This window comes from Lelliottia sp. RD5, from assembly GCF_056032945.1.
In genome coordinates this window covers 1-55,943 of record NZ_JBVYHQ010000010.1, presented here as the reverse complement: position 1 = coordinate 55,943, position 55,943 = coordinate 1, and the positions used below count along the sequence as shown (strand labels likewise).

The following is a 55,943-nucleotide window of genomic DNA, read 5'->3' as shown; positions in this document are numbered from 1 at the left end:
TACTTTTGTTACCTAACTCAAACTAATAGTTTGACTGCTTTGTGGTGAGGCTGATGGGTAGCAGAAGATGGTTTACGGAAGAAATGCGGACTTCCGGAAACAAACAATGACAGGACGTGTCCATTAAAACGTTCAGGAGCAGGTAATGGGGTTTCCCGGAGCCTTAATGCACAAACCCCCTAATATCTTTCTCAACTTGGCGGAAGGTTAGATATCAGGGGGTCCAAAAGCAGGCTTGATGCCTGTGAAGGATTATAACGCATGCACCATAGAAAACAACACCCGGCCGCCCTAAGTCCAGGCCGCCGTGAATGATAATCAACTTTCGGTCCACTGGTCTGAACTCCCGGCCGATGAGTTAACCCGTTTCTGGCAGGATGTTGATGCCGGAACTCAGGATAATTTCCTCACCGCACCAGTCAAAAAACAGACCCGCCGCACGCGCGGTGACCACTCCACGCGATCCAAATGTGAGTTTCCTGCGTGGTATCGCCCGGCTCATTATAAAAAGCTGTCCGGGGAGCTGGGACATGCTTACAACCGACTCGTAATGTTTGACAGAGCGACCGGACAGCCCAGGCTGCGTATTCACGTCTCGCGTCATCCTCTCTTTGTTACCGATCGTCGAAAGGCTGGGCGCAAATACGGTTTCCGTCCCGAACGCCAGCGTCTTATCGATGCCCTCTGGCCCCTGCTCGTCAGTTTCTGCGATGCCGGCAAGCACACCGTCGCCATGTGTATCTCTCGCCTGGCGAAAGAACTGAGTGCTAAAGATGCTAAAGGCAACGTCATACCTGAAACGGAGGTGACGGTGTCACGCCTTTCCCGGCTCATCGAGGAACAAGTGCGCTTTGGCGTACTGGGTCTGGCAGAAGAACGCATGTGGGATCATGAATCCCGCTCCTGGCTTCCCGTTTATGTCTATATCACGCCCGCCGGTTTCCAGATGCTGGGTGTCAATATGGACAAGTTGCAGAAAGAACAGGAGAAGAAACTGCGGCTCAGCGCGGAGCGTGAGCGTCTGATCCGTGAAGGTGCGATGAGCGCTCATGATGACATTAACCCGCATAAGGCTCGCCAGTGCTGGTCAGGTCAGAAACGGCGTGACGCGCTGACTTACCGTCGTAAGAAAGGGGCTGAGCGCAAGCGTGCCAGTAACCTGATTAAGCTGCCGGCAGACGAGCGCCTTCATGTCATGGAAAAATGGGTGTACAAAACCCTTCCTCATGATGAGGCTTACTGGTGTACGCCGGAACGGTTGACACAGCTGGCTGTTCAGCACCTGTATCAGCTTGACCTGGCATTATCGCCCCCGGATTAACCGGGGCAACCATACAATCCGTCCACTGTCTGAAAGCCCCTCGCCGGGGCTTTTGGTGCTGGAATTTCCCAGCATTTCAGCGCGTTTTTCGTACATCCTCACCAGGTTATCCCATCTCTGATTCTGAATTCCCTGCCAGAACGGCACAGAATGAAGCCAAAAAAATTTTATCCACAAAAATCCGCAAAGGAATAAATAAGCAAATCTGGAAAGGAATAACAGCAAACCCGCAAAATTATCTAACCCCCCTTTTTATGTCCCTTTTCATTTCATGACAGGATAAATTTTTGTCTTCCGCGACACTGTGGATAAATCATAATGCCTTCGCATGCAATGGCCTCACGGCCATGCGCTCAGAGAAAAGACTGAGGTTCCTCCCGTCGCAGGCGCCGGGCCCCGGTCTGGCCAGAATCCAGCACTGAGCACACCACTGACCCCTGCTAAACCGACGCCGCCCCGGCCCGAAGGGCCGGAACACCCTCGCTTTAAGATGGATGTTGTAACTAGATTCTTTCGTCGCTGTCAGTGGTGCTGCGGGACGTTAAGGGGTACACGCTCGTGAGCGCCTTGCGGCGCTAACGCGGAGATACAGCCCGTCAGCGGCCACAGGCCTCGACGAGCTCACTCCGGTCGCGCAAAGAAGAGTTCTTCATGACGTTAAGCGGGTATGGCTTTGCAGGGAAGGGGCTGGGGAAGGCAGAACCTATTAAACTGAAGCGGCTCACGCCGGTTGCGGCGACCCTGACCATTTGTGCTCCCCGTCAGGATATCTGTCGCCTGACATGCCCTCCGGGCATAAGGACCAGAACAGGCGGCAAACACGCCGGTATCACCTGATACTGGATGTCTGACAAAGGACAATAATGGCAGAAATGAACGTGCCCTGTTTATTTCACAAAGTCTTCCGGTTTAACGGAAGGAACAAACTGAGATTTTTTCTCTTTAAAAGGAAGATACGTTGTCAGATACCAGATAATGATAACCATCATTCCAAAGCCCACAGATAACCAGGGCATGATAAAACTCAGGCTGTCTACGGCACATATCGTGTTTTCAAAACAAATCTGAGACCCGGAATCAGCAATGAATAATTCAAAAAAGCCAGCCCCGATAAAGGCGAAACCGGGGATCAATTCTAAATGCAACCAAAGCACAGAAAGCCATCTTTTCATCAGAATATACATGCAGACCTCTGTTGTCAGATATGAAGCGGGTGAAATAGCGACGTCAGCGTGTGGGGCATTTTTAACGGATGCCCTGCACGATAACCGCAATAACAAAAAGATGTCCGGTATAGGCCATATAAAAAAAGTGCCGGGGCATTAAGCGCCGATCGCCAGCAGGAAACAGCCAGTTGCTCATCGAGATGGCTGCCAGCGGGAGAATCAGGGTCGGTAAGGTGGCCAGCAACAATGTATCTTCCGGCAGGCTCAGCAGGTGCGAAATCCCGTTCAGGGATACCAGTGACAGAATGCAAAGCGCTGTTCCTGCGCGACGTACCACAGGGGGCTGCTTTCCGGTGACGATGACCATGCCACAGGCCAGGATTAAACCTGTCAGATCGTAACTGGCCGGGCTCAGCGGCCAGACCAGGATAGCCAGCAGCAGTACGCCTGCCGCCAGACCCTTCGCACCGAACCTGTACTGAAGGGCAAGCAGCTGCGTGACGCCGGCGAACACGAACAGGATATTCAGTGCCCACCAGGGCTGGTGTCCGACAAAGGCCAGGCTGAACACCGGCTGGGTTACTACAGCCCACATCCACATCCGGTTCGCCCTTGCCTGGAGACGCTCTGGTGTACGCTGCACGTTCATCGCCCAGATAAGCGTGAACAGGGGGAAGGCCATCCGCCCAAGCGCATACATCAGCGGTTCGGGCGGCGTCATCAGCAGGGTATTGGTGTGGTCGATCAGCATGGCGATAAGTGCCAGCACTTTGATCATGTCGAGTGCGGCAGGACTGAGAGCCTCTGCAGTGTGAATCCGATGAAGGACGTCGGGAACCGGAAGGCTCATGCTGTGTATTCTCCTGGCGACACGCATTCAACAGCCAGCGCTGAACGTCATGCCAGAACGCCCTGCCGGTCAGCAATGTTACCTTTACTTTTATTTTTTCCAGAATCTTGCGCACTGCAAATTCTGATTTATCCCGAATAACGCGCATCGCGCCGACGATATCCGCGTTACGTACACAAAAACTTAAAATATGAAAACTGTTCATTACACCCTCATTATTATATTATTATCGGCAAAGAGAAGATAATGTTTAGGTTAAGCGAGGTTAATCTACAGATAAATTACTCTTTTTTATCTCTTCATTTTCATTAAAATATCCGCATAAATATTTATTTCACTTCCCTTTGTTATTGCAATTCAAAAATATGCCGTCTTTCCATGATAGTGGTGATTATTTATTTAGATTCATCAAAATCATATATTCCTGTAAATCTTGTACGTCAGGTCTGATGATTGACCATCCTCTCCCGCCAGCCATAATGGAGATCAGTTTGGATATAGATAATTATTGTACGGTAAGCCTGTTTTTTTACAGGTTTACCTATGGAAACAGGTTGTACCCCACTGTGACTGGCTGACTCGCCAGTCGGGCTTGTCCAACCCCTCGCATGCTCAGAAATGAGTTCTGAAAAGACGTGGGTTTTTCGATGATTGTCAACAAAATTAAATTCGATCACCTGAAATATTTCTTGGACACTTTTTCCGATTTTGCCGAAATGCCCAGGATGGAAAGCACTTTTTGTGCATAACTGGTGCGTCTTTGAGGGGTACAGAGCGAGGTATAAATTAATCTGGACCGTATTACCGGAGTGTCCAGGTGGCGCGGGGAATTACGTAACCGGACGGGATTTACCAGCAGTTCTTCGACCGCTTCGGCGCATCGATGCCGGAAAGTGCCAGCAGAGCAGGAGCTGGCCGCGCAGCCGGTGGTGGGGAATTGCTGGCGCTGGACAGAAAAACCAGAGTGTCAAACGGGGAGGGGGTTTTTAAAGCGGGGGAAAAACGCACGTCCTGCGCGTTTTGGGGAACCCTAGTGAATGATGTTCATAATGCGAAGCTGAATCAGAATTTCGTTGTCTTCCGGACGTTGGTGTTCGACATATGCCACTTGCATAGGTTGACCGTCAACATCAAACCACCCGAGAACATAATCATTCACGTCTCTTCTTCGCTCTCTGTCTGTTGAGTTGTCTTTTTGCGGAGATTGGGGCAGGAAATATCCGGGGCTGATTTCATCAAGCACCATTCCTCGCCTCGAACCCTGTATAATTGGGATTTTTCTTAACATACAACCACCTATCTAGCGTCAGGAGCTTGTATTGTAATTCTAGCACTGTATTTTTTTCCAGTGCTATTTTGTTGGTCAGAATTACCGGAGTGTCCAGATCGCAAGCGAGTGAAGCAAATTTTAGGTATATGCACCATTGAAAGATAAGTAATTAACCCTCACATCTCCATGGGAATTCATCAAAGTTAGGGGTCAATGGTATGGCATGGTACATCGATAGCGAGCACGTCATCAAAAATGTAGTTGAAAAGGCAAATGCAAAATACGAAAAGATTTGGAAACCAGGAGAAAACCCTGATTGGGCAGGAATTTACCGCTGCCAAGCATGTGGTTATGAAGATTTAATTAATCGTCAATGTAACAAACTTCCACCGTGTAGCAACTGTGAAAAGAAAGCACACAAGAACAATACGTGGAAGCTACTCGTAAGAGCGGTTGATGCAGAATAACAATTAAAATATTAAGGTGTGTTGCTTTACACACCTTAATATGACAAGTCTATCACTGAGGGGTCCGCTTGGAAAACGGAAATTATCCCACGCTAAGACTATATTGTGTACAGCAGTGGAGAAGGATGAGAGACCAGCAGTTCATTAACAGGGACTCCTTTTTGCTTAAGCGGCTCAATGGTTCTTTCTATATAAACCGTATTCCAGAGTGTTATCGCCGCCGTATGTAGTGTCAGCGCCGGTGGCGTGGTAACGCTGATCCTCCCACCCCCAGATCCCTGATCCCGACCGGACGAGTCTGGCGGCCTGATGAACTTAAGCGGATTATTGAAATTTGCCTGGCCAATGACATCTGGGTGATATCTGACGAAATTCACTGCGACCTGTCCCGAAGCGGTATCGGTCATACACCGGCCGCCTCTCTTTTCCCTGATTCTACACGCATTATTACCTGCATGTCCTCGAGTAAAACATTCAATCTGGCCGGGAATTTGTTGGCAAATATCATTATTCCGGATCCCGGTGTCAGAAGCGAGTGGCGTCTCAGACACGACGAGTTCATCTCTCCACTGAGCCTGGCAGCAAACAAAGCGGCGTGGAGTGAATGTGATGACTGGCTTGTCCATCTGAGGGAATATATTGACGGCAATTTCCAGTACCTGCACGACTATCTCAAAAGCTATTTACCCGAAACCAGGTTCTCGATCCCCGAAGGGACATATCTGGCCTGGATAGATATTAGCCGCTACCTGCCCGACACCGCAGGTGAGGATTTATCGCTGTATTTTGCCCGGGAGTCAGGGGTCCTTCTTGAAGGGGGCTTGCTGTTTGTCGACAATGGGGACGGATATATCCGGTTAAATCTGGCCTGCCCACGGAGTATGCTGACAGCAGGGATGAAAAGAATTTCACAGGTACTGCGGATACCGGCTCCTCATCGTGTATAACCCCTTTCTCTCTGGCCGTTTTGTCCTGTCAGGATGTCGTCAGAACCCGGCATAACACCCTGTGCCGGGAACACAAAAGGCACGGATGAACAGGTCGTGAATATTCTTAGTGAAGCCTGCTGATGACATGTCTGGCGACAAAAAAATGCCGCCCTTAAGGGGCGGCTTATGCCAGCGTCACGGGGTTATCGTCTGACCGCCATGATGCCCGCATCGACATCCCAGATAGCGCCCGTCACCCATGAGGTTTTGTCAGACAACAGGAAGATAATAGTGTTTGCCACATCTTCGGCAGTTCCGACGCGTCCCAGCGGGTGGAAATCGTTCAGCGACTTCATAGCATCTGCGATATCCGCTTTGTCCATGAAGCCTTCGTATATCGGCGTATGAACAATCCCGGGAGACACCGCGTTGACACGAATACCCGCGCTGGCCAGCTCAATCGCCAGATTACGCGTCAGGGCATGCAGACCCGCTTTTGCCATTGAATAGGCCGAGGCCGGCGAGTCACCCAGTGCAGCCTGAGCACCAATCGAACCGACGTTGACGATAGACCCTTCGAGCTTCGCGGCGAGCATGTTCTTCACGACATCCTGTGTAATAAAGAACGTGGCTCGGTTCAGCGAAAGATACATGTCATAATCGGCAAAGCTGTGCTCGGTAAATCCTTTGGGCATGAAGATACCGGCGGCATTCACCATCAGGCTGATATCGCGATGGTGAGCATTAATTTCCTGACGGATAGTTTCCATACCTTCTTCGGTCATCAGGTTCGCCGCGATGACCGCAACCGGTCCCAGAGGGCTCAGTTCTTTTTGCACCGCTTCGGCTTTGTCTTTTTTATTCCCGGTCAGCACGACACTGCCGCCCGCTTCCAGTACCATGCGTGCCACGGCCAGGCCCATGCCGCTGGTACCGCCGACGACGAGCAGTTTTTTACCTTTGAAAAAAGTGTTCATTTTCTGACTCCATTACTGGTGGGTAAGACGTTGCCGGCAGCGTGAAACTGCCGGCGGTTGACGGATTAAATACTGCAGCCATCCGTTCCGCAGGTCTGACCCGCAGTGGCTGAAAATTCGGTTTGCTGTTCATCCCAGACCTGACGCAGGGCATTCAAAAAGTTATCTGCTGCCTGAGCCCCGCTGATGGCATATTTTTCGTTCATCACAAAAACCGGAACGCCGCTGAGGCCAATAGACTGTGCGTGGGCTTCATCGTCGGAAACGGTGGCGCGAAAATCGTCATTTTCCAGGGCGGCTTCAGCGTCAGCTTTCGGCATACCGGCTTCTACGGCCATGGCAACGAGCTGCTGACGGTCAAAGAGAGAGCGACCTTCGGTGATACTGCCATGATAAAAACGTTCTTCCACCGCGTCCGCAATTCCGGCCTTACGCGCGGCAACCAGCAGGGTGTGTGCATCTTCTGTATCACCAAACATCATGCCGTCGAAGTTGTAGATCAGACCTTCAGATTTACCGGCGGTGCCCACCTGATTCATCATCAGCTCCGCTGAATGCTGACTGCCCAGCTTTTTAACGATGGCATCCTTAAAAGGCATCGCGGGAGTACCACCGGCCAGACGGTAGCTGTGATGGCGGATCACCACCTGGTCGCGAAATTCAAAGCGATTCAGACCCTGTTCAAATCTTTTTTTAGCAATCCAGCACCACGGGCAGACCAAATCTGACCAGATATCGATGGTAAGGGTGGGTTTCAGCGTTTGCATAATGATTCCTCAAAGACGTTGGGCGGTCGGATCTCACTTATCAGAGAACCGCGACCGTATGGGATTTATTGCGCCTGCCAGACCGGGTAATCGGTATAGCCTTTTTCCGGGGAACCACTGACGCCGTAGTAGGTGGCGCGGTCACTTTCTGCCAATGGCCAGCCGTTTTGCATTCTTTCAACCAGATCCGGGTTAGCGATGTAGGGCACACCAAATGCCACCAGATCCAGCTCATCATCTTCCAGAGCCTGCTCTGCGATATCACGGGTAAAACCGCCGGCAGCGATGATGGTGCCTTTAAACGTGTTGCGAAAACGGCGGCGGAAGCCTTCCGGAAGTGGCGCTTTGGTGTACACCGGCTGATAGTAAAGGTGTACGTAGGCCAGTTCCCGCTGACCGAGCGCGTCGGTGATGGCTGACCAGGTTTGCTCTTCACCTTCATACGGCGCGAGGTCATAAATGCGGCCGAACGGTGACAGGCGCACGGCAACGTGGCTGTTACCCACGGCTTCCGCCACGGCGTCAATGGTCTCCAGCAGGAAACGCTGACGATTTTCCACCGAGCCGCCGTATTCGTCGGTGCGGGTGTTCAGTTCGCTACTGAGGAACTGGTCAAAGATGAATCCGTTTGCCGCCATGATTTCCACGCCGTCAAAGCCGGCTTCCATCGCCAGGCGTGCGGAGTGCACGAAGTCTGCAGTGATGCGTTTAACTTCATGCGTTTCCAGCGCGCGTGGCTGGCTTGGTACAACCGGGCCCGGTTCTCCGGATTCGGTCAGCGCAAAAACGGTGGTATTGACCGCCTGAACGGTGCCCGCTGAAACCGGCGCTATGTGGCCTGGCTGAAGAGAGACGTGAGACATACGGCCGACGTGCCAGAGCTGCGCGAAAATACGGCCACCTTTGGCGTGAACCGCTTGTGTCACCTTACGCCAGCCCTGGACGTGTTCGTCGTTGTAGATACCAGGGGTATAAAGGTAACCCCGGCCTTCTTCTGAAACCGGCATCCCTTCGGTGATGAGCAGGCCAGCAGAAGCACGCTGTGCATAGTACAAAGCCACGACCTCATCCGGCACGTCATTCATGGTGCGGGTGCGGGTCATCGGTGCCATGACTACACGGTTTTTTAACGCCAGGCCAGACAGATTGTAGGGGGTGAAAAGCTTACTCATCGTATACCTCACAAAAAACAAAAAGGAGTATCCCGGCAGGGATTTGCACAGCCCGGCAGTATCATCGACTGGACGTCGCGCACTGGAGTTGCATAAACATCTGATGGGTGGCAATATACCAACCATCTAGTAGGTAGGTCAATGGGTGTGTCGTATTTTTTTGTCATAACGCAGCCATTTCTGAATTGTCACTCATTTTGCGAGGTCATCACCATGCGTACATTAACAGCTTATAACGAAGATAATTTCCGCCAGATAGAGCAGTACAAAGGAATATCGGTGGTACGTTTCTCTGCACCCTGGTGTCCGCCCTGTCAGGCCAGCGAAGAAATGTTCAGTCAGTTTGCAGACCGGCTCGATAGAGATATTCAGGTGGGGAAAGTCAATGTAGATCAGGCGCCGGTGCTGACAACCAAATACGAGATCTGGGGGCTGCCGTCTGTGCTGATATTTCATGAAGGGCAATTAGTTAAACGCATACCGGGTGTGAAACCTGCATCGGTATATGCTCAGGCTATTGCGGACATAAAAAAAGGGCAGTAATGCCCTTTTAACGTGGAATTTATTAATGCTTAACCGCGTGCCTGACCGACGGCATCCAGAGTGCGGGCTGAATAAATGACCGCCGCGCCAGCGTTGAGGTTAATCGCCACGCCCAGCGCTTCAGCAATTTCAGCGTCGGTTGCACCGGCTTTCACAGCGGCGTCGGCGTGAAAAGCAATACAGCCGTCGCAGCGGGTTGTGACTGCGCACGCCAGGGCAATGAGTTCACGCACTTTTGCGCCCAAAAGGTCAGTTTTGTTACCTGCGTTGCCCAGGGCAACCACGCCTTTCATGGTCTCGGGGGTCAGTTTGCCCAACTCGCCTAAACGTTGCATTAACTCTGAGCGATAGTTGTTCCAGTCCAGCATAGTGTCATTCTCCTGAATGAGGGGTATTAAGAAGCAGTTTTATATACTTAAGGCTGTTGGCGAAGACTTCGGGTCTGGCCGTTGCATGCGCCACTACGCTTGAGCCTTCACAGACATTAATGATCATCAAAGCAATATCTGATGGTTCGGCATGGGATGAAAACTCACCTGACTCCATGCCCGCCCTGACGACTTTTGTGAGCCACTCGATTTGCATATCGAAATAAAGTGATGTCTGTACAGTAATTGCCTGAGGCAGATTGGCGGTCTCTGCTGACAACGCACAACACAGTGGCAGTAGCGAAGCTTTATGGCTTTGCGCGAAGATATCGATGTAAGCCGCAATTCTTCTCTCCGCGCTTTTCTCAGTCGCCTCTATCTGCTCAAATACGCGTTGTGTATCAGAGAACGCCTGTATTACCACCTGCTCACCCAGAATATCTTTGGTCGGGAAATGGTGATGAATACTGGCCTTGGTGATACCCACTATTTTTGATAAATCAGCATAGCTGAATGCTGAATACCCTTTTTCGCGCATCAGGTGTTCTGCTTCGCTGAGCAGCCGTTCCCGTGTCATGGTTGTCATAATTACTCCATATAATCTACTAGTTGATAGATTATATTGTTGCTATTTTTCCGTAGCAAGTTGTATCACTGACTCAGTATCGTGCGGAGCTGAACGTCACTGCCATCCTGCATTCTGAATGGCAGTGACGTTCAGCTCTGACATCACGCCAGGCGTGTAATCATTTCAACCGGATTAGCCAGAGTATCGTGGATTGGCGAATTCTTTTGCATTTCGCTGACCAGCGCTTCTAACTCCTCGCGACTGGCGGTCTTGCTCGTAAGGTGAACATCGACGCGAATAGATTTCGCACCTTTACGCACGTTGCTGTCCAGCCCAAGGAAGCCGTTGAGGTTGATATCGAAATTAAGATCCAGCTCGATACCGTCCAGGTCGATCCCTTTTTCAGCAGCCATCATGGTAAGGGTGGCGGTATAACAGCCAGCCAGCGCCTGCATGATGTATTCAGTCGGGCTCATGCCGGTATCGGTGCCGAGTAAACCTGCGGGTTCATCACCGATATTAGAAAATTTCCCCACACGGCTGGTATCGATAACGCCGTTCTGGATTGTGGCGCCGGTCTCTGTGCGAACGGTTAATCCGCCGCTGGAACGGGCTTTCATCTGGAAAGTCAGGTTACCCAGGCCAGGCTGGCTGCGAACTGCTTCACGGGTATTGTGGATCGCAGCTGCGTCTGCAGAAGGTTTAACGGTAGTAGACATAATGGCTCCTGTAATTTCTTGATAAAAGGTATAGCTGGTGCAATCAGTACCAACCATCTAGTTGGTAGATTAGTATCGCGAACCTCTTTTGTCTACTCTTTTATAAAAAATAGGGAGAAAAGAACCCAGCAGGCTGTTTTATTTCATAATAACCATTTGATTTTTTTATAATCTTCCCAGCCGCTCACTCTTGCAGCAATCCAGCCTTTACCCGAAGGATAGTCTGGCGGGTGGTATTAAATTCCCGGGCAATAGCACTGATACTGATGCCAGCATTTAGGCGCTCTGTCACTGTTTGCTTTTGTTCCTCGCTCAGGATGGGGGGGCGACCGAAGCGTTTTCCAGCCGCTTTTGCCCTCGCAATACCTGAATACGTTCGCTCAAGCAGCAAATCCCGCTCAAACTCCGCTACAGCAGAAATTACCTGCATAGTCATTTTTCCGGCCGGACTGGTCAAGTCAACGCCTCCGAGTGCGAGACAATGAACGCGAATATCTAAAGCCGCCAGTTGCTCTACTGTTTTTCGGATATCCATCGCATTACGACCCAGACGGTCAAGTTTGGTGACAATCAGTACATCCCCATTTTCCATGCGATCTAGCAACCGGATAAATCCGGGGCGTTCGCTGGCAGCAACCGAGCCACTGATATGCTCCTCAATAAGTCGTTGGGATCTGATGGCAAAACCCGCCGCTTCAATTTCACGACGCTGGTTTTCTGTGGTCTGTTCCAGAGTTGAGACCCTGCAGTAGGCAAAAACACGTGACATGGGAAACTTTCCGTACGAAATAGATGTCCGAATTATAACGTGTGTCCGAAATTAATTTCACTAAGTTTCGGACATGTGCTGTAAGTGGTGTACGAAACCGACCGGTTTCGTTCACAGCGAACAAATAACAGATGAAAACTATACGCGAGGGAGGCATTTATGCCACGGCGACAGATACTGAGCAGCGAAGAGCAGGAACGCTTACTGGTTATACCAGATGATGAAATTATTCTGACCCGAATGTGTTTTCTGAACGAACCGGATATTGCGCTCATTAATAAGCACCGAAGGCCAGCGAATCGCCTGGGCTTTGCTGTATTACTCTGTTATCTGCGTGGACCTGGATTTATTCCGGACAAAAGCAGTGCTCCTCACAATGGCGTTGTATCCAGGGTTGCTTCCCGACTGAAACTTCAGCCTGATTTATGGCCGGAATATGCATCCAGAGAGCAAACCCGCTGGGAACATCTGACCGAACTTTATCGCTACCTGGAACTATCCCCGTTCAGCCGGTCAATGCAAAAAGACTGTATCCGTCATCTGCACCCCTATGCCATGCGAACTGACAAAGGATTTATGCTGGCGGAAGAAATGCTCAGCTGGCTACATAACAATAATGTTATTTTCCCTTCTGTTGAAGTGATCGAACGGACGCTTGCCGAAGTCGTCACGCTCGCTAACAGATCGGTATTTTCGACACTTACCGCGCAACTGGAAAAGCAGCATAAATCAGCACTCGACAGCCTGCTCATATCAGAGGGTGAACAACCTTCCCGTCTGGCATGGCTGCTACAGCCTCCGGGTAAAATAAACGGTAAAAATGTGCTGCAACATATCGACCGGCTTAATTCCATCGCTGCGCTGGGGTTGCCTGATGGTATTGCACTTTCCGTTCACCAGAACAGGTTGCTTAAACTGGCGCGTGAGGGCCGGAAAATGAGCAGCAGGGACCTGGCAAAATTCACCGATGTCAGACGTTACGCTACGCTGGTTTGTATAATAACAGAGGCCAGGGCCACCCTGACTGACGAAGTGATTGATCTGCACGAGCGTATCCTGGGTAGTCTGTTCAGCAGGGCAAAACGCACGCAGGCCGAACGGCTCCAGCAAACGGGAAAGCTTATTCAGAGCAAGCTGAAGCAGTACGTTACCGTCGGGCAGGCGTTACTTAACGCCAGAGAATCCGGGGAAGATCCCTGGACTGCAATAGAAGATGTCCTTCCCTGGCAGGAATTCATCAACAGCGTGGAAGAAACGCGGTTTCTTTCCCGTAAGGGCAATTTCGACGCGCTTCATCTGATCACCGAAAAATACAGTACGTTGCGTAAATATGCCCCGCGTATGCTGTCAGCATTGCAGTTCATGGCGACACCTGCGGCGCAGGCGCTCAGCGATGCGCTGGACACCATAACGGAAATGTACCGTAAACAACTTCGTAAAGTGCCGCCATCAGCGCCAACAGGGTTTATCCCTGAAAGCTGGCGAAAACTGGTGCTCACGCCTTCAGGCATCGACCGCAAGTACTACGAGTTTTGCGTACTGAATGAACTCAAGGGTGCATTACGTTCCGGTGATATCTGGGTAAAAGGATCGCGCCGCTACAAAAATTTTGATGATTATCTCATCCCGACTGCTGAGTTTGAGAAATCCCGACATAATGACCAGTTACAGTTGGCCGTTCAGACCGATAGCCAGGCATACCTTCAGGCCCGTATGACTCTTCTTGCATCTCGGCTGGAAGAAGTTAACGCGATGGCGCTTGCCGGTGATTTGCCCGATGTAGATATCTCAGATAAAGGCGTAAAAATCACTCCACTGGAGAACAGCGTTCCTTCAGGTGTTTCGCCCTTTGCAGATTTGGTCTATGGCATGCTTCCCCATCCGAAAATTACGGAGATACTGGAAGAAGTTGATAGCTGGACGGGATTTACGCGTCACTTCGCGCACCTCAAAAATAATAACGTCAGACCAAAAGACGGAAGACTGTTGCTGACCACCATTCTGGCTGACGGCATCAACCTTGGGCTGACAAAAATGGCGGAATCCTGCCCTGGGGCCACAAGATCGTCACTCGAAGGTATTCAGGCATGGTACATCAGGGATGAAACTTATTCAGCGGCACTGGCCGAGCTGGTCAACGCACAGAAAGAGCGGCCTCTGGCCGCATTCTGGGGCGACGGGACAACATCGTCGTCAGACGGGCAGAACTTTCGGGTAGGCAGTCACGGACGTTATGCCGGTCAGGTCAATCTTAAATATGGTCAGGAGCCGGGCGTGCAGATTTATACGCATATCTCAGACCAATACAGCCCGTTCTACGCCAAAGTGATCAGCCGGGTGCGCGACTCAACCCACGTGCTTGATGGCCTGCTGTACCATGAAAGCGATCTGGAAATTACCGAGCATTACACCGATACCGCAGGCTTCACTGAACATGTTTTCGCCCTGATGCACCTGCTGGGATTCGCTTTTGCGCCAAGGATCCGTGATCTTCATGACAAGCGGCTGTTTATTCATGGAAAGGCCGAGCGCTATCCGGGGCTTCAGTCTGTCATATCAACAACCTGCCTGAATATCAAAGACATTGAGTCGCACTGGGATGAGGTATTGCGCCTGGCAACCTCGATTAAGCAGGGGACAGTCACCGCATCACTGATGATGAAAATGTTAGCCAGTTACCCAAAACAGAATGGACTTGCCAAAGCGCTGAGAGAGATTGGCCGCATCGAACGGACACTATTTATGCTGGACTGGTTCCGTGATCCCGGTCTGCGCCGACGCGTGCAGGCGGGGCTGAATAAGGGTGAGGCACGTAATGCCCTTGCGCGAGCGGTCTTTTTGCACCGTCTGGGTGAAATAAGGGATCGTGGGCTGGAGAATCAGATTTATCGCGCCAGCGGGCTGACATTACTGACAGCAGCGATCACGTTGTGGAACACGGTATATATAGAAAGAGCTATTGAGTCACTAAAACGAAAGGGTATCCCGATAAATGAGCAACTGGTCTCTCATCTTTCTCCCCTGGGCTGGGAACATATCAATCTGAGTGGAGATTACGTCTGGCGTAATAATCTTAAGCTGGGATCCGGAAAATACCGCTCATTACGTACAGTCGATACCGCTTTGTACAAAAAACAGTCTTAGCGTGGGATAATTTCCGTTTTCCAAGCGGACCCCAGGTAGCGGTCTACCTGTCTCCTGCTGTTTTCTTTATGCTGCATTTCTTATCACTCTTTCGTCCTGCATCTTCAGAATTTTTACGGCATGACTGATATTCAGCCCGGTCATATTGGTGTTCAGCTCCTTCATCATCGCTGCGCTGGTCAACACGACGTTGTTGCCGAGACATCCCTGATATCCTTTTGATGTGACTATCGTCAGTTGCTCAGGCGAGGTTAGCTCGTTGCGGCCCGAGCATAGATCCTCTTCCACAGCCTGTAGATACACCGGCGAGGCCGCTACGATAAAACGATCGTGCGGCCGCTCTTGCATCAGGGTCTGCAGTGAAGCATAGCGCCGTCGTGTTGGCGGGCGGGAAGTCAGTAGTGACCAGATGATGCGGTGGGAAAACCGCATCGAGGAGAATGTTGCTTCGTACGGCACGACATGATCGCTGAAATGCAGCAGACCCAGGCCGGCAGATAACACCCACAGTTCGGCACCAGTGCTTTCAGCTGCGGTCACTGCCCGCTGCCAGTGCTGACCTGAATACAGATCTCCTGCTGTCAGCAATGGCTGTTTGTCCCGTGTCTGTTCCAGCATTTGCAGCCATGCCTCATAAGCACAGACGGCGTTGCGTTCTTCGGGAAAGATTGTGCTGCCAGCTGCAACTGTCTTACGCCGCGTACAGGTAATGATGAGATGGAGGTTGCCGGTTACAGATCGAGATGTCATGGCTTGTTTTCCTGGTCCCGGCTGATAAACCACTCGCAGACGGCGCAGGCCACTTCGTCTGGTGTCCAGCCCGGAAATTCAGCACCGGTGAACGGCGAAGGTTGCCACTGATGTGAATAATCTGTCAGGTCTTGCCTGTCCTCGTTCCAGACCAGCTTTTGATAGCGAACCGGCTTGTCTGGAGCGCCGATGTCCCAGCCGATCGCCAGAAGCCCGTAAGTTGCATAAGCAATATCCGGGAGCCGGCAGCGCGCATCCAGCCATGCCCTGCGCTTTTCCATCCACGCTCGAAAACCGGCTTTCTTCTCGGCGGCCAGCACGTCCTTACGCAGCCAGGCGTGGATCGGGCCTGCTTTTTGTGGCGGCGGCAGGAACTCCTTGATGGCTTTATCCGTCCAAAGGCGATCCTTAAGCCCCTTCCTGCTGAACCAGGTCATGTGCCAGTCTCGGCTGTATTCTTCTCGTTTACGTCGCCCAAACTCTCGCCGTTCAGCTTCAGAGTAACGGTGCCAGCGGCCATTGTAATACGGCATATTAGTCCTCCCTCGTGTCGCGTGGAGGGTTCAGCGAGCGCCAGTCGATTTCTTCCTCGCTCATTAATGGCCAGCGGATGCGGTGCCACCGCAGCTCCTGCGCCTGGCTCGCAGTGAATCCGGCCCGGGCCAGAAGGGTATCCAGTGCGGTGCCGGTATCTTCTTCATACGCGATGGCCGTGAGCGGGAACGCCTCAGGGCTTTCGCGCAGAACGTGCAGCAGGCGCGCCGGCGCCGGTAGCGTCCGGAATGAGCCCTTAGGCCTCACCACTGCAAGGCGGATCTCATCTGTCAGGCCGGTGATCCCCAGTGCCTGCAGCGCGACGTCCAGCTTGCTATACCAGGTGTACGTCCGGTCCGCCGGCGCGGTACCGTCCGGTGTTCCTTCTTCCGGCGTGAGGCTTTCATTGACCTGCATCCGGACCGCAATCCCTGCGTCGTGGCAGGCCTGCAGCCAGGTGGCTACCTGCAGGGGATCGCCCGCCAGACGCGTCACCTGTCCGGCCGTGCTCCACAGCTGCAGGCAGGTGGTCCCGTCGAGACGGATGACGTAGTCGCCCCGGCACGCCAAGTGCCAGCGATCGTCCAGCTCCACCGGTCGGTCGTCAGCCTCATCAGCCCTGCCAGGCGGAACCAGGGGCAGAACCCGGACCGCCGTCGCACGCTGTTCCGCCAGAACGCGCGCTTGTTCGCCAGCCAGAAGCGGGGCGGCCAGCGCACGGCCTGCCTCCGTTAGCTCGACGGCCAGCTGCAGGTTCGGGGCGCGCAAGGTGAGCAGCCAGCCGGCGGATTCCATCCGCCGGCACGAGGCGCGCAGGTTCGGCCCGTACACAGGGGCGTCGCCACCCTGCTCCAGTACCCGCTCAATATCCCGCGTGGCGACCGGCCCCGGACGTTTCGCATCCAGTGCAGCCAGCACAATCAGCACCCGCCTCTGCAGCGGCGATGGTCGGCGCGCCTGAGTCATTGCTTATCCGTCTCTGGCCAGATGAGCTTTCTGAGGCGCTGATGATCGGCGTCTATGAGTTCTTTTCTGTTTATGGCATTCATTGAGGCATAGCCATTAATGGCCAGTTCATACCACAAGCTCAGCACGGCTCCGGCCTTGGCTGACTCGCTGATATAAATCGCGCCCCGGCTGTCCAGATTGCATTCACGGATATGTTTTTCCGCAAACTGTGTCAGTTGTTCATAGCTGAGTGAAAACGTCACTTCGTGATCCATCCTGCACGCTCCGTATGATATTGTACGATAATAATAAAATCATATCATGAATGATTTATTTTATTATCACAAATATCATATTTAATATGCTTTTTTCATTTTGATTGATTAATCATATCCTTTTCGGGTTTCTCGTCCCTGAAATCCGATTTCTGGTTATTCTGGGATTGATTAAAAACATAATCAATTTTTGTTGATTTATAATCAAATATTGATTATGTTATTGATGTTGGATCAGTCAAACAGGTTAGTTATGAAACTTTCTGAACATATCGATCTTTTCTTTGGCGGGAATAAATCTGCTTTTGCTAAAAGTATGAATGTTACCCCTCAACAAGTTACAAAATGGGTTAACGATGACTGGATCATTGTTGACGGAACTCTTTACAGTCCTAGAAGGGATTTAGCCAGAGGCAATATGATGGAACGTAAGAAATTTTTGGCAAGCATATTTTGCGGCGCTCAATATGCTTTGGCCGAGTTAAGGGAACACAACGCTCAGGGGCCCAATGCGAATGGGATAGCACAAAATGCCCGTAACACAATTGAATTACTGGCGGAATTCTTTAAGAAAGAGAATTATAATATTTATATGATTGCCTATAACAATAAAGCACAGCAGTTTGAGCTTTATTCCTCCCAACCTGTTTATGAGTTAGGTGTGACTTATTTCCATATAATTAATCCGGGTAGCATCCTGTTTACCTATAACAATGACATGAAGTCAGAAGATACCTTTGAGGTACCCACTGACCCCAGTCGACTGGTAGCCAACAGGTTTGATCCTTATGCATTTACGATACTGCGTCAGGAAATTCAGCAGGCGTTAAGTCAGTAAAGAAGTTTATTAAACGCTTACACAGGTGATCATCATTTGTAAAAAAATAAGAGTACGGCCAGGATTAAAATTCTGGCCGTACTTCACTTCTTTGTTGATGCTCTATCTTTTCGCTGTGAGCCTCATATTTTCATCCAAACTAAAGCAATTCATCAATATAAGTCATAATGGAACGAACCAGATTTATGGCAAAACGCGCATCGGCTTCATTAAGCAAAGTCTCAGTAGGATGAGCCATACTGTAATTGTTACGCAGATTATTGATTCCATGAAGTATTGCGGCAGAAGACTTCAGCATTTTAAACACATCTTCATTTCTTCCATCATCCGGCAGGGCCTTGAGATGTGCAGTTATCAGGGAAAGCAATCCTGGAACATTATTATTTGTACTATTGGTCGCAATTCCATGGTTTGCGCTCATTTGTCTTAATGAAGCATGAAGAGCAGTATGGACACGGTCATAAGCCCGGTGTGGTCCATTTTTCTGAAGCAACAATTCCGCATCTTCTAAAGCCTGGTAAATGTTTTCGTTCACATTTTTCACTGGGGCTGCGGAAACGTTTCTTTGTCCATTCTGATTCACAATGTCCTTTATCTCATTGAATAAATCATTATCGCTGTTGCTGATATAGAGTTGGACATCATCCAGTGCCCAGATTTTAGAAAGGTTATCAGCTTCCCTGGTCAGGGTGGTTTCTATGGCTGAGATGGCCACGCCTTTCAGTTCCGGGTTGTCCCAGTAAACATGCCGGTAAAATTGATTTAGCCCTTCCGGAACATCTTCACAATCTGTAACAGCAAAAAGCTCCTTCCAGTCGCCTTCGCTAAAATTATCTGCAAGGATTTTGGCCAATTTTATTTGAGAAACTTTATCCAACATACTTTTACCTAATAATTTGTGCTTATCAGTTGAGTTTACCGGAACGGCGTCTCAGTAAACGAAATCTGTGTACTGGTATACCCCTTGTTCTGCAACAGGAATGATATCCCTTCCATCATCATTGCTCTGTTACTGCGGGGACCAACTCTGATGCTTTTCAGTGGCAGCTTATCTTTTGCTTCAAGGATCAGATATGGCACCAGACCGTTATCACTGACACGGAAATTGACACCCTCAAAAGGTCTGTCCGGCAGAATGACCATCCGGAACTCCTGTTCCTCTTTGAAACCGTCATTCTTGAAAAAAGGCGGCAGACTGTGAGCTAGTTCTGCTGCATAGCCCAGTTCATACATCGCATCCTGGTTTATGGCAGATTGCACTTCAGGGGCATTGAAGAAAGCGAGGATCTCATTCCTGGCTTCAACCGTGGAATTCTCTTTGGTATAGATCACCCGGTTTTTAAACGTCTGGTAGTTCGTGAGTTCCAGGGAGGCAGCCAGTTCGTCATCATCAAATTCCAGGCACACGCCCTGAGAGCTGCCATAACCCCGCCACTGGCTTAACAGGTCGGGTTCGAGACAGAACGAAAGGTTATAGACGTGAGCAGCCCGGTGCATTCTGAAGTGCGTCAGTGCCTGTTCGATGAACTTAAGGGTTTTCGGGTTAAAGTCGTCCCTCAGGTACTGCAGGGCATTCTCAAGGCAGTTCATGCCGTGAATCAGCTCATTGCTGTCATTGAGGAAGGAAAAGTTCGTCGCCCACAGTGAGCCTGATTCGATGATGCCCTTCAGGCCGTTCAGGTCAGTGTAATGATAAATTTTCATCTGGCAGCCTCCTGACTGTCTGGGCCCTGTTCGCACTCAGTTTTTTGCATGTAAGACAGAAACGGGAACGCCTTAATAGCGGCTTCCCTTGCTTCTTCTATCGATCGTTCCCAGGCCTGCCATTCAGGATCTGCTTTCAGTATTGCGTCGGCGCGGTTTCGTAACCATGCGTAAATTCCCTGGAGGCGATCGAGGTTTATCCGGCGGGTTTCTATTTCTCCTTCATACTGCGGGATTTTTCTCAGCAGCGTGCCAAGTACGCCGCCGGTTTCGAGTGGCTCAGCCGGTATGTAGTCCGTATATTCATCAAACTGATCGAGCGTCAGGTCGATGTACTCACCGTCAAGTATGACGATGACATGGCCATGAACAGTGGAATTTTCTTCCTCACGGAAAGTCTCATTCCCGCACATAAACAGAATGCCAGGCTCCCCTCTTTCACCGCAGTCTTTAAGGTATTGCGCCAGACAATTGCTGGCCAGGTCGCAGCTGCCGGCCGGGAAGCTTTTCAGTTCACACCAGCGTGATCCGTTCTTGTATTCTTCTGGCAGCTCCCGGACAGCCTTTTCCAAAGCCTGTCGAAACGCCCGGATGCGAAACGTGGTTTCCTGTTTCATTTTTTTACCTTCCCGTCCTGGCGGGCCAGGTCCAGCAGTTCGGACTGAAGTTTACGGCCGTCCTCCCGGGATTCCTTCAGCTCCGCTTTCGTGTCCTGCAGCTGCGCCGCCAGGTGTTCGCCGATGGCGGTCAGGCGGGCAACCTGCTCGCGCAGCGGGAGTGCCTCCGCGCGCAACTCGCGCACCTCCTGCAGCAGACGGTCACGTTCGGCCACCACCTCGCGCAGCACCGCCAGCTCGCTATTCAGGACGGCCACGTTCGCCAGCGCCTCATCTCGCTCCTGGTCGGCACGGGCAATGTCGTCGTCGGCCTGCTCGCGCGCTGCCAGGGCCCCGGCTTCAGCTTGTTTCACCGCGGCCTGCCACAGCAGCCCCAGCTGGCCGGTCAGCAGCTGCGCCAGCTCTGTAGGCAGGGGCGTGGTCTGCTCATCGGCCTGCTCGCGCCGGCGGGCGCGGAACGCGCGCATCACCGGGGAGATATGGGACAGGGAGCCGCCGCCGAGGTGCTGACGGACCTGCTCGTTGGTCGGGTTCAGGTTGCCGGCGGCGATCAGGGCGGCAGCGGCGTCTTCAATGCGGCGGACGGTGTCCGGGGATAGGGTGGTCATGGTCGGGCTCCGGTTTCTCAGGGAATGGCGCCATCGTACTCCTGGTGTAAAAAATACACAATACAGAAAATACACATAATACATACAATACAATTTATACATACCATACATACAGTACAGAACTTACATACACTCCTTCTGTTTACCTGTCAGATCCGAAAAAACCCAAAACCGGAAATGCAGGATATGAAACCTAGTATCTCGGAATGGTATAGTTAAATTTTCTGTTGCCACAGGAGGATTTGATGGGGAACTATTCAGACTTTGAGACTGATTTTATTGAAAGAACGCTGGCCCTAATTGATCAATACAACAACATGATTGAGGGGAAACCCTTCTCTGAGCAGTACAACTACACGCTTACTCTGAACTGTCTCCTGGGCCTAATTGTGATGCCTAAAGAGCTCGCAGTTTCTTACCTCCCGTCGAATCGTCTAACGCCAGAGCTTAAGGCTGAAATTGGGTTAAACCAGTCTCATTTACCGGGTGAGGAAATGAACTTAAGAGAGCTAATTCATAAAATGCGAAATTCTGTGGCGCATTTCTGTGTTCAGGTTGAATCCATTAACGATGCACGCTTAGTTGATCGAATAGTCTTTAAAGAGACACATGGTGCAGGCCGTGTTTATGCAACCTTCAGCGCCCCGGAGCTTCTCCCTTTTCTAAGATATTACGCAGCTTTATTGCTCGCCAATATGAGACGCCACCGGGGTGCCCCCGCAACTAATGGCGTGTAAGGAATGAAATCATGTTTAATCTCGATTGTTCAACACGATCTCAGGCGATGCTTACGCTTTCGTACGGTTTTGGTTGTAGTGTAATGGAGTTGAAAAAGGTGTTGTTATCTCTCGATCTTGAGCAGATTTACGAGACGGATCATTACATTATGATCGACTCTCGACGGTATCTGAGAGAGTACGTATGTAGGGAACTGGGCTCCCCGGGTGAGTTCACCACCGCATACTGGTTTCATGGTACCCGCACTTCAGCTGACAATACTTTTGAAAATGGTTTACTTGCGCTGGACCAGACCGAGTCACTGGTGATGGACATGCTGGTAAATCTGGCTCCAGACGCTGAGGTCAAAGAGAAATTACAGGCCTGGAATTTTCATGCTGGCGTACCTGATACTCTCTTCCAGATGCGAACTAGAAACAAAATGCACTGGGGGCCATACGGGCATCTTGTGCGGGAGATTCATCTTCACGCCCGCAAACTTTGGCAGCACGATTATATGCGGCTACCGGAGCTGGTAGAGGATGTCTGCAATGCTTACCAAAAAAAGCATGGGCAGGATCTTACAGGACATTATCTTGAGGTACTGAAACCTTGCATAGTCTGTTTCAGGGCGGATATTGATTATGAAAAAGGTGCGCTTGAAGCTGCGCTGGGTTACGCATATACGTCTGTTAGAGAGTTGCCGCCGGATAGTGGTGCTGTGTTCGGTATTGATCGGCATGGTATATCGGTTTCTGCCAATGAAATTGTGAACATTGAATTTCCGAATTCACATAAGTTTGATGACTGAATCTCGTAGGGTTGTAGATGTCATCCATACTGCGTTTTTAAGTAAAAGATTTCCTGCAGGAAAAACAAGTTTGTGACAGATAATCTAAAGGACCATGTTTATTCATTTTAAATTATTGTTTTTAATGAACTAAAATGCAATGTTTGTTGTTTGGCTTCCTGAATGTATTGTTATTATTAAATACGCAGTGTGACAAGCGAGCAAAAGATGGCATCACTTATAGTTACTTCCTTACTTAAAACCGGACCCTGCCTGAGCTCTGTGCTTGTAGAGGAAATGCTGAAAACTCCGGGCACTAACCGGGATAGCGCGCGCAAACAGGTTTCCCGGGCTGCTGCTGCAGGGCAGATACACTGTGTTGAAAAGCTTTTTCCCAAACGCGAGCGATTTGTTTATCTGAAACAGCAGTATGGTACCGGGCGTTACTGGTCCAGTCTCAACTCTGCCCTGCTTGATACCGGGTCGGCCTACGGTCTGGCATTGAGTTGCCTCAGGGCGCGCGGGGGGATTCTGCCGCTGAGTCATTTTTCAGCAGCCTGCGGATCGCCGGTAGCGATGAAACGCCGATTATCCTGGAAGTCAGTCCTGGATGGTCTGCTTCAGTACAAAATGATCAGAGTCGTTATGTTGCCAGGGGTGGGTGACTGTGTTGCGCTGACTGAGAAAAATGATAACGGTTACCTGCGTGCGGTCCATCCCCTGAAAGCCAGGCTGACCACAGAGTCAGTTCTGATGAAATCCCTGAGCCAGTGGGTCCGGAACAACGGCATCATCAGTTACGACACGCTGCGTACGCGAGAGGATCCCAATCCGGTTCAGACTCCCTGCGTGGCAAACTTTGATTTTGACCTCACCGCACCATCCTATCTCAATCCTCTTCTGCAGTTCTCCCGGTCAGGTGAGATCCGGTCTGGTTTCTTTGCCTGCGATATGCTTTTAGGATACAAACTCAGTCTGGTGCATCTCCAGCCCTTTATTACAAAATGCCGCTCGATAAACAGCCTCAGGAACAGCCCCAGATGCCTGTTTATGTTTATTGCAGATGAATACAGTGAAGATGCATTTCAGGAAATGAAGCGTGCCGGGATAATACCTGCCACGCCAGAAAATCTGTTCGGGAAAGACTTTGCTGACGCGCTCATACAGCTACGCGATCTTGTCGGCTCCCTAACGCTCAGCTTAAAAGATAATATCGCCGCGATAGATGACATCATGTCCAGGGTGTCGAATATAGCCGGCGCGACAAGTCAGCTCCAAGGGGATTTATTTGAATATATTATCGCGGAGACCGTACGCATTGACAGTAAGGATGTGGTGGTGGGTAAAATCTGTAAGTCCCAGAAGGGAGATACAGCAGAATGTGATGTTCTGAGCCTGAAGGGAAATGCTGCAATCACCTTCATTGAATGCAAAGGGTATAAACCCTATTCAACGGTCAGGCATGAGGATGTAAAGAAGTGGATTGGTAAACAGGTGCCGGTATTCTATAACTATGCCCGAAATGAATATCCAAACGCAGAAATTAACGTTGAATTTTGGACTACCGGCAAGCTTGGTGATGATTCCAGAGAGTCACTTCGTAAATTCACGGAACAAAACTCAATTAATCAGCGTTATAATATAACTATCATGGAGCCGCATGATGTGCGCGCCAGAATTAATGCGACATGGAATGACGCACTGGTCCGGGTTTTTGAAAAACATTTCCTGAGTTATCCCGATAAAAACGTCCGCCGTAAACATGTTCCCGAGCCGTTCAGGCTTGCTGGTCATGATGATGCAATAATAGAAGATGATTTCTGACCCGGCCGGCTCAGCTCGTCACAGGAAAAACATTATGACTTATACCAAAAACCAGCACATGCTCTCGCAGTGGTTTCTCAGGAACTTCCGCAGCGATGATACGGCACTGAGTCCGAAGGAGAAGCAGCGGGTCTGGGCTCATGTAGTGGTTCTTACGGCAGAAGGCGAAAATGACATAAAGGATATCCCGCTGCCCATCTCCAGCGTGGCCGTCTGTAAGGATTGCTTCCATCTTACCGACGGTGATACCGGGGAGATTTTTGACATTGAGAATGAGCTCAGTGACTACGAAAAGGAAATGGCTGTGCTTGTCCGGGATCTGGTTCAAAACCATAACTTCACGAGGCTGGCTAACTGCGACAGGGATGATTTTCCGATAGAGAAGCTTGCAAGTTTCGGCATATTTCAGATGATACTCAACCTGAATAACCCGCAAAGCAGATTCCCGGGTAAAGCTGAGTTATTCCGGTCATTTATTATTCCAGTTAAAAATGACCTTCAGAATATCATTTCTGAGACGCTTTCTTTGCCTGAAGTTATGCCGGAGATTGCTTCTTTAAGTATCTATCAGAAGCTGATTCGTATCGCTCGTTCCTCTTCAGAAGATGATGAAAAAGCGAAGGCCATGTTTGTATTATTTTCCCTCCTTGCGCTTCAGGGAAAAATAACAATGGTTGACGTAATGGCTAAGTTACGCGGAGCACTTTTTTCCGGTATCCATCGTGTGGATATATTTCATACCGGGCACCACTTTGACAGTACAGAACCACGGCCGGTGTTTACAGTATCACCTAACGTATTTTGTAAAATGACAGAAGAACCCGTTCTGTACCTTCCCCTGGCTCATAATTTGGCGCTTAAGTTTCATCAGTATCCGCAATCCGGATTTTTTACCCCTCTGGAAATTAATGTATTCAGCCCTGCCCCCCAGAACTTAATGATCGAAGACCCATCACGGATCAATATTTATAAATGCTCCTATGATTATATTGATCAGACCATGTCCACAATTGATATGTATAACGTGGGATTTTCGAATATTATTTATTCAAGCTGGCAGCTGAGTGACGTTGAAAATTATCTGCGACTGCAGAACGAACATCGTGACACTTATTATCTTCCGGAACATCCCGTCCGCTGGACAGTAACCACGGAGAAAGGCTGATGGCCCTGACCCCGGAACAGATAAGCCGACGACAGCAGCTCGTGGCAACGGGTACCTTCAATGCCGATACCCTGCTGCCCGGCGAGGAGTGGACCAGGCCCAGTATCGCTGACGTCCGGCACGTCCTGTCGCTGATCACACTGAATGACATACAGCTGGCCGATCGGCTGTATGTCAGGGAGCGTACGGTGCGAAAATGGCGTAAAGGAGAGACCAGAATGGTGTTCACCACCTGGTGCTGCCTGTGCCAGGTTGCCGGACTTGGATCCCCGTTAGAATAAGTTTCTGAACCATCTGCGGATCCTGCATTTCATCTCAGGGAAGATGAAACGGCGATAGTATCGCCAGTTTCGCTTCCAGATATGAGGAATATCGTCAAAATTGGTCAAAATCCAGGTCAGGCCCCGGTAAGCGGCCACGATTGCCCAGATGAAGTGGCCAATGGCGATTAGGGTGTAGATTACAGTAAATACTGCAGTTACGAATGTAGACATCATGTTCTCCTTAACGTCTTTGTGTATGTGCAGGTATTTACTTTCAGGTGGGGAGGCCTTTAAGGCCGGTTGGAAGAAAAACCTGTAAAAAGTTTTCCTTTTTACTTTGTTGCTATTTCAGGTTCAGTCAGTCAGTAATTTTGCATTGCATGCAATAATCCCCTCTTTGCAACAATCTTTCGCCATTAGTGCCTTGCAAGCACTAATCATTCTCCACCTCCGCTTAGATCCGAAAAAAGGTAAAGTCGGATCTCCAGACTACAGCCGGGTTGCTTTGGCTAAAAAAGCCTGAGATGGAAGCAGGGGAGTAAGCTGATATAATGATGTAAGAACAAATCTTACATTAAGAAGCGGAGGGGTTATGGCCCGTACGATGACGGTGGACGTGGGTGATGAGCTGCGGGAATTTATCGATTCCCTGGTTAAGGCCGGTGATTACCGCACCCAGAGCGAGGTCATGCGTGACGCGTTGCGTCTGCTGCGTGAGAAGCAGGCTGAATCCCGTCTTCAGGAACTGCGCGATCTGCTGGCTGAAGGGCTCAGCAGCGGCGAGGCGAAACCCTGGAACAGGGATGCATTCCTGAATAATGTCAGGGCCAGGGTGGCAAATGAAAGAGATTGAGCTGACTTCCAAAGCAGAAGAAGATCTGGAAGCAATCTGGGACTACAGCTTCCGACAGTTCGGGATTGTTCAGGCGGATGCGTATATCGGGCGTATAGCAGCGGTGTTTGACGTTCTGGCCATGCATGACATAGGCACGCATCGCGCGGAGCTGGGAGACAATATCTGCTCGCTGCCGGTGGAACAGCACATGATCTATTTTGTGTCATCACATTCGGTGGTTACGATCATTCGTATTCTCAGCCAGTCTCAGGATACGGCGCGGCATGAACCCTGGATATAGGATATAACCGGGAACGAAAATAATAATTAAAAACAATATGATACTGATATTTTTTTCATGAACTGAATTCTCGCGCAACATAAGTTAAATTTTATTTGATCAGGGCCAATTATGATAATGGTGATGGATGCTTTTAATGACACTTATTAATTACGAAAAAAAACGCTCCCGGCGGGAGCGTAAGCCAGTGACTTCGGCGTCAAATGAGGGTCTGACAAGTGGAGCTGCGGGTTAATTCTGGGTGATCTGGCTGCGATGCTTTTCAGCCTGCTGCTGATGAATCACTGAAGACTGACCATTATTCGCCTTCTCGTGTACAACAGCGGCTTTCTCATGCTCGTTCATTTCGGAAAATGATTTTGCTGTTTCGTTAGAAGCTGCTGGCTTGGATTTCATCATTTTTTTATGCATTTCAGCCATGTCCTGATGGGCAGAAGCGTTGCCGTTTTGCATCATTTCATGGGTCATTGCAGCCTGATCGTGACCGCTCATATCCATCATTGTCATACTGTCTCCCTGAACAGCGCTTTTTTCAGAGGTTGACTGCATCTGATGGGCGGGTGCCTGGGCATTATTTACCTGGTCATGCATGTTCATTGTCTCTGCAGCCATGGCGGATGAAGCGACAGCCATAATGGCAACAAATGATACAAGGATCTTTTTCATGGTTGGGTCTCCGGTGTTTTCATACCCAAACAATCAACGGCTTATAACAGAGAAAGCATTTGATCTCAGGGTGGGTTATTCATCACGCCAGGAACCAGACGACTGAGTATCTCGCTGCTCCTGATTTATGAATGATTATAAAAAACCGCCTCTGTTTATCGCGTGACTGAATGATGACATTTTTGTCACCTTCAATATTTCTTCTGAATAACGGTATTAACTTCTTAACAGACGCACACTGAACACAATTTCCCGCCCCTGCTGTACTGCTGACAGCTCGCCGCCGTGAGCATGAATGATCGACCTCGTAATTGACAATCCCAGCCCCGCGCCTTCCGTGTTATGGACCCTTGATGAGTCTGCGCGATAGAACCGGTCAAACAAACGTTCCAGATTAGCGGGAACCGGGCCAGACATCGTATTTGTAATCATCACGTTCACACAGTCGCTGTCACGCTCAAGGCGTATCGCTGTACAGGTGTTATCGGGAGAATACTTGATTGCATTGGAAAGCAGGTTACTGAAAGCACGGCGCAGCATATCGCTGTCTCCGGCAACAACGCCCTCTCCTACAACCGTGATTGTCTTTCCTGTTTCGTCTGCCAGGGGCTCGAATAACTCACGTAATTCATTCAGTTCGGCGGTCAGATCCACATCATGTTTATCCAGCTGCAGCAGACCATGCTCTGAACGTGCCAGAAAAAGCATGTCACTGGTCATTCGAGACAGCCTTTTCAGTTCTTCCAGGTTAGCGAATAAAATTTCGCGATAATGCGAAACATCCCTTTCCTTAGCCAGTGCAAACTGCGTCTGCATCATCAGATTACTGACCGGGGTGCGCAGCTCATGCGCGATGTCAGACGAGAAATCTGACAGTTTCCGGAATGACCCCTCCAGGCGATCGAACATGTTATTGAACTCCTGCATGGTCTCAGAGATTTCCGGCGGAGCCAGATCGGGATTAAGACGCTGATCCAGGCTGTGTACGGTCATGGAGGAAGCCAGACTGGTCATTTCCCGTAACGGTTTCAGACCAATACGTGTGGTCAGCCAGCCCAGAAAAATAGAAATAAAGACCAAACCGATATTGAACCAGAACAGCCAGGTACTGAGCTTATCCATAAACAGGGTGTGATACCCAGTATCCGTGGCAACCGTAATGATGACATGTTTGCTTTTACCCTGTTCCGGCGTCACGGCAACCCGCCGCGAGATACTGCGGTACACGGTATTATTTTCTTCCGTCTGGATCATATAATCGAGAATATCACCCGATTTATTAAGCAGGATCGCTGGAACAACAGAATTTTTGGCATACAGTTCCACAATTTTTTCATTTTCCATATTTTTTATAGAAATAAATAAGCCATTGTGCCCCACCATCGCATCGTTTATTTTTTCTGATAATGACTTAATATCCGTTTTGTTCCTGAACGTCTCCGTTTTAAGGAATTCTTCGGTCAGCTGAAGTTTACCTGTCAGAAAATCGCGATCCTGATTATCGAAATAGCCATTAAGGGTGCTAATCAGGATAAAACTTGATAACCACCATACCGTAAGCATCACTGCAGAAAAAATCAGGCTCAGGCGTGTGGTCAGGGAAATTTTGAACCTCACTCTTCTCTGATCTCCAGGACATATCCGGCACCGCGAACGGTATGGATCAGTTTTGGCTCAAAGTCATCATCAATTTTACTTCTCAGACGTCTCACGGCGACATCAATCACATTCGTATCACTGTCAAAGTTCATATTCCAGACCAGGGACGAGATAAGACTCCTGGGTAACACTTCTCCGGTGCGTTGCAACAGCAACTCAAGCAGAACGTATTCTTTACCGGTGAGATGGATCTTCTTCCCCGAACGGATCACGGTCCGGCGCACCATATCAACGGTCATATCAGCGATGGTGCAAACCGTGGCGGCCTGCGAGCGTGCGCGGCGCAGCAAGGTTCTTACACGTGCAACCAGCTCCGTAAAATCGAAGGGCTTAATCAGGTAGTCATCTGCACCAAGCTCCAGTCCTTTCACTTTGTCCCGCACGTTGTCCTTTGCGGTTAAAAACAGGACCGGTTCTTCGTGCCCGGACGCCCTCAGGGCACTGATGATTTGCCACCCGTCGAGGTAAGGCAGCATCACGTCCAGTATTATCAAATCATACTGTCCCTTCGACGCGGCCCCGAGACCATCGCGGCCATTATTAAAGAGATCGGCCTGATAGCCTTCCTCAACCAGTCCCTGCTGCAGGTAACGACCTGTTTTTTGTTCGTCTTCAACGATTAAAATACGCTGCATGGTCAACTCGCTGATATGAAAGTAAAAATCTCACGCATGAGCGTTGGCTGTCCCCTAGCTGACCTGAGACGGAGCAAGCATTCCGAGCCACGCTACGGCGCCCAGAATGATAATCGCAACAACGAATTCTGTCAGGATGCTGTTTCGCATCAGGGAAACGCTGCGATCATAATTCCCTTCCCTGACCATAACTTCAAGCCGGGGACCCAGGTGAAACCGGTTTGCTGCAGCCAGAAGAAGCATCAGTCCAAACAGAGCCGTCTTGGCAAGTAATATCCCCCCCCATGAGCTGTTGAATAACGGGGTTAAGTTACCTTCAGCAATATACAGATAGTTGACCAGCGCGCTCAGGATCAGGGCCACAACAATCACCGTACCTGCCGTGGCAAATTTTGCTAAGGAGTCAGATATCACAATGACGCTCTGTGCATTATGCGCGTTTCTGCGCATCAGCAGGATAGCAAATGCAACCAGAGCACCTGTCCAGGCACCTGCAGCGCCAAGATGAGTCAGATCGCTCAGTAAATGGAGATAGTAATGCAGACCGTCATGCATGACGGCGTGTCCTCCCCAGGCAAGTGTGGCCAGCGCCACGCCCCCACTCATCGTCATCAGCAGGCAGGACAACACTCTCTTGTTAGTGTAAAGAAACAACGCGCCGAGTGTAGCAAAGAGTGCACAGAGCCTGACAATCCAGCTAATACCCACATCGGTTTCTTCTATAACCATCTCAATAATATGGATGGATAATTCTCTGAAATCAGTTACTCCGCTCATGGCATTAGATACCAGGAGCATATTAATGCCAGTAAGAATGATGCCTGTAACAACAGCAAAGGTTATAAACGACCTGAAATTAGTCAGGTTATAGGTTTCATGTCTGACACCGCTTATTCCGTATATCTGAAAAAATGGCAATCCAAATATTACCATCAAATCAAGATAAAGAAGAAAACGAATAACAATCATAATCAGGTCGTTCATAATATTACTTCACTATAAAGGTGTAATTACCGGTAATAGGGTGCGTATCTGAAGAAACCGCGCGCCAGTCAACACGATAAGTGCCAGCGGGTAAAGGCTCTCGCGGAATAATAACCATCGATTTAGGGTCAGCGCCTGGTGCCACTTTTGCCGCGACCGGCATCGGAGAATGTGATGACATGCCTTTCATACCCGTCATCGTTAATTTTGCACCTGAGAATTTCACGGTCAGATTTTCCGAGAAATTGAGCTGAATCTTTTCCGGGGCCGCTACGGCTGAATCTGCCTGTGGCACAGAGCTTTTTAATTCCGGATGGGCCATGGCAGAAAAAGCGACGCCCATAACCAGGCCACCTGTAATAATGGCTTTATTTAAAATCGACATGTTATTTACCTGTTTAGTTTAGTGTTTTAAGTTAACGTATTAAAACCAGATTCTGGCTCCCGCCAGGAATACTATCTGATGGTCTTTCTCATCCTCTCTTTTCGCCATATCGGACGTTTTCCCGTAAAGCTGATTCCAGGAGACGCCTATATAGGGTGCAAACTCGCGGCGTATTTCATAGCGCAGCCGAAGGCCCAGCTCTGTGTCAGCTAATCCCCTGCCGCGCCCCCGCGATTCATCATCCTGACTGTAGAGATTTACCTCATAGGATGGCTGGAGTATGAGTCGGTTTGTCAGTAAAACGTCGTATTCTCCCCCCAGACGGAGGGCTGCTTTTCCACCATTACTGACAAAACCCGTAATTTCAGACTCAAAATTATAGAGAGCGAGCCCCTGAAAACCGACAGCAGCCCAGGTCTGGGCAGACGCAGGTCTGAAATCCTGCCTGACACCCGCAACCAAATCCCACCAGGGGCCAATCGCATGCCCCCAGAGTAACTGGGCTTCTGCCGTCTCTGTTTTCCCCCCGCTTCGTTCGCCTTCACTCTTTAGCCAAAGCCGGTCTGTATCGCCTCCAATCCAGCTGTTAACACTCCAGCTGAAATTGTTGGTGTTATCCGACCGTTGCCATTCCAGCTGATCCAGCAGAACCAGATAATTAATTGCACTGTCGTGAATCGCATGTCCCTGTAAATTGCCGAATGCAGCCTTCCGGTCGGCATCGGTAACAGGCGGAATTGGCGTTCTGCTCTCAGTTACAATGGGCTCCATTGACGTCATCTCAGTGAAATTCTCATCTGCTGGCATCTGCATGGAAGACATGTCGTGCCCGGCGTGGGGATCTGCAGAGACGGAGCCCGCCGCAATCGAAAGCTGTGAGGTAAACAAACCGGCGACCAGAACAGGTATGGCCTTAAAATTTCTCTTCATTCGCATCATTCCTCCACCCGGACTTCACGAAACATTCCCATTTCCATGTGATAGAGCAAATGGCAGTGATACGCCCAGCGGCCAAGCGCATCTGCTGTCACTCTGTAACTGCGTTTTGTACCAGGGGGAACATCTATTGTGTGTTTACGAACCATGAAATTACCGTTTTCATCTTCCAGATCGCTCCACATACCATGCAGGTGAATGGGGTGAGTCATCATGGTATCGTTGACCAGCGTGATCCTGAGTCGCTCACCGTATTTCAGCAGCACCGGTGCGGCATCTGAAAACTTGATTCCGTTAAATGACCAGGCAAACTTTTCCATGTGGCCGGTTAAATGCAGTTCTATGGTGCGGCCAGGTTCACGTCCGTCTGGATCCTCAAAGCGGCTTTTCAAATCCGCGTACGTGAGAACCTTTCTTCCGTTATTTCGAAGACCAATACCCGGATCGTTTAATTTCGGAGAGACGCTCATCGCCTGCATATCAACCAGTGGGTTATCCGTTTCTGACGCAGGATGACTTTGCATACCCGGCATTCCGGCCATCTGAGAATGATCCATACCGGCCATGCTGCTGTGATCCATGGGCGCGGAGGATGTCCCGCTATCCGCAAGGTCAGCACCGTCCATAGACATCATCTCTCCGCTGTTATCCATACCTCCCATCTGGCTGTGGTCCATTCCTGCCATATCATGTCCCATTCCTCCCATACCCATATCTTCCATGGTCAACAGAGGACGGGGATCGAGGGCGGGAACGGCAGCACTTAACCCCTCTCTCGTGGCTAGTGTCCCGCGAGCGTAACCGGTCCTGTCCATAGATTGTGCGAAGATGGTATAGGCCTCACCCTGAGGCTCCACAATGACATCATAGGTTTCGGCAACGGCAATCCTGAATTCGTCAACGGTAACCGGGTTTACATACTGGCCATCTGCAGCCACGACCGTCATTTTCAGCCCGGGGATGCGGATATCGAAATAGGTCATTGCCGAGCCGTTGATAAACCGTAAGCGTATCTTTTCACCGGGACGGAACAGTCCGGTCCAGTTTTTCAGCGGGGCCTGCCCGTTCATGAGATAGGTGTAGGTGTAGCCACTGACATCCGCGAGGTCAGTCGGATTCATTTTCATTTCAGCCCACATTTTCCGGTCGGCAATGGTGGCTGACAGCCCCCTGGTATTCACGTCGCGGAAAAAAGAGCCAACGGTTGGTTTATTGAAATTGTAGTAATCCGATTGTTTTTTTAATTTTTTCAGCAGGCTGTGAGGATTTTCATCGGTCCAGTCAGACAACATGACCACGTGCTCACGATCGTAAGCAAACGGCTCTGGCTCCCTGGCATCGATGATAATGGCACCGTATACCCCCTCCTGTTCCTGCAGACCGGAATGGCTGTGGTACCAGTAAGTCCCGTTCTGCTTAACCTTAAAGGTGTAGACGTAGGTGTCATCAGGATCGATCCCCATAAAACTCAGCCCCGGAACACCATCCATATTGGCCGGAAGAATAATGCCGTGCCAGTGAATGGACGTCTGTTCATTAAGACGGTTTTTGACCGTCAGGGTAATGGTGTCACCTTCTTTCCAGCGAAGAACGGGCCCCGGCAGCCCTCCATTGATTGTTTTGGCCTGACGCTCACTGCCCGTGATATTGACGACCGTTTCACCAATGGTCAGGTCAAACTGAGTCCCCTGCAGGGATGCGGCAACTGGCAGGCTCAGACTGGAACGCGCATTGAAACTCCATACGCCAAGACTTCCGGCTACGCCAGAGAGGGTTAACCCCTTCAGGAAAGTTCGTCGAGACGTTTTCAACAGCATGCGCGTTCCCTTATTTAAAGTATGGTTACTGACAGAATTCGAGAACCGATTTAAATTAAATTTCTGGTTCATCCTCTTACAATGAAATGAAGCTAACACACCTTAAGAAACAAATTCATTACAATCGTGTAATGTCCGTAGCTGTATTACATTTACGTCATCTTCCCCACAGGTTGATTATTTTTATATATGATCGTGATGACATCTTTTATGTACCTAAGAAGGTAATTACACATGAATACATTAATTACGACCACTACGTTTACAGCTTTATTTTGTGGGGCAGCTTTTGCTCAGTCCAGTGATATTGCCCATGAAGCACATCGATTTGTTAATAATGCCTCAGCCGTCAGTCATGTGAATTCCTCGACGCATGAAAACTTACCGGACAGGGTTAATAAAAACAACACGCCCTCATTCTCTGAAATGAATGAACATGAAAGGGCCATTGTTGCTCATTCATTTATGAACAACAGCGCGTCCTATGCGCATCAGAAAATGATTGAGGAACATAAAAAAATGCTGTCCGGCAGTGATGCAAATTCAAAGACCTCGTCTTCTTCTTTTAACGAACTGAATGCCGGAGAAAAAGCCGCTCTCGTGCATGAGCAGGTCAATAATGCCGGTGCGGAAGCACATCAGACGCAGGCAAGAAAGCTTCGTGGACTGTATTCGTCCAGGTAACCGCAGGCGATTAGTGCTGAGCCTCAGGTGCGCAGGCTTCACCGGCGGGTTACGTAGCAGGGCATGAGTCCCATATTGCCCTGCCGTAACCTGTTTCAGTCCCGTTAATCATCACCGTCGGGCTGGTCGTACAGGTCCCAGAGCTTCAGGAGCAAACGGGAAACAAGATATGTTACAAAAATGACGACCATCAACGGTACTTCCGATAAACGGACAGATGACACGCCTCCTGAAAACCCCTAGCATACGCCGCAGTGTTCATGCTAACGGCGAATTCCAGTAAATGTATTCTACCGATGTCGTAAAAGAAAATGCCTACCTTGCAGCCACCCGCTCGGGCCTGGAATCGAACGAGATCGCTACCCTTCAGCGCTCTTTGCCTTCCCGGTTTAATCTTCGGCATTTGAAAAAAAATGAATCATTAAAACTCGTACTGCAAAAGAAAGCGGGAAAATCACGTGTAGTGGCCTATAAATTTACGGCCGGTTCATTTAATTACACGGCGTATCGTATATCAGACAAAAAATTCTATAACCTTTCCGATACTTCCGGGAAAAGCAGTCTCGATTATCCGTTACCGGCCACAGCAAGACTCAGTTCGCCTTTCAATCCTGCAAGACTTAACCCGGTATCGGGAAAAGTGAGTCCCCATAATGGCATTGATTATTCCATGCCCATGAACACGAAAATAGTCAGCGTCATCGACGGAAAAATCACCCGGGCTGAATACAACAGTACCATGGGATACTTTGTTGACATAACGGGAAAAGCCGGTGTTAAAACTCGCTATCTTCACCTCAATAAAATACTCGTTACTAAAGGGGCCAGGGTTACCCGTGGAGATGCTATTGCGTTATCCGGTAACAGCGGACGTTCATCCGGTCCTCATCTGCATTACGAGCTGGTCATCAATAACAACCCTGTTAACTCACTGGCGTTCCGGGCAGCGGCACCTGCGGATAACAAACTCGAACAGCATGCCTTTGCGCATGCCAGAGACTACGAACGATACCTGGACTGATAACGGGACCGCGATGCGGCCCCGTCTGCCGGATTAATTTTTTTTATCGTTTTCACTTCCGTGAGGTTGATGATCTCCATACCCTCCGTGGCCGTGGAAAAGATGCATTAGCGGGCAGACCAGCAATAACAGATATGGCCAGTAACCTGCCACATGTGACCAGTGTTCGCGCAGGAGGGCAAATGCCGCGATCGCGGCGACAGCAATAAGCGCATAGGTGGTACTTTTCATACTGGACTCCTTCTGTTCGTAACTGACCCTTCACTCAGTGTTATTTCCCGAGCCTGACACTTTTCAGACGCAACGCATTCACAATGACGCTGACGGAGGAAAGAGCCATGGCCGCCGCCGCAATAACTGGCGACAGCAGTATTCCATACACAGGATAAAGCAGACCTGCAGCCACAGGCACGCCAAGTGCGTTGTAGATAAATGCAAAAAACAGATTCTGACGGATATTTTTCATGGTGATCTCTGACAGATGACGGGCCCTGTTCAGTATCATCAAGTCGCCTTTGAGAAGGGTGACTCCGGCACTTTCAATTGCCACATCTGTACCCGTTCCCATGGCTATACCCACGTCAGCCGCTGCCAGCGCCGGGGCATCATTCACACCGTCTCCGGCCATCGCAACCACATGGCCAGACGCTTTCAGTCGGGTTATCACTGCTTTTTTGCCATCCGGCAGAATTCCGGCTTCAACCTCATCTATTCCCAGTTTCCGTGCGACTGCTTCAGCAGTAAGCTGGTTATCCCCGGTGAGCATAACAATGCGGATCCCCGCCTGACGCAAAGCTTTAAGCGCATCCGGCGTGGTTGTTTTCACGGGATCCGAGATAGCTATCAGGCCTGCAAGGTCCCCGTCTGTGGCCACATAGATAACGGTAGCGCCTTCCATCCGCAACGTATCCGCAACGGCCTTTTGATTATCAATAACGATACTGTTTTCCTGCATAGCCAGTTCATTACCAATAACAACCCGTTGACCTTCGACATCGCCTGAGACACCTTTACCCGACGGTGCATCGAAATGAGTGACTGCGGGTATTGCGATCCCCTTTTCCTGTGCTGCTTTAACTATTGCCATACCCAGCGGATGCTGCGAGCCTTTTTCCACTGCGGCTGTTACACGCAAAAGAGATGTTTCCCCACCCGGATTGAGACTGATAATCCCTGTCACCGTAGGCGAACCTTCCGTGAGCGTGCCTGTTTTGTCGACAACCAGCGTGTCCACTTTTTCAAGACGCTCAAGGGCTTCGGCATTCCTGATTAACACCCCGGCCTGGGCTCCTTTGCCCACCCCCACCATTATCGACATCGGCGTGGCCAGCCCCAGCGCGCAGGGACAGGCAATAATCAGGACCGACACAGCCGCAATGAGACCGTGCGCCATCCTGGGCTCGGGCCCCCAGACAGACCAGATCACGAAAGCAACAACCGCGATAAGTATCACCAGAGGAACAAACCAGCCTGAAACGCTGTCAGCCATTCTCTGGATGGGGGCACGCGAACGCTGTGCATCAGCGACCATCTGAACAATTCGTGAGAGCATTGTTTCATCACCGACTTTCTCTGCACGGATGATGAGACTCCCTGTCTGATTAATGGTCCCCCCGATGACAGGGTCACCCTCCGTTTTGGTAACCGGCATAGATTCCCCGGTCACCATCGATTCATCAACGGTTGTTTTGCCTTCGATCACAATACCGTCGACCGGAATACTCTCTCCAGGTCTGATGCGGAGCTTATCGCCAGGCAGAACATCTTCCGCATTAATATCCGTTTCATGACCGTCATGATCCAGCCGCCTGGCGGTTTTGGGGGCAAGATTCAGTAGTGCAGTAATGGCACCTGAGGTTTGTTCCCGTGCCCGCAGCTCAAGAACCTGTCCCAGCAGAACAAGCACCGTAATAACTGCTGCGGCTTCAAAATAAACGGCCACCAGGCCATCCATGTTTCTGAACGATGCAGGAAACCAGGAGGGGAAGACGGTTGCAATGACGCTGTACACCCAGGCTACGCCGGTGCCCATTGCAACAAGGGTAAACATATTCAGGGAGCGGTTACGTAACGACATTCCGGCCCGGGCGAAGAATGGCCAGCCACACCACAACACGACAGGAGAGGCCAGAAGCAGCTGCAGCCATGTGTTGTACTGTGGCGGTACTGTATTCCTCAAGGCGGGAAACAGATGAGATCCCATTTCGAGTACCAGAACCGGAAACGCCAGCAACAACCCCAGCCAGAAGCGTCTTGTCATGTCGCGAAGTTCATCACTTGGCCCCGTGGATGCCGTAGCTACGAGCGGCTCCAGTGCCATTCCACAGACAGGACAGCTTCCGGGACCACTGCGGCGTATCTCCGGGTGCATCGGACATGTCCACACACCTTCAGAATTCTCTTTCTCCGCCTGGTGGTGAGGCTGTTTTATCTGATCAGGGCTGACTTCGTGATGATCGTGGTGATGGTGATGGGAATGTTCACTGGCATCTTCGGTAAGATAACGATCGGGATGGGCTTTAAATTTACTCTCACAGCTGGCGGAGCAGAAATAAAGTTGATGGTCCTGGTATCGAATGCTGCTGTGCGCCCTGTCGGGCAGGATGGCCATCCCGCACACGGGATCTCTCACCTTATGCAATACGTGGCTCTCGTCCGGGGATAATGTCTGCTCAGAAGCAGTCTGGTTGTTGTGTTGCACTGCATTGTCATTTTTCACAGTAACTCTCCTTATGCATACCGAAGCATCTTCTGTCTTCAGGGTATGTCATGGATGCGATTACCACGAATGCCGCCGGCATAAGAGTGCCTGCTGCCGGCGTCCCGTTATCAGCCGTTCCGCTGACTATTCGATTCGCTGGAAGACTTTTTTACTTCCATCCGGTGAGAATGCGATAACATCGTAAGCCTCTTTTCGGGCTCCCATCTCCATTCCAGGACTTCCTGCTGGCATACCGGGGGTGGCGAGACCGTATATACCTGAACCAGACTGCATTGCCTTATGTATCGTTGTCGCAGGCACATGGCCTTCAATGATCAAATTACCGGCAACCGCGGTATGACAACTTCGCAGTCCTGCAGGAATAGCATGCTTTTCTTTCAGGGCTGACAGCGCCTGATCATTCATGACGTGAGTTCGTACTTCAAACCCGTCTTTTTCCATCGCTTTGCCCCACAGGGAACAACAGCCACAGTTTTCAGATTTGTACATATCAATCACTTTTTCACTCGCCATCGCGGGCAGTGAAAGGCCGAGAGCCAGCGCCATCAGAACCACTTTTTTCATACTCACCTCTGTATATTATCGATTTAAACCCTGACGTCAGGGTGAATCAGTAAAGAAGGACACCCACAGGGGGTGCCCTTTCAGGTTCAGGACACGCTTTTTTTATGTCTGCGCAGCCAGATTAATTTGTAGGCGGCAGGAATAATGAACAGGGACAGCAGCGGAGCCGTGATCATCCCACCAATCATGGGTGCCGCGATACGGCTCATGACTTCTGAACCTGCACCGGTTCCCCAGAGTATTGGCAGCAGACCCGCAATGATCACCGCCACGGTCATGGCTTTCGGCCGGACACGCAGTACGGCACCATGATAGAGGGCTTCATCAAGGCCTTCCGGTGTGAACGTCTCTTTACGGGACAATTCCGGGTGCGCTTCAATGGCATGACGCAGATACATCAGCATGACCACGCCAAACTCTGCTGCCACCCCGGCCAGGGCGATAAATCCGGTTCCGGTCGCCACAGACATATGGAAGCCCTGCCAGTACAGGAACCATATCCCGCCAATCAACGCAAACGGCAGACTCATCAGAATCAGCAGGGCTTCGTCAACACGGCGAAATGCCAGATATAACAGGATGAAAATGATCATCACCGTCATCGGTACCATCAGTTTTAATTTCTTGTTGGCGTGCTCGAGTAATTCAAACTGTCCTGAGAATGCCACACTGGTCCCCGGTCTCAGTTTCACTTTCTCGCTGATGACCGTCTTAATATCGTTAACCACTGACACCATGTCCCTGCCGCGGGCATCAACATAAATCCAGCTGGCTGGCCGGGCATTTTCGGTTTTCAGCATGGTTGGTCCGGAAACGACTTTAATATCGGCAACATCGCCCAGTGTGATCTGCTGCTTCATCGGGGTCAGGATCGGCATCTGTTTCAGCGCCTGCGGACTGTTGCGGTAATCCTGTGGGTAACGAATGTTAATAGGGTACCGGGCCACGCCTTCCACCGTTTCCCCTACCGTCGCACCGCCGATGGCTGATGAGACGAACAGCTGGACATCACCTACTGTCATCCCGTACCGGGAAGCTTTTTCCCGGTTAATGTCCACATCAATGTAACGTCCACCTTCCAGTCGCTCAGCCAGGACAGACACCACACCCGGTACCGTTTTGGTTACCGCCTCGATACTCTGCGCCGTCGCGTCGATATCCGACAGAACAGTCCCGGACACTTTGATACCTATCGGGCTTTTGATCCCGGTTGAGAGCATATCAATACGGTTACGGATTGGCGGCACCCAGAGGTTTGCCAGCCCCGGTAAACGGACGGTCCTGTCGAGTTCTTCAATAATCTTGTCAATCGTCATGCCTGGACGCCACTGATCCTCAGGTTTGAGCTGGATCGTGGTTTCAACCATTTCGAGCGGTGCGGAATCCGTGGCGGTCTCTGCTTTACCGGTCTTGCCAAATACAGAGGCCACTTCAGGAACGCTTTTGATTAACTTGTCCGTCGTCTGCAGGAGCGCTGCAGCTTCAGCCGGAGAGACACCCGGCAGGGTCGACGGCATATACAACAGGTCGCCCTCGTTAATCTTCGGCAGAAACTCACCGCCCACCTGGCTCAGCGGCCAGATAACGGTGAAAATGGACAAGGCCGCAACCAGCAGGGTTGTTTTTGGCCAGTGGAGAACCCGCAACAGCAATGGATGATACGCTTTGATCAGTACCCGGTTCAGGGGGTTACTGGTCTCTGCAGGAATTTTCCCCCGGATCCAGAATCCCATCAGAATCGGAATGACGATGATGGCCAGCGCGGCCGCGCCCGCCATGGAGTACGTTTTCGTGAATGCCAGCGGGCCAAACAGACGTCCTTCCTGACCTTCCAGGGTAAAGATAGGAATAAAGGACAGGGTGATGATCAGCAGGCTGATAAACAGTGCGGGTCCCACTTCAACGGAGGCATCGGTAATCACCTTCCAGCGGGTGGCGTTGTCAATCTGCTCACCCGGATGCTGATGATCCCACTCCTCAAGCCGCTTATGCGCATTCTCAATCATCACAATGGCGGCATCCACCATCGCACCGACGGCAATCGCTATCCCTCCCAGCGACATGATATTGGCGTTCAGTCCCTGGAAGTGCATGACGATAAAGGCGATACACAGACCAAGCGGCAGAGAGATAATCGCCACCAGGGCAGAACGTACGTGCCACAGGAACAGGGCACAGACGATGGCCACCACGATAAACTCTTCCAGAAGTTTGGAACTGAGGTTATCAATCGCCCGGTCGATGAGCTGGCTGCGATCGTAGGTGGTCACGATTTCAACGCCTTCCGGCAGGCTGGCCTTCAGCGTCTCAAGTTTATCCCTCACTGCCGTGATAACGTCGCGTGCATTTTTACCCGACCGCAGGATCACCACGCCGCCAGCGACTTCGCCCTGGCCGTTCAGCTCGGCAATACCACGCCGCATTTCAGGCCCGGTCTGCACGCGGGCAACATCCCGCAGATAAACCGGCACGCCGTTCTCGCCTGTTTTCAGGACGATGTTATTAAAATCATCAATGCTCTGAAGATAACCGCTGGCACGGACCATATACTCAGCTTCGGCCATTTCAACGGATGAGCCACCGGCCTCCTGGTTAGACGATTCAAGGGCCTGTTTCACTTCGGGCAGGCTGATACCATACTGAGACAGTTTTACCGGATTGACCTGAATCTGGTACTGTTTCACCACGCCGCCAACCGAAGCGACCTCAGCCACGTTCGGGATGGTTTTCAGCTCAAATTTCAGGAACCAGTCCTGCAGAGAACGCAGTTCTGAAAGGTCGTGTTTTCCGCTGCGATCGACAAGGGCATATTCAAATATCCAGCCCACCCCCGTGGCGTCCGGACCGATTTCAGAACTCACACCGGCGGGCAGTTTTCCCTGTACCTGGTTCAGGTACTCCAGCACGCGGGAACGGGCCCAGTACAGATCGGTGCCGTCTTCAAAAATGACATACACATACGAATCACCGAACTGTGAAAAACCACGCACGGTTTTTGCGCCAGGCACGGACAGCATGGTGGTGGTAAGTGGATAGGTGACCTGGTTTTCTACAATCTGCGGGGCCTGGCCGGGATAGCTGGTTTTGATAATGACCTGCACATCTGACAGGTCAGGCAAGGCATCGACAGGCGTGTTAATAATCGTCCATGTGCCCCAGATGCTGAGAAACAGGGCCCCCATCATGACCAGGAAACGGTTGGCGACAGAGCGCCGGATAATCCATTCAATCATCGTCGTCTCCTCAGTGCCCTGAATGCATATTTACAGGCTGGTCAGACATTGCTGGCATACTGCTTTCTGTTTTTTCAGGGTGGCGCATACGTTCCAGTGCGCCCGTAATATTGGCTTCAGAGTCAATGAGGAACAGGCCACTGACCACCACGGTATCGCCTTCATTCAGGCCGGAGCCGATGCCGGACTGTTGCTGTGACTCATGCAGAACGTGGATCTGTTTCGGCACAAACTTGCCTTCATCATCAACAGTAATCACGCGCTGTTCTTTGCCGGTATCGATAACGGCCTGGCTTGGTATCAGCAGCATCTCCTGGCTCCTGGTATTCAGTTTCAGATAGGCATTCATGCCCGGCTTGAGAAACTCATCCTTATTAGAAACCTGGAGACGGACCTGAAGCGTACGGGTTGTCTGATCCACGCTGGGAAGAATGTTCCATTTTTCGACATGGAATGTTTTATCCGGATAAGCCGGTACCGAAATTTCAAACTGCGACGTATCTTTCAGCAGATAGGCGATAGATTCTGGCACTGCAGCGCTGATCCAGACCGGGTCCATTCCCTGAATCTGAGCCACCACCTTATCTTTCGAAATATTCATGCCGGTGCGCAGGTCAAATGCAGTAATGACGCCATCAATAGGTGCTTTAATGGTAAAACGGGTCTGGATGGTGCGGGTTGTACGCAGCCTTTGAATATCCTCTTCCGGCATACCAGCCAGACGAAGTCGCTCCAGAACCCCTTTTATCTGGGTTGGCGTACCGCCTGTACCGGATAACAGCAGGAACTCACTTTGTGCCTCAACCCATTCAGGAATGGTGATATCGATAAGCGGCGTGCCTTTCTTCACATGATCGCCAATCGTCAGGGGATACACTTTTTCGACGAAACCGTCAGAACGCGCCTGCACAATGACAAACTGATACTCGTTGTAACTGACATTAGCCGGGATTGTCTGAGAATAATTCAGCATTCCTCGCGTGACTTTTTGCGTTTTTAATCCCAGATTCTGAACCTGGGTTGGGTCGATACGGATCCCGCCACTGCTTTTATCGCCACTTTCATCAGCATATTTTGGCACCAGGTCCATATCCATAAAGGGCGATTTTCCGGGTTTATCAAATTTGGTATCCGGTTTCATCGGGTCATACCAGAAAAGTACCTTTTTCTCCGGTGCCTTTTGTTCTGTTTGTACTGTTTTTTGTGATGAGTTTACATACTGCCAGGCAGTAACCGATATCAGCCCTCCTGCTATGAGGCTGCTGATAATTATTGCAGCATATTTTATCTTTAAAGAAGCCATACAATTTCTCGCTGAAAAATCAAAACACCTGGCATATGCGCCCGATCATTCATTCACAGTAATCCCTTAATGAATGTTCAGGCGCACTGGATGTATTCGCTCCGGACTGTTAATCAGGATTGCGTCACGTTAATGCTTTTGAGTAAGGAGATATTGCCCTGCTGAATAAACGAGAAATCGACATGGTTGCCGGTTTTCAGGGCATTGATAGCGTCGTCTGCATTAACAAAAGTGAAGCGCATGGTCATTGCAGGCCAGCCCACCGCAGGGATTGCTTCGTGCGAAATGGTGATTTTTTTACTATTCATATCAATGTCTTTAACGACACCGGTGCCCTTGATAACCTGCTGTACCGAAGCATCACTGGCAGCATTCATATCGCCATGCTGATGTGTTTCAGCATGAAGACCGGTAGAGAACATGACAGAGAAGGCACCAAATAAAACGGCTTTAAGTGAATTACGCATTTTTAATTTCCTGATTAATTAAATAAATTTACTCTACCCAACCGCCACCCAGCGCGGTAAACAGATTAATTTCGTTAACCTGTCGGGAATAGGTAAGATCGAGAATGGTTTGCTGCGTAGCGAAGAGGGAACGTTCTGCATCCAGCACTTCGATGTAACTGACAGCACCACTTGCATACAATCCTCTGGCACGCTGGAGAGTTATCTGAAGTGAATCAAGATAACGCTGCTGTGACTCAAGTTGCTGGCTAAGGCTGTCGCGCAGCGCAAGCGTGTCGGAAACATCCTTAAAGGCTGACTGAATTTTTTGTTCGTAATTAACCACCGACTGTTGCTGGCGAATTTCAGCCAGCTTCAGATTGGCTTTATTCCTGCCAGCATTAAATATAGGAATTTCAATTTTAGGGATAAAATTCCACATTCCACTTCCTGACGTAAACAGGCTGGACAGCTCCGTACTGCTTGCGGAAAGACCACTGGTCAGGGTAATGGAGGGGAAAAAGGCCGCTCGCGCTGCGCCAATATTGGCATCAGCCGCTTTCAGCTGATATTCCGCTTCCATAATATCCGGTCGCTGCAGCAAAATTTGTGAAGACAGATTTGGTGGCAATTTTACTGGTGCTATCTCCCCGCCTTTCATCCCTTTTTCTGACGGAAGTGCGCGGTACGTTCCCAGCACCAGTTGCAGGGCATTGTTTGCCTGAGCCAGATCGCCTTCTCGTTTGGCTATTTCGGCGCGGGTACTTTCGATTTGTCCTCTCGCCTGTTCAAGCGCCAGAACGTTCGTACTCCCGGTCACGAGCTGCTGCTCAACGAAAGCATAGGACTGTTGATAATTTTTCAGCGTTTCCCGCGCAATACGGAGTTGTTCGTACGCCAGTTGCTGGCTGAAATAGCTTTGTGAAACGTTGGATACCAGCAGGATGTGTACGGCCCGACGGGCTTCTTCGCTGGCAAAGTAGTTCTGGCGATCAGCGTCACTCATGTTCTTAAGTTTGCCGAAAAAATCGAGCTCATAGCTGAGTTCCAGACCCGCGTCGTACTCCTGTGTGGTCGGCTTGTCGCCTTTCTGGCCACCGCTGTATGTGATCCCGGATGAGGCATTCAACTGGGGATAACGATCTGCATCCGTGACGTTGAACTGGGCCCGGGCCTCTTCAACCTTCAGGGCAGCCATTCTCAAATCACGGTTATTATTCAGGGCTTCAGTAATCAGCCGTGTAACCTGGGGATCGACAAAAAAGTTACGCCAGCCCGTATCCTGATAACCATTCACTGCTGGCGTCAGGCTGTTTCGGGACAGTGAAAACTGCTGGGGTACCGGTGCTGCCGGGCGCTGATATTCAGGAGCCAGAGAGACACAACCGGCCAGGATGAATATCGTGCTAATGCTGAGTAATTTTAATTTGAACATAACGCTTCTCGTCCAGGCAGACCTGGTAAATGGTTCAAATGAAGTCCAGAGTATTGATAGGGGTACTTTACCGAACGCTCTCTGTTTGGCGGGTGACAGGATAATGACAATGTTGTCATTTTTGCTGTAATCCGTTGATAACGATCGTGGGCGCAATAGAATGACCTTAGCAGCCAGCCGGGGAGCAAGATGAAAATATTGATCGTCGAAGACGAAATTAAAACAGGTGAATATCTCAGCAAAGGGCTTACAGAGGCAGGGTTCGTAGTGGATCACGCTGATAATGGTCTTACCGGATATCATCTCGCCATGACAGCCGAGTATGATTTAGTCATTCTGGACATCATGCTGCCTGATGTGAACGGCTGGGATATCATCCGCATGCTGCGCACTGCCGGAAAGGGTATGCCGGTCTTACTGCTGACGGCCCTCGGCACGATCGAACACAGGGTCAAAGGACTGGAACTGGGTGCGGACGATTATCTGGTTAAACCCTTTGCGTTTGCCGAACTGCTGGCCCGGGTGAGAACCCTTCTGAGGCGGGGAAACACGATGATCACGGAAAGCCAGTTGAAGGTGGCTGATCTCTCGATGGATCTCGTATCCAGAAAAGTCAGTCGCGCCGGAAACCGCATTGTGCTCACCAGTAAAGAGTTCAGCCTGCTGGAATTTTTCATTCGGCATCAGGGCGAGGTTCTTCCCCGCTCCCTGATTGCCTCTCAGGTCTGGGACATGAATTTTGACAGCGACACTAACGCGATTGATGTCGCCGTAAAGCGACTCCGCGCTAAAATAGACAACGATTACGGGACAAAGCTGATCCAGACTGTCCGGGGCGTGGGCTATATGCTGGAGGCCCCGGATGCATAGCAAACCTTCCAGGCGCCCTTTCTCACTCGCCCTGCGGCTGACCTTTTTTATCAGCCTGTCCACGATACTGGCTTTTATCGCCTTCACCTGGTTTATGCTGCATTCTGTTGAAAATCATTTTGCCGAGCAGGATGTCAGCGATCTTCAACAAATCAGCACTACCCTGAACCGTATACTGCAGTCCCCGGTGGATCCGGATGAAAAAAAAGTAAGCAAAATAAAGGAGTCGATTGCCAGCTACCGCAACGTTGCCCTTTTGCTCCTCAATCCCAGGGGGGAAGTGCTCTTTAGTTCAGCGCAGGGGGCGGCACTACGCCCGGCCGTGAATTCCGCAGATTTTAGCGAGCACAGCCGCGCACGGGATGTCTTTCTCTGGACGGTGGAGGATCCTGCGAGACCGATGGATACCGGGTCTGAAATGAAGATGGAAACATACCGGATTATCGCCTCCTCTGGCCAGGCGATATTTCAGGGCAAACAGCAGAACTATGTCATGCTGACTGGCCTCTCCATTAATTTCCATCTCCATTACCTCGATGCGCTGAAAAAAAATCTGATTGCGATCGCCGTCGTGATAAGCCTGCTGATTGTTCTGATCATTCGCATCGCTGTCCGTCAGGGGCACCTGCCCCTTCGTAATGTCAGCAATGCCATTAAAAACATCACCTCCGAGAATCTTGATGCGCGGCTGGAACCGACACGCGTTCCCATTGAGCTGGAGCAGCTGGTTATCTCGTTCAATCATATGATTGGAAAGATTGAGGATGTCTTTACCCGCCAGGCCAATTTCTCTGCCGATATCGCGCACGAGATCAGAACGCCCATCACCAATCTGGTGACGCAGACTGAAATCGCACTGAGTCAGGATCGAACCCAGAAGGAACTTGAGGATGTCCTCTACTCCAGTCTTGAAGAGTATAACCGGATGACCAAAATGGTCAGCGACATGCTGTTTCTGGCGCAGGCGGACAATAATCAGCTGATACCTGACAGGGTCCGGTTTGACCTCAGAGCAGAAGTCATGAAAGTCTTCGAGTTTTTCGAAGCCTGGGCCGAAGAACGCAATATCACGCTCAAATTTAACGGAATGCCCTGCCTGGTTGAGGGAGATCCACAAATGTTCAGAAGAGCGATCAATAATCTGTTATCCAATGCCCTGCGTTATACCCCGGAGGGACAGGCCATCACCGTCTCAATAAGAGAGCAGGAGAGTTTTTTTGACCTTGTGATTGAAAATCCGGGGAAACCAATCCCTGAAGAACATTTATTAAGGCTTTTTGACCGTTTTTATCGGGTGGATCCGTCCAGACAACGAAAAGGAGAAGGCAGCGGCATCGGCCTTGCGATTGTGAAGTCAATCGTGGAAGCACATCACGGAAGCGTGCAGGTGGAATCGGACGTACGCTCAACTCGTTTTATCTTATCCGTGCCCAGACTGGAGAAAATGATCCCGGAGCCCCAAAACTGAGAATAAAGATTTAAATGACAAAGATGTCATTAGCCTGTCATGCAGCAAACAGAAGCCATTCGATATAATTAGTGCAACTTATCAGGAAGGCTGGATTGCTTCATCAATACCCGGCGTCAGATTACGCCAGGAAATGAATATCCAGCCCTCTCCCGGAGAAATAAACACTGCCGAACCTGTTTCAGTTATGGAACTGAAAAAACCGGTTGTACTTCCCCGGACATCACTAATTCAGAAATGGAGAGTTATCATGAAAAATATCGTCTTAGCTGCTGTTATGGGTCTTGGCTTAATCTCGTCGGCGTGGGCCTCAGAGACTATTGATATTCACGAGCAAGTTAATAATGCACAGGCACCAGCTCATCAGATCCAGTCAGCTTCAGCTACAAACGCAATAAAGGGGTCTACACCACAGATGGCCAGTATGAATCAGCATGAACAGGCCGTTATTGCTCATGAAACCATGACGAACGGATCGGCGGATGGGCACCAGAAAATGGTGGAAAGTCATCAGAAGATGATGGGAAATAACTCCGTTTCCCCTACCGCGCCGTCAACGTCGTATGCCGCGATGGATGAGCATGAAAGAGCGGCGATAGCCCATGAATTCATGAATAACGGTCAGTCTGGCCCACATCAGGCCATGGCCGAAGCGCATCGCCGCATGATCAATGCAGGCTGAATGCGACTGTAGTATCCGTGCTTTTACCCTTTCCTTGATAGATTATTCCTTAACCGGATATGTTGTGACATTTTGCCCCCATCAGGGGGCTTTTTTATCTGACTCAGCTACAATTAACCGGTACCTACCTGAAAAGGATTTATTAAATGAAAATCAAAAACACCCTTTTTGTTATATTAATGTTATCCCTGCCAGCCATTTCTGCCGAACATTCGGACATGAAAATGTCAGATATGTCCTCATCGGCATCGTCGCAGGAATATATGAAGGGCATGAAAGACATGCATGACAAAATGATGGCCGCCGTTAATGAGTCCGATCCCGACAAGGCCTTTGCAAAAGGTATGGTTGCACACCATGAAGGGGCAATTGCCATGGCGGAAACCGAGCTCAAATACGGAAAAGATCCCGAAATGAGAAAGCTTGCGCAGGACATCATAAAAGCGCAGAAAGGTGAAATCGGGCAAATGAATAAATGGCTAGACAGCCAAAAATAACAATTGCAAAAACGCCATGATAAGCGTAAATTTAAATCACTCCCGGGCACGGGAGCCTGTTAAACGTCAAATAATTAAAACCCGATTAATTTCGGGTTTTTTATATTTTGTCCCCAGTTCCTGTATTGTGGGGCGCAATATATGCACCTGCTATGTTTTTTCCTGACTTAATTCCTTCTGTTTCAAAAAATATAGCCAGCGCTTCCGGAAGCGTTGATTTCCCGAAGTCATTTCGGCCGACAATGCCCGTCATGCCTTCATCAAAAATGATCTCAGTGGAGTTTCTCTAGCCTCTGAAGTTCGTAAGTTTTAATTTTCTGAGCCGCATATACAGTCCTGTGTGTAAGAAAGCGTTGTGACCGGAACCCTGAATACAATATCTGTCGTGTATGAGCCTGAGCCCTGGCGGGGAAATGCCGTGATTCAGGATAACCTGATGGCATTCCGGGATTATGATCCGGTCGCGTTTCCTGAACATTTCTGCCCTTTCCGTCACCCGGAACTTTCTCAGGCTGGTATACAGGCGTCTCAGATCAGGACGGGCGGCAGACGCTTTTTATGACCCTTGTTTTCTGCGGAGCGGGCCTGAGAACATTTATTGCTTTATGGTGAACAAAGTCATTATCGGATGCTGAAAATGGAATAATCCTCCAATCGCAATAATCTACCTACTTTCTTGACCTATCTACAATAATCCCTCTCTTCTTATGCCAGGATCCGAAAAAAGTAAGTTCCGGATCTTCCTGACCCCCTGCCCCGTGACCGCCCGCTCACTACCGAAAAAGGGCGCTTTGCTTACCGCGCGACCTTGCTACACTTCCGAAAACAGTGAAATATTAAAAAAGTCGGATCACCCCGTAACCGGCACCCGGTAATTTAACGACGTGGCTATGTGGCTGCTTATTATTAGGCGGGAAATGATGTCGGCAGGCAAAATCATAAGCGTGACAGATGCAGGATTGGGTGCCGTCGATTGTGCTGCGCATCATAATTACTCTGAGTGACTATAAGGAGTGTATATTTTGACATTGAAGGACATGTATCTGTTTCTACATACAACTTATGGCCATATAAATTTGTTCTTGCTTTTGCCTTATATGCAAAACCCCAGGATACGTAATTGCGAGCTTGATAAAAGCACAGTGACGAGTTGTAGTGGCCGAATCCTAGGCATTTTCGAAAATGGGAATTGGTATCACCGTGAAAAACCTGCATTTCGCAATTTTAATTTTCTGCGAGATATATCCAAATGGGATTGAGCTCACCAATGACATTACTGATTCGTTAAATGCTTTATTTCAGGTGAAAAGAAAAAGATGACAGCAGGCGGGATTTCTCTCTGAAGAGAGTCTAGATATTCACGAAAAGGACGCGGGAATGATGAGTAAACTGACCGGTTATATGATGGGTTTGACGGCCCTGCTGGGAATGACTACACGGGATGCAGGTGCGGCAACGCTCAGTGAAATGCGGATGATTAATGCCAGCCAGAAGCCCGGGATGACTGTAGCTTGCCGTGAATTAATGGAAATCCAGATCAAAGGACAGGCTGAGCCTATCCGTGTTGAAAGCCTGCTGACAGGAGTGATCCTGCAGAATGAAGGTGATCGGATGGTGTTTGACGTGACCTATATCCAGAAGAACGTCGGCTGGGAGGCCCCTTTCAGGACAGAAACATACCGCCTGACAACCACACTGGAGGGCACGCGTCAGAAACTCGTCGTCGATCCGGAAACCATCCGGCTTTCGCTTCCTTATGCGCGCAATCGGGAAGAATATTTTCTCGGATTACTGAAAGCCAGCACGGTTTCGTATGACAACTACAGTACTTACCGGGTCACGTCTGCTACCGATTATCAGATCCTGCCGGATCCGTCGTCCCCGGATGCGCCAGTGATGCACTGCTCGGTCCGCCCGCCAATCGGCTGAGCTGATGATGTCCCATAAGTTATGCTCGGCCAACCTCCGGCTTTTGAACCCTGTTGCTCCCAGTAGCTATCGGCCATCTCGCGGCACTTGCATTACTACAGATTGCTCTCGTCCTGGACGAACTGCCGACATACCTGCTGGTCCCGAGGGTGAGCGCCCTGCTCCGTTACGTGCTGAATTTGCACCGTAAGAGGCTGCTGGCTACGGGCACGTGCATTCACTAAATCCAAGCACTGACGCGTGGGGATTTTTCTCTCGAGCCTCCTACCCGTTCGTACAGCTTGCCAAGCTTAACAACGGATTATGAAAGCAGCCAGAACGGCAGGAAGTGTCCACCGTAGGCCCTACGGCAGTCATAATCATCGCTTGGTTCCTCTGTCTGATTACCAGTACGTCAATAAGTTGAAGATGATGGTGGCCACGCTAAAAATGACGCTGGAGCGCCTCAACAAGCTTAGTAGTCGAATTGAAAAGCCGTGTATTGGAAATATCATATATCGGATGGATCGTACTAGGTTAGATGAAGCCTACGCCATGCAGATGTTTTACGCAGGTATATCGCTGAAGACGCTACAGAGTCTGATGGGGTACAAGTCCGTCAGTTCTATGGACGCTTACATTAGGGTGTTTGCTTTGTATGTTGCTGCGCATTATCGGGGTTGAGTTTCAAATGTCAAACACACAAGCTGTCACAATAATTAAAACTACCTCTAGGCATACAGTCAGTACAAGAACTGTTTGTATTCTCATCCGTTTTATAACTATATAGTGGGTCACATCATGTTCTCTAGGTCTGACAACGTAGTTAGGCCCGTCAATGGCATCATGGTTGTATCTTCACGATAACCACAAAGCATTATTAGTCAAAAAAGTTATCAACATATACATAGATAGATCCAATAATACGATCCTTAAACGATCCTAAATGGATCCATACAGTACCAAACAGATCCCCGATCTCTGCAAGCCACGTCAGTCAAGGCTTACAGAAGATTTGGGTGTGTCACATCATGAATAAAGTGTGTGATAGCATGCTTTAGGTGTGTCGTAATATGCTCAAAGTGGGTGACAACATGCATAAGGTGTGTCATAACATGTTTTATGGTGTGTCGTAGTATGTATAATTACAAACTATCCACCTCCTGTGGATAACCTTGAATGGATTCTCTAAAATTGGCGTAACTCAATGACTGATAACAATTTTATACCAGCTCAGATTACTAATGAAGGCGAAACTCATCAATTAACAGTCACAAGCAATTCATCTGTCCAGCCGGCTATTTTGTTGCGTCTTGGTGTCTTTGTTCCTGCTAGCAGAGCAATACCTAAAGGACTGAAGTCGGGTATAGATGTATCATCCTCATTTTCACAGTTGGAGTTTGCACGTAAGGAAGGTTACGACGAAGTCAGGATTTTTGGGGAAAGACTAAACATTTCAACAGACTTTAGTGTCTGGATGGGCATTATCGGTGCATTCAGCAAATACGGCTTGAAATCAAATACGATTGAACTGCCTTTCACTGAGTTTGCTGCGTTGTGCCAGTACGATTCACGTCAGTTCAACAAGCGATTAAGAGACACGATCTTCGATGCATTGACGCGTATCGGCACTAAGACGGTTCAATTTAACAGCAAAAAAACAGGTGATAAGTTTTTCACTCAACTTCTCAAAAGTGGTAAGTACACCAAAGATAGCGACACTATCACACTTCAAGCTGATGAGCGGCTACACGAACTTTATCAAATCGACTACAACATCCTGTTGCGTAAGCGTCCCTACCATATGCTGAAAGGCAAAGAAGTCGCTCAGACCCTCTACACCTACATTGCTAGCCTGCCGGATAACCCAGCTCCGATCAGATTCGATCGCATCATTGAACGCCTTAACTTAACTTCTCCAGTCAAAGAGCAAAACCGACTCATTAAGGCAGCTTTGAAGCAATTGCATGACATTGGCTATATCGAATATAGCATTGTGAAGGATGGCCGGATATTGACTGTATTAATACACAAACGTAATAAGAAACTTAAGGAATTACAACCTTAAAAGGTGTGTCGTATTATGCTGATGATCCAGTAAGAGTGGGTCATAGCATGTGATAAGGTGTGTTACAACATGATGTCGTCACATTGTCACTTTCTGAACCTTGATCCTTCAGGGATTTCTAACCATCTTAAGTTTTGTAGCATGTTGCGACACACCTTTAGCATATCTCAACCCACCTTCTGCATGATGATACCCACCTTTTGAATCTTTTCTAAAGATCGATTTGTTCGACATGATGCCACACACTCTTTGCATTTTCTGACCCACTTTTATGAGTTGTGGTTCAGTTCAGTTTCTAACTTCAACGGCAGTGTCATCCCCTCTATACCTTGTTTGAGTATCGATTAATTTGTCTTAAGTAAGGTTTGGTAGCTTTTTTTCCAGTAGTTATGTTCTATTACCGTTCATTTAGGGTACGTTTTTTGATCGACTTTGCAGTTTTTAATGTAGTTTGCATTTTTGATGTTGCTTTGCTTCATTTATCAAGATTTAATGGATTAATGCAAAGTTCATATTAAGGGAAATTATATGGGATTAATGAATACTCTTGACCAATGCATTGCTGCTGGCCATGAAATGACAAAAGCAATTGCTGTAGCTCAGTTTAATGATGACAGCCCAGAGGCAAGGAAAATTACGCGCCGCTGGCGTGTTGGTGAGGCAGCTGATCTCATTGGTGTTTCATCACAAGCAATTAGGGATGCAGAGAAAGCCGGACGTCTCCCCCACCCCGACATGGAAATGCGTGGGCGAGTGGAGCAGCGTGTGGGTTATACAATCGAGCAAATTAACCACATGCGAGATGTTTTCGGAACTAGAATTCGTAGACCAAATGAGAGTGTTCCTCCCGTCATCGGTGTAGCTGCACATAAAGGTGGAGTTTACAAAACCTCAGTGTCAGTACATCTGGCACAAGATCTCGCGTTAAAAGGTCTTCGTGTTCTACTTGTCGAAGGTAATGACCCGCAAGGGACAGCATCTATGTATCATGGGTGGGTTCCAGATTTGCATATTCATGCTGAAGATACATTACTTCCCTTCTACCTTGGTGAGCGCGATGATGCTTCCTACGCCATAAAACCAACTTGTTGGCCTGGGTTGGATATAATTCCATCCTGCTTGGCTTTACATCGTATCGAAACGGAACTCATGGGGCGCTATGATGAGGGTAAATTACCTACAGAACCTCATATGATGCTTCGTCTCGCAATTGAGACTGTTGCTCAGGATTATGATGTTGTTGTTATTGATAGTGCCCCTAATCTTGGTATAGGAACCATTAATGTTGTTTGCGCGGCGGATGTACTAATTATCCCTACCCCTGCAGAGCTATTTGACTACACTTCCGCACTCCAATTTTTTGACATGTTGCGCGACCTCCTGAAGAACGTAGATTTACAGGGTTTTGAACCAGATGTCAGAATACTGTTGACGAAATATAGTAATAACAATGGTTCTCAATCTCCATGGATGGAAGAGCAAATCCGTGATGCATGGGGAAGTATGGTTTTGAAAAATGTTGTTCGCGAAACAGATGAAGTCGGAAAAGGCCAGATTCGTATGCGCACTGTTTTTGAACAAGCGATTGATCAGCGTTCATCTACAGGAGCATGGCGTAATGCACTCGCGATTTGGGAGCCAGTTTGCAACGAAATATTTGATCGACTAATTAAGCCTCGTTGGGAGATTCGCTAATGAAACGTGCGCCAATTATTCCAAAGTCTATCCCTACAGTTACTCCTGCTTCCGCCACAACTGCTCCCGCGGCACCAATGGTTGATTCACTGATTGCCCGGGTTGGCGCTATGGCAAAAGGAAATACGATCACCCTTCCCGTTTGTGGCCGTGATGTGAAATTTGTTCTCGAAACCATCCCAGGAAATGCGGTTGAAAAGGCCACAACAGTTTGGGCTGGGAATGAGCGTGTTCAGGATTTTTTAAATGAGGACTCATTGAATGACCTGATACCTTCTTTTCTGCTCACTGGACAACAGAATCCTGCATTTGGTCGTAAAGTTGCTGATAGTATTGAAGTAGCTGATGGTAGCCGTCGACGAATGACGTCCATACTTACTTCAAGCGAATATCGAATTCTTGTTGGTGAACTTGATGACGAACAAATGGATTCGCTGTGTAAGCTAGGTAATGATTATCGACCTACAAGTGCTTATGAAAGAGGTAAGCGCTACTCGTTCCGTCTCGAGAGTGAGTTTAATGGCAATATCTCCGCCTTAGCAGATGCGGAAAATATTTCGAGAAAAATTATTTCTCGGTGCATCAATACATCTAAACTTCCACGTAATTTAATCGCCCTTTTCTCCCATCCCGGTGAGTTATCTGCACGAACGGGTGATAATTTGAATCGTCTTTTCAGTGATGATAAAGCCTTATTAATTTCTACCACAGATGAACTTTTAAAGAAGCGGCAAAGTGGAATTGTGTTTGAAACAGAAGAAATTATTGAGGCACTGACTGGTGCACTAAAAGCTTCTAAAGGCAGCGAGCCTGTCTCGCCTGTAAAAAGAGAATTTGTTCCGGGAGCAATGGCACATTACAAAGGTAATAAAGTTGTATTTACTCTTGATCGTTCTAAAATTTCTAGAAATTGCATTGAGCAAATGGAAAGTATACTTGAGAACTTACAACAGATTGGAACTCATTAACTCTACATATTCTATGGAATACCTCTCTCATCCAAACTGAGAAAAGGTCCCAACCCTACATCTGGGACCGTGGTCCCAACCCTACATCTGGGACCGTG

Annotated in this window: 55 protein-coding genes and 4 pseudogenes; 24 read left to right on the top strand and 35 right to left on the bottom strand. The window is 49.5% G+C overall.

Translation table 11 applies throughout. The annotated features are described in order from the left end of the window. The first annotated feature begins 307 nt into the window (after nucleotides 1-307). Nucleotides 308-1,321: a plasmid replication initiator RepA gene (repA, locus tag AC0LWE_RS20835; RefSeq protein ID WP_219347761.1), complete on the top strand. Its 1,014-nt coding sequence runs from the start codon at nucleotides 308-310 to the stop codon at nucleotides 1,319-1,321. Nucleotides 1,322-2,208: 887 nt separating this feature from the next. On the opposite strand, the gene AC0LWE_RS20830 is transcribed toward repA, so the two are convergent. From AC0LWE_RS20830 to AC0LWE_RS20820, 3 genes are all read right to left on the bottom strand, one after another. Continuing rightward, nucleotides 2,209-2,493 carry a hypothetical protein gene (locus AC0LWE_RS20830; protein ID WP_474266116.1) on the bottom strand — a complete coding sequence of 95 codons (285 nt, stop codon included), beginning with the start codon at nucleotides 2,491-2,493 and terminating at the stop codon, nucleotides 2,209-2,211. Between the two features lie 73 nt (nucleotides 2,494-2,566). Further along, on the bottom strand, nucleotides 2,567-3,337 hold the full coding sequence (locus tag AC0LWE_RS20825; RefSeq protein WP_474266114.1) for a TraX family protein: 771 nt from the start codon (nucleotides 3,335-3,337) through the stop codon (nucleotides 2,567-2,569). A 1,030-nt stretch (nucleotides 3,338-4,367) separates the two neighbouring features. Beyond that, the gene (locus tag AC0LWE_RS20820) at nucleotides 4,368-4,583 is read right to left on the bottom strand and encodes a hypothetical protein (RefSeq protein WP_474266112.1); all 216 of its coding nucleotides are present in this window, start codon (nucleotides 4,581-4,583) and stop codon (nucleotides 4,368-4,370) included. A gap of 242 nt (nucleotides 4,584-4,825) precedes the next feature. On the opposite strand from AC0LWE_RS20820, the gene AC0LWE_RS20815 reads away from it, so the two are divergent. Further along, the gene (locus AC0LWE_RS20815) at nucleotides 4,826-5,074 is read left to right on the top strand and encodes a hypothetical protein (protein WP_474266110.1); all 249 of its coding nucleotides are present in this window, start codon (nucleotides 4,826-4,828) and stop codon (nucleotides 5,072-5,074) included. 113 nt (nucleotides 5,075-5,187) lie between these two features. Here AC0LWE_RS20815 and AC0LWE_RS20810 read toward each other — a convergent pair. Next, nucleotides 5,188-5,344: pseudogene (locus AC0LWE_RS20810) on the bottom strand (Tn3 family transposase); the annotation flags it as partial. A gap of 8 nt (nucleotides 5,345-5,352) precedes the next feature. Between AC0LWE_RS20810 and AC0LWE_RS20805 the strand changes: the two are divergent. Further along, complete coding sequence (locus AC0LWE_RS20805; RefSeq protein ID WP_224750810.1) at nucleotides 5,353-6,021, top strand: aminotransferase class I/II-fold pyridoxal phosphate-dependent enzyme; 669 nt, start codon at nucleotides 5,353-5,355, stop codon at nucleotides 6,019-6,021. Between the two features lie 185 nt (nucleotides 6,022-6,206). On the opposite strand, the gene AC0LWE_RS20800 is transcribed toward AC0LWE_RS20805, so the two are convergent. The 3 genes from AC0LWE_RS20800 to AC0LWE_RS20790 form a co-directional block, all read right to left on the bottom strand. Beyond that, a complete protein-coding gene (locus AC0LWE_RS20800) occupies nucleotides 6,207-6,980 on the bottom strand; it encodes an SDR family NAD(P)-dependent oxidoreductase (RefSeq protein WP_474266108.1) in 774 nt (257 codons plus the stop codon). 65 nt (nucleotides 6,981-7,045) lie between these two features. Then, nucleotides 7,046-7,747 (bottom strand): DsbA family oxidoreductase, encoded by a 702-nt coding sequence (locus tag AC0LWE_RS20795; protein ID WP_001194072.1) that lies wholly within the window; start codon nucleotides 7,745-7,747, stop codon nucleotides 7,046-7,048. A gap of 65 nt (nucleotides 7,748-7,812) precedes the next feature. After that, entirely contained in the window at nucleotides 7,813-8,919 is a 1,107-nt protein-coding gene (locus AC0LWE_RS20790) for an alkene reductase (protein WP_006687059.1), read from the bottom strand. Nucleotides 8,920-9,132: 213 nt separating this feature from the next. Between AC0LWE_RS20790 and AC0LWE_RS20785 the strand changes: the two genes are divergently transcribed. Continuing rightward, nucleotides 9,133-9,462, top strand: coding sequence for a thioredoxin family protein (locus tag AC0LWE_RS20785; RefSeq protein WP_002431133.1), 330 nt, complete (start codon nucleotides 9,133-9,135; stop codon nucleotides 9,460-9,462). Nucleotides 9,463-9,491: 29 nt separating this feature from the next. Here the strand turns inward: AC0LWE_RS20785 and AC0LWE_RS20780 are convergent, their stop codons facing one another. The 4 genes from AC0LWE_RS20780 to AC0LWE_RS20765 form a co-directional block, all read right to left on the bottom strand. After that, complete coding sequence (locus tag AC0LWE_RS20780) at nucleotides 9,492-9,830, bottom strand: carboxymuconolactone decarboxylase family protein (protein ID WP_000888080.1); 339 nt, start codon at nucleotides 9,828-9,830, stop codon at nucleotides 9,492-9,494. A 4-nt stretch (nucleotides 9,831-9,834) separates the two neighbouring features. Beyond that, nucleotides 9,835-10,416, bottom strand: a complete 582-nt coding sequence (locus AC0LWE_RS20775; protein WP_000210409.1) for a TetR/AcrR family transcriptional regulator — start codon at nucleotides 10,414-10,416, stop codon at nucleotides 9,835-9,837. Nucleotides 10,417-10,559: 143 nt separating this feature from the next. After that, a complete protein-coding gene (locus tag AC0LWE_RS20770) occupies nucleotides 10,560-11,117 on the bottom strand; it encodes an OsmC family protein (RefSeq protein WP_000108589.1) in 558 nt (185 codons plus the stop codon). 184 nt (nucleotides 11,118-11,301) lie between these two features. Next, on the bottom strand, nucleotides 11,302-11,886 hold the full coding sequence (locus tag AC0LWE_RS20765; protein WP_012695450.1) for a recombinase family protein: 585 nt from the start codon (nucleotides 11,884-11,886) through the stop codon (nucleotides 11,302-11,304). Nucleotides 11,887-12,045: 159 nt separating this feature from the next. Between AC0LWE_RS20765 and AC0LWE_RS20760 the strand changes: the two genes are divergently transcribed. Further along, nucleotides 12,046-15,030: a Tn3 family transposase gene (locus AC0LWE_RS20760; RefSeq protein WP_474266104.1), complete on the top strand. Its 2,985-nt coding sequence runs from the start codon at nucleotides 12,046-12,048 to the stop codon at nucleotides 15,028-15,030. A gap of 66 nt (nucleotides 15,031-15,096) precedes the next feature. Here the strand turns inward: AC0LWE_RS20760 and AC0LWE_RS20755 are convergent, their stop codons facing one another. Genes AC0LWE_RS20755 through AC0LWE_RS20740 form a run of 4 tightly spaced genes read right to left on the bottom strand, consistent with a single transcriptional unit; the run spans nucleotide 15,097 to nucleotide 17,537 of the window. Beyond that, nucleotides 15,097-15,780 carry a DUF6884 domain-containing protein gene (locus AC0LWE_RS20755; RefSeq protein ID WP_474266102.1) on the bottom strand — a complete coding sequence of 228 codons (684 nt, stop codon included), beginning with the start codon at nucleotides 15,778-15,780 and terminating at the stop codon, nucleotides 15,097-15,099. Beyond that, a complete protein-coding gene (locus tag AC0LWE_RS20750) occupies nucleotides 15,777-16,313 on the bottom strand; it encodes a hypothetical protein (RefSeq protein ID WP_474266100.1) in 537 nt (178 codons plus the stop codon). Before AC0LWE_RS20750 ends, AC0LWE_RS20755 begins: the two co-directional genes overlap by 4 nt. 1 nt (nucleotide 16,314) lies before the next feature. Beyond that, nucleotides 16,315-17,280, bottom strand: coding sequence for a hypothetical protein (locus AC0LWE_RS20745; protein ID WP_474266098.1), 966 nt, complete (start codon nucleotides 17,278-17,280; stop codon nucleotides 16,315-16,317). Next, complete coding sequence (locus tag AC0LWE_RS20740) at nucleotides 17,277-17,537, bottom strand: hypothetical protein (RefSeq protein WP_474266096.1); 261 nt, start codon at nucleotides 17,535-17,537, stop codon at nucleotides 17,277-17,279. The genes AC0LWE_RS20745 and AC0LWE_RS20740 overlap by 4 nt, the downstream gene beginning before the upstream one ends. A 253-nt stretch (nucleotides 17,538-17,790) precedes the next feature. Here AC0LWE_RS20740 and AC0LWE_RS20735 point away from each other — a divergent pair, with 253 nt between their 5' ends. Next, nucleotides 17,791-18,375, top strand: a complete 585-nt coding sequence (locus AC0LWE_RS20735; RefSeq protein ID WP_474266094.1) for a hypothetical protein — start codon at nucleotides 17,791-17,793, stop codon at nucleotides 18,373-18,375. Between the two features lie 139 nt (nucleotides 18,376-18,514). Here AC0LWE_RS20735 and AC0LWE_RS20730 read toward each other — a convergent pair whose 3' ends face one another. The 5 genes and pseudogenes from AC0LWE_RS20730 to AC0LWE_RS20710 all read right to left on the bottom strand — a co-directional run bounded on the left by AC0LWE_RS20730 (nucleotide 18,515) and on the right by AC0LWE_RS20710 (nucleotide 21,304). Further along, nucleotides 18,515-19,255: an abortive infection family protein gene (locus AC0LWE_RS20730; protein WP_474266092.1), complete on the bottom strand. Its 741-nt coding sequence runs from the start codon at nucleotides 19,253-19,255 to the stop codon at nucleotides 18,515-18,517. 35 nt (nucleotides 19,256-19,290) lie between these two features. Further along, nucleotides 19,291-19,872, bottom strand: coding sequence for a DUF2971 domain-containing protein (locus tag AC0LWE_RS20725; protein ID WP_474266137.1), 582 nt, complete (start codon nucleotides 19,870-19,872; stop codon nucleotides 19,291-19,293). A 15-nt stretch (nucleotides 19,873-19,887) separates the two neighbouring features. Then, nucleotides 19,888-20,079: pseudogene (locus tag AC0LWE_RS20720) on the bottom strand (hypothetical protein); the annotation flags it as partial. Then, entirely contained in the window at nucleotides 20,076-20,696 is a 621-nt protein-coding gene (locus AC0LWE_RS20715) for a hypothetical protein (protein ID WP_263755356.1), read from the bottom strand. The pseudogene AC0LWE_RS20720 and the gene AC0LWE_RS20715, both read right to left, overlap by 4 nt. Continuing rightward, nucleotides 20,693-21,304 carry a DNA-binding protein gene (locus AC0LWE_RS20710; RefSeq protein ID WP_471779066.1) on the bottom strand — a complete coding sequence of 204 codons (612 nt, stop codon included), beginning with the start codon at nucleotides 21,302-21,304 and terminating at the stop codon, nucleotides 20,693-20,695. Before AC0LWE_RS20710 ends, AC0LWE_RS20715 begins: the two co-directional genes overlap by 4 nt. A 245-nt stretch (nucleotides 21,305-21,549) precedes the next feature. Here AC0LWE_RS20710 and AC0LWE_RS20705 point away from each other — a divergent pair, with 245 nt between their 5' ends. The 7 genes from AC0LWE_RS20705 (at nucleotide 21,550) to AC0LWE_RS20675 (ending at nucleotide 27,199) form a co-directional block, all read left to right on the top strand. After that, nucleotides 21,550-22,041 carry a HEPN family nuclease gene (locus tag AC0LWE_RS20705; RefSeq protein ID WP_225760198.1) on the top strand — a complete coding sequence of 164 codons (492 nt, stop codon included), beginning with the start codon at nucleotides 21,550-21,552 and terminating at the stop codon, nucleotides 22,039-22,041. An 11-nt stretch (nucleotides 22,042-22,052) separates the two neighbouring features. Then, nucleotides 22,053-22,832, top strand: a complete 780-nt coding sequence (locus AC0LWE_RS20700) for a hypothetical protein (protein ID WP_474266089.1) — start codon at nucleotides 22,053-22,055, stop codon at nucleotides 22,830-22,832. Between the two features lie 207 nt (nucleotides 22,833-23,039). Beyond that, complete coding sequence (locus tag AC0LWE_RS20695; RefSeq protein ID WP_225760196.1) at nucleotides 23,040-24,635, top strand: hypothetical protein; 1,596 nt, start codon at nucleotides 23,040-23,042, stop codon at nucleotides 24,633-24,635. A 34-nt stretch (nucleotides 24,636-24,669) separates the two neighbouring features. After that, nucleotides 24,670-25,800, top strand: a complete 1,131-nt coding sequence (locus AC0LWE_RS20690) for a DUF4238 domain-containing protein (RefSeq protein WP_474266087.1) — start codon at nucleotides 24,670-24,672, stop codon at nucleotides 25,798-25,800. Continuing rightward, nucleotides 25,800-26,081: a korC gene (locus tag AC0LWE_RS20685; protein WP_225760194.1), complete on the top strand. Its 282-nt coding sequence runs from the start codon at nucleotides 25,800-25,802 to the stop codon at nucleotides 26,079-26,081. The genes AC0LWE_RS20690 and AC0LWE_RS20685 overlap by 1 nt, the downstream gene beginning before the upstream one ends. A 574-nt stretch (nucleotides 26,082-26,655) precedes the next feature. Continuing rightward, nucleotides 26,656-26,916 carry a type II toxin-antitoxin system ParD family antitoxin gene (locus tag AC0LWE_RS20680; RefSeq protein WP_040219223.1) on the top strand — a complete coding sequence of 87 codons (261 nt, stop codon included), beginning with the start codon at nucleotides 26,656-26,658 and terminating at the stop codon, nucleotides 26,914-26,916. Next, nucleotides 26,882-27,199 (top strand): type II toxin-antitoxin system RelE/ParE family toxin, encoded by a 318-nt coding sequence (locus tag AC0LWE_RS20675; protein WP_373275706.1) that lies wholly within the window; start codon nucleotides 26,882-26,884, stop codon nucleotides 27,197-27,199. Before AC0LWE_RS20680 ends, AC0LWE_RS20675 begins: the two co-directional genes overlap by 35 nt. A gap of 231 nt (nucleotides 27,200-27,430) precedes the next feature. On the opposite strand, the gene pcoE is transcribed toward AC0LWE_RS20675, so the two are convergent. The 7 genes from pcoE to pcoA form a co-directional block, all read right to left on the bottom strand. After that, complete coding sequence (gene pcoE / locus AC0LWE_RS20670; protein WP_004152085.1) at nucleotides 27,431-27,865, bottom strand: copper resistance system metallochaperone PcoE; 435 nt, start codon at nucleotides 27,863-27,865, stop codon at nucleotides 27,431-27,433. A 216-nt stretch (nucleotides 27,866-28,081) separates the two neighbouring features. Then, entirely contained in the window at nucleotides 28,082-29,482 is a 1,401-nt protein-coding gene (gene pcoS, locus AC0LWE_RS20665) for a copper resistance membrane spanning protein PcoS (protein ID WP_219347775.1), read from the bottom strand. Then, nucleotides 29,479-30,159 carry a copper response regulator transcription factor PcoR gene (pcoR, locus tag AC0LWE_RS20660; RefSeq protein WP_045334614.1) on the bottom strand — a complete coding sequence of 227 codons (681 nt, stop codon included), beginning with the start codon at nucleotides 30,157-30,159 and terminating at the stop codon, nucleotides 29,479-29,481. Before pcoR ends, pcoS begins: the two co-directional genes overlap by 4 nt. Before the next feature lie 54 nt (nucleotides 30,160-30,213). After that, nucleotides 30,214-31,092: a copper resistance inner membrane protein PcoD gene (gene pcoD, locus AC0LWE_RS20655; RefSeq protein ID WP_306345924.1), complete on the bottom strand. Its 879-nt coding sequence runs from the start codon at nucleotides 31,090-31,092 to the stop codon at nucleotides 30,214-30,216. 55 nt (nucleotides 31,093-31,147) lie between these two features. Continuing rightward, a complete protein-coding gene (pcoC, locus tag AC0LWE_RS20650) occupies nucleotides 31,148-31,528 on the bottom strand; it encodes a copper resistance system metallochaperone PcoC (RefSeq protein ID WP_045334610.1) in 381 nt (126 codons plus the stop codon). A 39-nt stretch (nucleotides 31,529-31,567) separates the two neighbouring features. Beyond that, on the bottom strand, nucleotides 31,568-32,458 hold the full coding sequence (gene pcoB, locus AC0LWE_RS20645; protein ID WP_263755379.1) for a copper resistance outer membrane transporter PcoB: 891 nt from the start codon (nucleotides 32,456-32,458) through the stop codon (nucleotides 31,568-31,570). 5 nt (nucleotides 32,459-32,463) lie between these two features. Next, the gene (gene pcoA / locus AC0LWE_RS20640) at nucleotides 32,464-34,281 is read right to left on the bottom strand and encodes a multicopper oxidase PcoA (RefSeq protein ID WP_063147130.1); all 1,818 of its coding nucleotides are present in this window, start codon (nucleotides 34,279-34,281) and stop codon (nucleotides 32,464-32,466) included. A gap of 234 nt (nucleotides 34,282-34,515) precedes the next feature. Here pcoA and AC0LWE_RS20635 point away from each other — a divergent pair, with 234 nt between their 5' ends. Beyond that, the gene (locus AC0LWE_RS20635) at nucleotides 34,516-34,965 is read left to right on the top strand and encodes a copper resistance protein (protein WP_474266082.1); all 450 of its coding nucleotides are present in this window, start codon (nucleotides 34,516-34,518) and stop codon (nucleotides 34,963-34,965) included. Nucleotides 34,966-35,248: 283 nt separating this feature from the next. Then, nucleotides 35,249-35,986, top strand: a complete 738-nt coding sequence (locus AC0LWE_RS20630) for a peptidoglycan DD-metalloendopeptidase family protein (RefSeq protein ID WP_063147128.1) — start codon at nucleotides 35,249-35,251, stop codon at nucleotides 35,984-35,986. Between the two features lie 33 nt (nucleotides 35,987-36,019). Here AC0LWE_RS20630 and AC0LWE_RS20625 read toward each other — a convergent pair whose 3' ends face one another. The 7 genes from AC0LWE_RS20625 to silC all read right to left on the bottom strand — a co-directional run bounded on the left by AC0LWE_RS20625 (nucleotide 36,020) and on the right by silC (nucleotide 45,689). Then, entirely contained in the window at nucleotides 36,020-36,217 is a 198-nt protein-coding gene (locus AC0LWE_RS20625; protein WP_063147127.1) for a DUF2933 domain-containing protein, read from the bottom strand. Nucleotides 36,218-36,257: 40 nt separating this feature from the next. Beyond that, the gene (gene silP / locus AC0LWE_RS20620; protein ID WP_474266080.1) at nucleotides 36,258-38,705 is read right to left on the bottom strand and encodes an Ag(+)-translocating P-type ATPase SilP; all 2,448 of its coding nucleotides are present in this window, start codon (nucleotides 38,703-38,705) and stop codon (nucleotides 36,258-36,260) included. Nucleotides 38,706-38,831: 126 nt separating this feature from the next. Further along, a complete protein-coding gene (locus AC0LWE_RS20615) occupies nucleotides 38,832-39,272 on the bottom strand; it encodes a DUF411 domain-containing protein (RefSeq protein ID WP_000758228.1) in 441 nt (146 codons plus the stop codon). Nucleotides 39,273-39,358: 86 nt separating this feature from the next. Then, nucleotides 39,359-42,505: a Cu(+)/Ag(+) efflux RND transporter permease subunit SilA gene (silA, locus tag AC0LWE_RS20610; RefSeq protein WP_044865875.1), complete on the bottom strand. Its 3,147-nt coding sequence runs from the start codon at nucleotides 42,503-42,505 to the stop codon at nucleotides 39,359-39,361. Between the two features lie 10 nt (nucleotides 42,506-42,515). After that, the gene (gene silB / locus AC0LWE_RS20605; RefSeq protein WP_013087116.1) at nucleotides 42,516-43,808 is read right to left on the bottom strand and encodes a Cu(+)/Ag(+) efflux RND transporter periplasmic adaptor subunit SilB; all 1,293 of its coding nucleotides are present in this window, start codon (nucleotides 43,806-43,808) and stop codon (nucleotides 42,516-42,518) included. A gap of 113 nt (nucleotides 43,809-43,921) precedes the next feature. Beyond that, nucleotides 43,922-44,275 carry a cation efflux system protein CusF gene (gene cusF / locus AC0LWE_RS20600; protein WP_219347730.1) on the bottom strand — a complete coding sequence of 118 codons (354 nt, stop codon included), beginning with the start codon at nucleotides 44,273-44,275 and terminating at the stop codon, nucleotides 43,922-43,924. 28 nt (nucleotides 44,276-44,303) lie between these two features. Continuing rightward, complete coding sequence (gene silC, locus AC0LWE_RS20595) at nucleotides 44,304-45,689, bottom strand: Cu(+)/Ag(+) efflux RND transporter outer membrane channel SilC (protein WP_219347731.1); 1,386 nt, start codon at nucleotides 45,687-45,689, stop codon at nucleotides 44,304-44,306. A gap of 189 nt (nucleotides 45,690-45,878) precedes the next feature. On the opposite strand from silC, the gene silR reads away from it, so the two are divergent. From silR to copM, 4 genes are all read left to right on the top strand, one after another. After that, nucleotides 45,879-46,559, top strand: coding sequence for a copper/silver response regulator transcription factor SilR (gene silR, locus AC0LWE_RS20590; protein WP_023331518.1), 681 nt, complete (start codon nucleotides 45,879-45,881; stop codon nucleotides 46,557-46,559). Continuing rightward, nucleotides 46,552-48,027 (top strand): copper/silver sensor histidine kinase SilS, encoded by a 1,476-nt coding sequence (gene silS / locus AC0LWE_RS20585; RefSeq protein WP_219347732.1) that lies wholly within the window; start codon nucleotides 46,552-46,554, stop codon nucleotides 48,025-48,027. The genes silR and silS overlap by 8 nt, the downstream gene beginning before the upstream one ends. Before the next feature lie 250 nt (nucleotides 48,028-48,277). Next, nucleotides 48,278-48,709: a silver-binding protein SilE gene (gene silE / locus AC0LWE_RS20580; RefSeq protein ID WP_045344207.1), complete on the top strand. Its 432-nt coding sequence runs from the start codon at nucleotides 48,278-48,280 to the stop codon at nucleotides 48,707-48,709. Between the two features lie 146 nt (nucleotides 48,710-48,855). Next, nucleotides 48,856-49,206 carry a CopM family metallochaperone gene (gene copM, locus AC0LWE_RS20575; RefSeq protein ID WP_040078796.1) on the top strand — a complete coding sequence of 117 codons (351 nt, stop codon included), beginning with the start codon at nucleotides 48,856-48,858 and terminating at the stop codon, nucleotides 49,204-49,206. Nucleotides 49,207-49,360: 154 nt separating this feature from the next. Here copM and AC0LWE_RS20570 read toward each other — a convergent pair. Next, nucleotides 49,361-49,534, bottom strand: a pseudogene (locus AC0LWE_RS20570) (AAA family ATPase); the annotation flags it as partial. Nucleotides 49,535-50,583: 1,049 nt separating this feature from the next. Between AC0LWE_RS20570 and AC0LWE_RS20565 the strand changes: the two are divergent. The 5 genes and pseudogenes from AC0LWE_RS20565 to AC0LWE_RS20545 all read left to right on the top strand — a co-directional run bounded on the left by AC0LWE_RS20565 (nucleotide 50,584) and on the right by AC0LWE_RS20545 (nucleotide 55,845). Next, nucleotides 50,584-51,135: a hypothetical protein gene (locus AC0LWE_RS20565; RefSeq protein ID WP_245004272.1), complete on the top strand. Its 552-nt coding sequence runs from the start codon at nucleotides 50,584-50,586 to the stop codon at nucleotides 51,133-51,135. 53 nt (nucleotides 51,136-51,188) lie between these two features. Further along, a pseudogene (locus AC0LWE_RS20560) lies at nucleotides 51,189-51,904 on the top strand (site-specific integrase). Between the two features lie 417 nt (nucleotides 51,905-52,321). Next, a complete protein-coding gene (locus AC0LWE_RS20555) occupies nucleotides 52,322-53,182 on the top strand; it encodes a replication initiation protein (RefSeq protein WP_219347733.1) in 861 nt (286 codons plus the stop codon). Between the two features lie 528 nt (nucleotides 53,183-53,710). Next, nucleotides 53,711-54,877, top strand: coding sequence for a plasmid-partitioning protein SopA (gene sopA / locus AC0LWE_RS20550; RefSeq protein ID WP_219347734.1), 1,167 nt, complete (start codon nucleotides 53,711-53,713; stop codon nucleotides 54,875-54,877). Further along, complete coding sequence (locus AC0LWE_RS20545) at nucleotides 54,877-55,845, top strand: ParB/RepB/Spo0J family plasmid partition protein (RefSeq protein WP_219347735.1); 969 nt, start codon at nucleotides 54,877-54,879, stop codon at nucleotides 55,843-55,845. The genes sopA and AC0LWE_RS20545 overlap by 1 nt, the downstream gene beginning before the upstream one ends. Nucleotides 55,846-55,943: the final 98 nt, after the last annotated feature.

What these genes read in the sequence shown, in the direction of transcription:
- AC0LWE_RS20825 (WP_474266114.1), bottom strand. Translation starts at nt 3,337, where the DNA reads ATGAGCCTTCCGGTTCCCGACGTCCTTCATCGGATTCACACTGCAGAG.
- silA (WP_044865875.1), bottom strand. Translation starts at nt 42,505, where the DNA reads ATGATTGAATGGATTATCCGGCGCTCTGTCGCCAACCGTTTCCTGGTC.
- AC0LWE_RS20745 (WP_474266098.1), bottom strand. Translation starts at nt 17,280, where the DNA reads ATGACTCAGGCGCGCCGACCATCGCCGCTGCAGAGGCGGGTGCTGATT.
- AC0LWE_RS20760 (WP_474266104.1), top strand. Translation starts at nt 12,046, where the DNA reads ATGCCACGGCGACAGATACTGAGCAGCGAAGAGCAGGAACGCTTACTG.
- AC0LWE_RS20545 (WP_219347735.1), top strand. Translation starts at nt 54,877, where the DNA reads ATGAAACGTGCGCCAATTATTCCAAAGTCTATCCCTACAGTTACTCCT.
- cusF (WP_219347730.1), bottom strand. Translation starts at nt 44,275, where the DNA reads ATGCGTAATTCACTTAAAGCCGTTTTATTTGGTGCCTTCTCTGTCATG.
- AC0LWE_RS20765 (WP_012695450.1), bottom strand. Translation starts at nt 11,886, where the DNA reads ATGTCACGTGTTTTTGCCTACTGCAGGGTCTCAACTCTGGAACAGACC.
- silC (WP_219347731.1), bottom strand. Translation starts at nt 45,689, where the DNA reads ATGTTCAAATTAAAATTACTCAGCATTAGCACGATATTCATCCTGGCC.
- pcoR (WP_045334614.1), bottom strand. Translation starts at nt 30,159, where the DNA reads ATGCAGCGTATTTTAATCGTTGAAGACGAACAAAAAACAGGTCGTTAC.
- silS (WP_219347732.1), top strand. Translation starts at nt 46,552, where the DNA reads ATGCATAGCAAACCTTCCAGGCGCCCTTTCTCACTCGCCCTGCGGCTG.
- AC0LWE_RS20565 (WP_245004272.1), top strand. Translation starts at nt 50,584, where the DNA reads ATGATGAGTAAACTGACCGGTTATATGATGGGTTTGACGGCCCTGCTG.
- AC0LWE_RS20795 (WP_001194072.1), bottom strand. Translation starts at nt 7,747, where the DNA reads ATGCAAACGCTGAAACCCACCCTTACCATCGATATCTGGTCAGATTTG.
- AC0LWE_RS20830 (WP_474266116.1), bottom strand. Translation starts at nt 2,493, where the DNA reads ATGAAAAGATGGCTTTCTGTGCTTTGGTTGCATTTAGAATTGATCCCC.
- AC0LWE_RS20750 (WP_474266100.1), bottom strand. Translation starts at nt 16,313, where the DNA reads ATGCCGTATTACAATGGCCGCTGGCACCGTTACTCTGAAGCTGAACGG.
- AC0LWE_RS20770 (WP_000108589.1), bottom strand. Translation starts at nt 11,117, where the DNA reads ATGTCTACTACCGTTAAACCTTCTGCAGACGCAGCTGCGATCCACAAT.
- AC0LWE_RS20635 (WP_474266082.1), top strand. Translation starts at nt 34,516, where the DNA reads ATGAATACATTAATTACGACCACTACGTTTACAGCTTTATTTTGTGGG.
- pcoB (WP_263755379.1), bottom strand. Translation starts at nt 32,458, where the DNA reads ATGAAGAGAAATTTTAAGGCCATACCTGTTCTGGTCGCCGGTTTGTTT.
- silE (WP_045344207.1), top strand. Translation starts at nt 48,278, where the DNA reads ATGAAAAATATCGTCTTAGCTGCTGTTATGGGTCTTGGCTTAATCTCG.
- AC0LWE_RS20615 (WP_000758228.1), bottom strand. Translation starts at nt 39,272, where the DNA reads ATGAAAAAAGTGGTTCTGATGGCGCTGGCTCTCGGCCTTTCACTGCCC.
- AC0LWE_RS20690 (WP_474266087.1), top strand. Translation starts at nt 24,670, where the DNA reads ATGACTTATACCAAAAACCAGCACATGCTCTCGCAGTGGTTTCTCAGG.
- AC0LWE_RS20815 (WP_474266110.1), top strand. Translation starts at nt 4,826, where the DNA reads ATGGCATGGTACATCGATAGCGAGCACGTCATCAAAAATGTAGTTGAA.
- copM (WP_040078796.1), top strand. Translation starts at nt 48,856, where the DNA reads ATGAAAATCAAAAACACCCTTTTTGTTATATTAATGTTATCCCTGCCA.
- AC0LWE_RS20785 (WP_002431133.1), top strand. Translation starts at nt 9,133, where the DNA reads ATGCGTACATTAACAGCTTATAACGAAGATAATTTCCGCCAGATAGAG.
- AC0LWE_RS20755 (WP_474266102.1), bottom strand. Translation starts at nt 15,780, where the DNA reads ATGACATCTCGATCTGTAACCGGCAACCTCCATCTCATCATTACCTGT.
- AC0LWE_RS20695 (WP_225760196.1), top strand. Translation starts at nt 23,040, where the DNA reads ATGGCATCACTTATAGTTACTTCCTTACTTAAAACCGGACCCTGCCTG.
- AC0LWE_RS20780 (WP_000888080.1), bottom strand. Translation starts at nt 9,830, where the DNA reads ATGCTGGACTGGAACAACTATCGCTCAGAGTTAATGCAACGTTTAGGC.
- pcoD (WP_306345924.1), bottom strand. Translation starts at nt 31,092, where the DNA reads ATGGTAATATTTGGATTGCCATTTTTTCAGATATACGGAATAAGCGGT.
- AC0LWE_RS20705 (WP_225760198.1), top strand. Translation starts at nt 21,550, where the DNA reads ATGGGGAACTATTCAGACTTTGAGACTGATTTTATTGAAAGAACGCTG.
- AC0LWE_RS20675 (WP_373275706.1), top strand. Translation starts at nt 26,882, where the DNA reads ATGTCAGGGCCAGGGTGGCAAATGAAAGAGATTGAGCTGACTTCCAAA.
- AC0LWE_RS20740 (WP_474266096.1), bottom strand. Translation starts at nt 17,537, where the DNA reads ATGGATCACGAAGTGACGTTTTCACTCAGCTATGAACAACTGACACAG.
- AC0LWE_RS20700 (WP_474266089.1), top strand. Translation starts at nt 22,053, where the DNA reads ATGTTTAATCTCGATTGTTCAACACGATCTCAGGCGATGCTTACGCTT.
- AC0LWE_RS20735 (WP_474266094.1), top strand. Translation starts at nt 17,791, where the DNA reads ATGAAACTTTCTGAACATATCGATCTTTTCTTTGGCGGGAATAAATCT.
- AC0LWE_RS20800 (WP_474266108.1), bottom strand. Translation starts at nt 6,980, where the DNA reads ATGAACACTTTTTTCAAAGGTAAAAAACTGCTCGTCGTCGGCGGTACC.
- pcoE (WP_004152085.1), bottom strand. Translation starts at nt 27,865, where the DNA reads ATGAAAAAGATCCTTGTATCATTTGTTGCCATTATGGCTGTCGCTTCA.
- AC0LWE_RS20555 (WP_219347733.1), top strand. Translation starts at nt 52,322, where the DNA reads ATGACTGATAACAATTTTATACCAGCTCAGATTACTAATGAAGGCGAA.
- pcoC (WP_045334610.1), bottom strand. Translation starts at nt 31,528, where the DNA reads ATGTCGATTTTAAATAAAGCCATTATTACAGGTGGCCTGGTTATGGGC.
- sopA (WP_219347734.1), top strand. Translation starts at nt 53,711, where the DNA reads ATGGGATTAATGAATACTCTTGACCAATGCATTGCTGCTGGCCATGAA.
- silB (WP_013087116.1), bottom strand. Translation starts at nt 43,808, where the DNA reads ATGGCTTCTTTAAAGATAAAATATGCTGCAATAATTATCAGCAGCCTC.
- pcoA (WP_063147130.1), bottom strand. Translation starts at nt 34,281, where the DNA reads ATGCTGTTGAAAACGTCTCGACGAACTTTCCTGAAGGGGTTAACCCTC.
- AC0LWE_RS20710 (WP_471779066.1), bottom strand. Translation starts at nt 21,304, where the DNA reads ATGACCACCCTATCCCCGGACACCGTCCGCCGCATTGAAGACGCCGCT.
- AC0LWE_RS20790 (WP_006687059.1), bottom strand. Translation starts at nt 8,919, where the DNA reads ATGAGTAAGCTTTTCACCCCCTACAATCTGTCTGGCCTGGCGTTAAAA.
- AC0LWE_RS20730 (WP_474266092.1), bottom strand. Translation starts at nt 19,255, where the DNA reads ATGTTGGATAAAGTTTCTCAAATAAAATTGGCCAAAATCCTTGCAGAT.
- AC0LWE_RS20685 (WP_225760194.1), top strand. Translation starts at nt 25,800, where the DNA reads ATGGCCCTGACCCCGGAACAGATAAGCCGACGACAGCAGCTCGTGGCA.
- silR (WP_023331518.1), top strand. Translation starts at nt 45,879, where the DNA reads ATGAAAATATTGATCGTCGAAGACGAAATTAAAACAGGTGAATATCTC.
- AC0LWE_RS20630 (WP_063147128.1), top strand. Translation starts at nt 35,249, where the DNA reads ATGTATTCTACCGATGTCGTAAAAGAAAATGCCTACCTTGCAGCCACC.
- AC0LWE_RS20775 (WP_000210409.1), bottom strand. Translation starts at nt 10,416, where the DNA reads ATGACAACCATGACACGGGAACGGCTGCTCAGCGAAGCAGAACACCTG.
- AC0LWE_RS20625 (WP_063147127.1), bottom strand. Translation starts at nt 36,217, where the DNA reads ATGAAAAGTACCACCTATGCGCTTATTGCTGTCGCCGCGATCGCGGCA.
- AC0LWE_RS20715 (WP_263755356.1), bottom strand. Translation starts at nt 20,696, where the DNA reads ATGAAACAGGAAACCACGTTTCGCATCCGGGCGTTTCGACAGGCTTTG.
- AC0LWE_RS20680 (WP_040219223.1), top strand. Translation starts at nt 26,656, where the DNA reads ATGGCCCGTACGATGACGGTGGACGTGGGTGATGAGCTGCGGGAATTT.
- AC0LWE_RS20725 (WP_474266137.1), bottom strand. Translation starts at nt 19,872, where the DNA reads ATGCACCGGGCTGCTCACGTCTATAACCTTTCGTTCTGTCTCGAACCC.
- AC0LWE_RS20820 (WP_474266112.1), bottom strand. Translation starts at nt 4,583, where the DNA reads ATGGTGCTTGATGAAATCAGCCCCGGATATTTCCTGCCCCAATCTCCG.